The sequence below is a fragment of the Parapusillimonas granuli genome (assembly GCF_013416525.1).
In the GTDB taxonomy this organism is placed as follows: Bacteria; Pseudomonadota; Gammaproteobacteria; order Burkholderiales; family Burkholderiaceae_B; genus Parapusillimonas; species Parapusillimonas granuli.
Genome location: NZ_JACCEM010000001.1, coordinates 226555 through 284225, shown reverse-complemented (window position 1 = coordinate 284225; position 57671 = coordinate 226555). Strand labels below are relative to the sequence as shown.

Here is a 57671-nt window from a genome sequence, read left to right as displayed (position 1 = left end):
GTGGCCAACGAACTGGTCAACGAAATGCAGCGCGATGTCTTCATCGACGCCCTGACCGGCGTGCTGAACCGGGCGGGGTGGATGCGCAGGCTCAAGCAGATCGAAGCCCAATGCATGAAATCCGGCGCCGATGCCGCCATCGTCATGTTCGACCTGGATTTCCTCAAGACCGTCAACGACACCCACGGCCATTCGGCGGGCGACGACTTGCTGCGCCTGACCGCGCAGACCATATCGTCGGCGCTGCGCAGTTCCGACTCCGTGGGCAGGCTGGGCGGCGACGAATTCGGCGTGGTCACCTACAGCACCACCCCGGCCATCGCGCAGCTGCTCATCGCCCGGCTCGAATCGGCGCTCGCCCGGGTGAACGTCAACGTATCGCTGGGCATGGCGCTGAAGTCCGAAGCCGGCACGCTGGAAGCCGCGCTGGAACTCGCCGATGAACGCATGTACGCCTACAAGCGCAACAAGGCGGTACCCCGCAGCGTCCGCCGCCCCCTGCTGACCGAGCCCAGGGCCTGTTGATCGAAGGCGGCCGGCCTATTCCCGGCTCTGCCGCATGATGAAGGCCCGGGTGTCCGGATCGGACACCAGATCCAGGATCGAGCCGGCGTTCAGGATGTCGATGGGCGGCTTCGCCTTGGAAACCGCATAGCCTTGCACGTAGTCTATGCCCATTTCCTTCAGGGCTTCCAGCGTGTCGCAGTCCTCCACCCATTCCGCGATGCTCTTCATGCCCAGGTTGCGGGCCAGTTCGCTGATGGTGCGCACGATGGCCTTGTTGGTTTCGTGGGCCATCATGTCCTTGATCAGGGCGCCGTCGATCTTGATGGCGTCGGCGGGCAGCTCCTTCAGGTACGAGAACGAAGAATAGCCGGCGCCGAAGTCGTCCAGGGCGATATGGGCTCCCATGCGGCGCAGGCGCAGCATGAACTGCCGCGTGCGGTCCAGGTCCTGCAGGGCGACGCCTTCGGTGATCTCGACATAGAGCAGCTTGCACAGGGCCTCGTAGCGCTCCAGGACGTTGAACAGCGAATTGATGAACTTCTCGTCGTTCAAGGAAACGCCGCTGAGGTTCACATTGACGAAGCGCGTGTTCTTCAGGCGGTTCTCGTGCTTGGCCAGCCACTCCAGCGTGGCGGTGAACACCCACTTGTCGATCAGCGTGATGGTGCCGTTCTCTTCCGCCGAAGCGATGAATTTGCCCGACGGGATGAGCGAGCCGGTGGAGTCGCGCACCCGCAGCAGGGCCTCGAAGTTGAGCGACTCCATGGGGCTGTGCAGCGACATGATGGGCTGCATGTCCAGGTACAGGCCGCGCGGCGAATGGCCGCCTTCCAGCTGGTCGAACAGTCGGAGCTCTTCCGCGTGCTCCTGCAGTTCCAGGGAGTTCTCCTCGTACACCATCACGTCCCGGCGGCGCTTGCGGGCGTCCCGGCAGGCATGGGCGGCGGCCGAGATGGCGTCCTTGACCGTCATGCCCATGTGCAGCGCCACGACCCCCATGGCGGTGGCGATCTGGAAGGCCCGCGCCCCGATGTTGTAGGTTGCCGTGTTGATGCTGGCGCTGACCCGGGTGGCCAGTTCCTTGGCTTCGGCGGCGGTGGACCCGCTAAACAGGATCACGAATTCGTCGCCGCCGATCCGCCCGACTTTCTGCTGTTCGGTCAGGCAGGCCTGGATGCGTTCGCAGACCAGCTTCAGGACTTCATCGCCCGCCGTGTGCCCGAACAGGCCGTTGATACGCTTGAAGTGTTCCAGGTCCAGGTAGGCCAGGGAGCAGGGCACGCCCTTGGCGACGTCGTCCAGCGCCTGCCCCACCGCTTTCTCGATGCCGCGCCGGTTCAGCACCTCGGTGAGCGGGTCGTTGTCGGCCAGCGAACGCAAGCGCTGTATGGTCTGCGTGCGTGCCGTGACGTCCAGCAGCGAGCCGTCGATGTGGCCGCCCGACAGGGTCGCCTGCAGGACGAAGTGTTGCGGCCGGCCCGGCCGGGCGGCGGAATCCAGCAGCTTGATTTCGACTTCGTGGCCGGCTTTCGTGGCGCTGGCGACGGCGATCCAGTCCTGCGGCTCGAAGTAGTCGGTCCAGCGCCCGCCCTGGCTGTGGCGCATCGAGATGCCCAGCATCTGCTCCAGGGAGTGGGTCATCCGCAGGAAGACGCCGGAGGAGTCGAGGGTGAACATGCCCATGGGCGTCATCGCATAATTGCTGATCAGCTCCGTCTGGGCGCGCATGCGCTCCAGGGTGTCCTCGCGCATGCGTTCCGCCACCGCCAGTGCCACCGTGACGCTGGACAGCAGCAGCGCCACGACGCCGTTGAAGATGTCGGTGAATTCCGTGCGGCCGAACAGCACGATGAGCGTGCCTGAAAACATCACGCACAGCGCCATGCTCAGGGCCACGATATGCCACATCCGGAACCGGGACGGGCTGCGGTAGAGGTTGATCGCCAGCAGGAATGCCGCGATCAGGATGCCGAAGCCGCAAGTGGCCCACATCAGCGGCTCGAACCATTCGTAGGGCAGGAGGAAGGAGCCGGCCAGCAAGACCAGGCCCGACCATTGCGCGGCGCGCAGCAGGCGGGGATGGCTGGCGTTGTGCGCGCTCCGGAACAACTGCGTGAACAGGGTGTAGGTCAGCAGGAAATAGGCGGCCACGGTGACCTGGCGGATGAGGGGCATCCATTCCATGGGAATGCTGTGCCCCAGCCAATGGTTGTCCCAGCCCATGGCGTAGGCGCCCAGCCGCAGGTTGCCCACCAGCCAGGCGGCCAGGAGCAGATAGGTCCAGGTCTTGGTCGTCAGCGCGATGACCACGATGAAAAGCGCCATGGTCAGCAGGCCGCCTTCCAGCAGACCCGTGCCGCGCTCATAGCGGTGATTGGACTTGACCAGCTCGGACGTATTCCAGAGGTTGACGGAAAGCACGCCGGGTTCCGACAAGGTGACCCGGCAGAGAATCGAGGCCGGCAGGGCGATGCCGTCGAGGGCGACCGAGTAGCCTTGCTTGGAGTTGCGGACGGAGCCTTGCGGGCCGCGCGGCTCGGCGCTGCTGCCCAGCGCCTCCATGCCTTGCGCATTCCAGCAGGACAGGGACTGGATCAGGCGCGTGGGGATTTCCAGCGCGGGGTGGGTGATGCCGGCCTCGCCGGGTGCGCCGATGAGCAGCCAGCCAGGCGAGCCGACGGGCAGGGCCGGATTCGGCGCGCGGCCTTTCAGCTCCGCCAGCGCGTCATCGGGCGTCAGTGCGGCGGCCGGATCGGGGACGTGCCTGAACTCGAGCCGCTGAGCGTTGGCCGACGGATAGCGTTCCGGAAGGAACATGACGGCCAGCACGGAACACAACACAATGATCGCAGGAACCAGATACAGCGAGAAGTAATAAACCAGGCGGCTTCTGAGGTGTGCGACCCTCTTGCCCAGCTTCCTGCGAGTTGTAGTCGAGACCGTCATGATCTATAGGGCCAGCCCTTTTCTTATGCGATGATTCAGCCGCCGTTCGTTTGAAAACGGCCAGGGATTGCCCCACATCTGCTTAACGGCAGGAGGCTGAATTTCTTTATGCCGCGGCGTCGGAAGGGCGATCGATCGCATGCCGGCCTGCATGGAACCGTTGTGTTTCGGCGCCGGCGGAACCTAGGCCGTTGGCAGCGTGGTCTCGGTGGCGAAAAGGTCCTGGATTCTTTCGCGCGGCCGGACGACGTGGTCGGCCTTGCCGTCGACGATGATCTCAGCCGGCCGCGGCCGCGTATTGTATTGGCTGGCCATGGTGAAGGCGTAGGCGCCCGCCGACATGACCGCCAGCAGGTCGCCCTGCTGGATGTTCAGCTGGCGGTCGCGCGCGAGCCAGTCGCCGCTTTCGCACACCGGGCCGACGACGTCGTAGTGCGGCGCTTCGGCGCCGCCGCGAGGGACGACGGGCACGACCCCGTGCCAGGCGCTGTAGAGCGTGGGGCGGATGAGGTCGTTCATGGCCGCGTCGACGATGGCGAAATTCTTGGTTTCGCCGTGCTTGAGGTATTCGACCTTGGTCAGCAGCACCCCGGCGTTGCCCACCAGCGAGCGCCCGGGTTCGAGCACCAGTTCCAGGTGTTCCAGGCCGTTGTCCTTCAGGGCCTGGAACACGTTGTCGAGCAGGGTCGCGGGCGACAAGGGGGTTTCATCCGTGTAGCGGATGCCTATGCCGCCGCCCAGGTCGAGATGCGCGAGGCGTATGCCGTGTTCCGCCAGGGTCTTGATGAGCTTGATGAGCTTGTCCAGGGCGTCGAGATAGGGACCGACTTCCGTGATCTGCGAACCGATGTGGCAGTCCACGCCGACGATGCGCAGGCCGGGCAGCGACTGGGCGCGCTGATAGACGGTCAGGGCATGGCCGATGGCGATGCCGAACTTGTTGTCCTTGAGCCCGGTGGAGATGTAGGGGTGGGTCTTGGCGTCGACGTCGGGATTGACCCGCAGCGATATGGGCGCCGTCTTGCCTTCGGCATCGGCCACGGCGGACAGCTGCAGCAGTTCCGCTTCGGATTCGACGTTGAAGCACTTGACGCCGGCATCCAGCGCGGCTTTCATTTCCCAGGCCTGCTTGCCCACGCCCGAGAACACGATGCGCGACGGGTCGCCGCCTATGGCCAGCACGCGGGCCAGCTCGCCCCCCGACACGATGTCGAAGCCGGCGCCCAGGGTCTTGAATTCATGCAGCACCGCCAGGTTCGAATTGGCTTTCATGCCATAGCAGACCAGCACTTTCCGGTCGCCGATGGCCGACCGGTAGGATTCCCACGCGTCGCGCAGGGCCTGGCGCGAATAGACGTAAAGAGGCGTGCCGTGTTTTTGGGCCAACAGGGGGAGCGCGACGTCTTCGGCATGCAGGACGCCGTTCTTGTGCTGAAAGTGCGGAGCTACGGTCATTCTTTCTTTTCGAGTGGGGTTGTGGGAAGGGTGCCCGACGTGGGCGGCGCGACCAGGGATTCGTCGGGTGCGGGCGGCGGGGGCATGTACAGCGGGCCCTTGTAGCCGCAGCCGGCGATCAGGGCGAGCAGGGACAGGCCGGCGGCGGCCTTGCGCCAAACCCGATGGACGGCAGTCTGTTTGTAAGGCGCTTGCATGAGAAGCTCCGGTGGGTGAAACATGAGCGGCTGCCCTTGCCAATGATAGCGCATGGGCCGGGCCGCCGGTTAGAACGGAATGGACTCTTGCGGGAAGCCTTGCGAGCGGCCGCCGGTCAGTTGATTGAGCAGATTGCCGATGCCGTCGGACCCGCCGCCGTCCACGGGGATGTCTTGCGCCGAGGGCAGGCCGACCCGGGCGACCGCCTGGCCCGGCGGGAATTCCGAGAAATAGTATTCGCCGTCGACCAGGGTCAGGCCGCTGGGCAGCGGGCCGGGCGGGATCTGCGGCTGGCTCTTCAGCGCCTGGCGCATGTAGTTGAGCCAGATGGGCAGCGACGCGCCGCCGCCGGTTTCGGTGGAGCCCAGGGAGCGGGGCTGGTCGAAGCCCATCCAGGCGACGCCGACCAGCTTGGGCGTGAAGCCGGCGAACCAGGCGTCGTGGGAGTCGTTGGTGGTGCCGGTCTTGCCGCCGATGTCGTTGCGCTTGAGTTCGCGGTGGACGCGCGCGCCCGTGCCGTACGTGGCCACGCCGCGCATCATGTCGTTCATGACGTAGACGGTGCGCGGGTCGATGGCCCGCGCGGCGGAGTCGCCGGCCACGGCGGGCTTGGACTGCATGATGACCTTGCCGGCGCTGTCGGTGACATAGTCGATCAGGTAGGGAGGCACGCGATAGCCGCCGTTGGCGAAGACGGCGTAGGCGCCGGCCAGCTGCAATGGGGTGACGCTGCCCGCGCCCAGCGCCAGCGGCAGCACCGCGGGCTGGCGTTCGCGGTCGAAGCCGAAGCGTGTCAGGTAGTCTTGCACGTATTTGGGGCCGACCGCCTGCATGATGCGGATGGAGACCATGTTCTTGGACTTGTACAGCGCCTCGCGCATGGTCAGCATGGGCTCGTACTTGCCGCCATAGTTCTTGGGCGCCCAGGCCTTGGAGCCGGTCTGGGCCGCGGTCAGGACGAAGGGCTCGTCGGAAATCTGCGTGGCGGGCGTCAGGCCGCGTTCCAGCGAGGAGGCATAGATGAAGGGCTTGAACGCCGAGCCCGGCTGCCGCCACGCCTGGGTGACGCGATTGAATTTCCCTTCCTCGAAATCGAAGCCGCCCACCATGGACTGGACGGCGCCGTCCTGGGCGCGCAGCGAAACGAAGGCGGCCTGGACGGTCGGCATGTTGATGACTTCCCAGTGGTCGCCGTTCTTGTGCACGTAGACCACGGAGCCGCGCCGTATGCGCACGTTGTCCTTGGCGTTCTTGGCCAGGCCGCGCGCGACGATGCGCAGCGCGCCCTTGTCGGTGACGTCGATGATCTCCGATGAGGACCGGGCGACCGTGATTTTTTCCGGCGAGGCCGAGAGCACGACGGCCGTCAGCACGTCGACGTTGTCGGGATATTTTTCCTGGAGCCCGTCCAGCAGGGCGTCGAGCCGCGCCGGATCCTTTTCGATGCCGGCGGGCAGGTCGAGCGTTTCTTCCGGGCCGGGATAGGGCGCGCGCCGGGTGTAGTCGAGTATGCCTTCGCGCACCGCCTGGTAGGCCGCTTCCTGGTCTTTCGAGTGCACCGTGGTGTAGACGTTGAAGCCGCGCGAATAGATGTTGTCCTGGTAGACGCCGTAAAGCAGCTGCCGCGCCAGTTCCGCCACGTATTCGCCGTGGATGGCGTAGCCGCCCGCCGGCGTGCCGGGCGCGGATTTCAGCACGATCTTCTGGTTGATGGCTTCCTGGTATTCCGCTTCGGTCAGATAGCCCAGGTTCTTCATGCGGTTCAACACATAGAGCTGCCGCGTTTTGGCGCGTTCGAAATTGGCGATGGGGTTGAAGCGCGACGGCGCCTTGGGAATGCCCGCCAGCATGGCGGCTTCGGCGGGCGTGACTTCGCCCAGCGGCTTGCCGAAGTAGGTGCGCGAGGCCGCGGCGAAGCCGTAGGCGCGATGGCCCAGGTAGATCTGGTTCATGTAGAGATCGAGGATCTGATTCTTGGTCAGCGTGGCCTCGATCTTGAAGGTGAGCAGCAGTTCGTAGAACTTGCGCGTATAGGTTTTTTCCGACGACAGATAGAAGTTGCGCGCCACCTGCATGGTGATGGTGCTGGCGCCCTGCGACTTGGAAAGCTGCGTCAGGTTGGCGACCACGGCGCGGGCCACGCCCGTCCAGTCTATGCCGCCGTGCTGGTAAAAGCGGTCGTCCTCGGCTGATAGAATGGCCGATTTCATGACGTCGGGTATTTCGTCGAAGCGCAGCACGTTGCGGCGTTCTTCGCCGAACTCCCCAATGAGCACCTTGTCCGCCGTATAGATGCGCAACGGCACCCGCGGGCGGTAGTCGATCATGGCGCTGAGGTCGGGCAGATTGGGCCAGGCCAGCGCAAGCGCGAGCGAGCCCAGCAGGACGCCGCACAGCCCCAGGCCCGCCGTGAAGACGGCCGCCTTGAACAGGAAGCGGCCTATCCAACCGGATGCGCCGGAGTTGCTTTTGGGGGATTTGTCAGAGGAACTCATTAGGTGCGATTTTAAGTCCAAGCCGGGTGGGACTATGATTTGCGCTTCAGGTTTATGTAACCGAGTAATGCAGTGTAGCGGCGTGCATCCGGCTTGCAAGTGGGATAATACACAAATGATTGATTCTTTACCTTTACCGCCCGCCGAAACCGGGCACGGTCCGGGCTCGCCGCCCGATGCGCCGCAGGCCTCGCTGCCCTACGATGCGCCCGTGTTCCTGGTCGGCATGATGGGCGCCGGCAAAACGACCATCGGGCGCCAGCTGGCGCGCCTTCTGGGGCGCGATTTCGTCGACCTGGACCACGAACTGGAGGCTCGCTGCGGCGTCAGGGTCGCGCTGATCTTCGACATCGAGGGCGAGGAAGGGTTCCGCAAGCGTGAAACCGCCGCCTTGGACGAGTGCTCGCAAAGGCGCGGCATCGTGCTGGCGACCGGGGGCGGCGCGGTGCTGGCCCCCGAAAACCGCCGCTACCTGAAGGAACGGGGCGTGGTGGTGTACCTGCGCGCCAGCGCCGACGAGCTCTACCGGCGCGTGGCGCGGGACCGCAACCGCCCCTTGCTGCAAACCGCCGACCCGGAAGCCCGCCTGCGCAGCCTGCTGGCCGAACGCGAGCCCTTGTACGAAAGCGTGGCGCACATCACATTCGAAACCGGCACCATGCCCGTGCCGCAAGTGCTGCGCGCCTTGTTGCCCTTGCTTCAACGACACGAGGTGAACCCATGAGTATAGTGCAGGTGGATACGCCGGGGGGGCGGTATCCCATCCACGTCGCGCCGGGCCGTCTGGACCGCCTGGCGGAAAGCATCCCCGCCGACGCCACCGCCATCGCGCTCGTCACCAACCCCACGGTCGCCGCCTTGTACGGCGAGCGCGTGGAAAAGGCGCTGGCCCGCAGCGGCAAGCCCGTCATCAGGATCACGCTGCCGGACGGCGAGGCGCACAAGGACTGGCAAACGCTGAACCTCATTTTCGACGGCCTGCTGCGCAACCGCTGCGACCGCAAGAGCGTGCTGGTGGCGCTGGGCGGGGGCGTCATCGGCGACATGTGCGGTTTTGCGGCGGCCAGCTACATGCGCGGCATACGGTTTCTTCAGGTGCCCACCACGCTGCTGGCGCAAGTGGATTCCTCGGTGGGCGGCAAAACCGCCATCAACCACCCCCTGGGCAAGAACATGATCGGGGCCTTCCATCAGCCGGTGGCGGTGGAGATCGACACCGACGTCCTCCGGACGCTGCCGCCGCGTGAAATTTCCGCGGGCCTGGCGGAAGTCGTCAAATACGGCCTGATCATCGACGCGGAATTCTTCGATTGGTGCGAACGGAATGCCGCGAAAATGCGCGCCCTGGATCCGGAGGCCATCAGCCATGCCATCCGGCGCTCCTGCGAGCTCAAGTCCCAGGTGGTGTCGCAGGACGAACGCGAGTCCGGCTTGCGGGCCATACTGAACTTCGGCCACACCTTCGGCCACGCGATCGAGGCGGGGCTCGGGTATGGCCAATGGCTGCACGGGGAAGCCGTCGGCTGCGGCATGGTGCAGGCGGCCGAACTGTCGGTGCTGACGCACGGCCTGCCCGCGGAAAGCGCGCGGCGCGTGCGCGCCCTGGTCGCGGCCATAGGCTGCCCCGTCCAGCCGCCCGACCTGGGCGTCGACCGGTGGATAGACCTGATGCAGGTCGACAAGAAAACCGAGGGCGGGACCTTGCGCTTCATCCTGCTGCCGGAAATCGGGCGGGCCTGCTTCGAGCCGGCGCCGCTGGACGCCCTCAAGCAGGTCCTGGCCGGGGCGGCCTCGGCCGCCGTGGGCTAGACCGGCCGGTGCCGACCAGGGAACGGCGATGAACCCGCTTGCACCTTACGCCTCCCGCGCCGAACAGACGCGCGGCCGCCGGTACGACGAAGCGCCGCCGACCGGCCGCAACCAGTTCCAGCGCGACCGCGACCGCATCATCCACTGCAATGCCTTTCGCCTGCTGGAATACAAGACGCAGGTCTTCATCAACCACGAAGGCGATCTCTTCCGCACCCGGCTGACCCATAGCATCGAGGTCGCCCAGATCGCCCGCAGCCTGGCGCGCAATCTGGGCCTGCACGAAGATCTGACCGAAGCCATATCGCTGGCCCACGACCTGGGCCACACGCCTTTCGGGCATGCCGGCCAGGACGAGCTCAACGCCTGCATGCTGGAATTCGCGCCGGAGGCGGGCGGGTTCGAGCACAACCTGCAAAGCCTGCGCGTCGTCGACGAGCTCGAAGAGCGCTATGCCGCCTTCAATGGGCTGAACCTGTGCTTCGAGACGCGTGAAGGCATACTCAAGCATTGCTCGGCCAAGCACGCCAAGCGGCTGGGCGACGTGGGCGAGCGCTTCCTGGCGCGCACGCAGCCGTCCCTGGAGGCCCAGATCGCCAACCTGGCGGACGAAATCGCCTACAACAATCACGACATCGACGACGGCCTGCGCTCGGGGCTGATCACGGTGGATCAGCTGCAGATGCTGGAGATCTTCGCCACGCACCACGCCCAGGTGAAGCGCCGGTATCCGTCGCTGGAGAAGCGGCGCCTGGTGGCCGAGATCATCCGGGCGATGATCAACACCCTGGTGATCGACCTGACCGAAACCACGCTCGAGAACATCCGCCGCTACCAGCCGGACAGCGCCGACGCGGTCCGCGCCTGCCCGCCGCTGGCGGCGTTCTCCGCCGGCATGCGCCGGCAGGCGGACGCGCTCAAGCGCTTTCTGTTCGAGAACCTGTACCGCCATTACCGCGTCATGCGCATGACCGGCAAGGCGCGCCGCATCGTCAGGGAATTGTTCGTCGCCTTCCTGAACGACCCGCGCCTGCTGGCCAAGGACCACCGGCGCGACGATCCCGACGCCCAGGCGCGCGCCATCGCCGACTACATCGCCGGCATGACGGACCGCTACGCCATGCGCGAGCACGGCCAGATCTTCCGCATGGACGCTTGAGCGCGTTGGCCCCTTCAGGCCGGGCCCGATTTCCCCGGCCCCAGCAACGGCCTGAGATAGCCGCCGGTATGGCTTTCGGCGCACGCGGCGATGTCTTCGGGCGTTCCCTGCGCGACGATGCGGCCGCCGCCGCTGCCGCCTTCCGGGCCCATGTCGATGACCCAGTCCGCGGTCTTGATGACGTCCAGATTGTGTTCGATGATCACCACGGTGTTGCCGCCGTCGACCAGCTTGCGCAGCACGTCCAGCAGCAGGGCGATGTCCTGGAAATGCAGGCCGGTCGTGGGTTCGTCCAGGATGTAGAGCGTGCGGCCGGTGCTGCGCTTGGACAGCTCCAGCGACAGCTTTACGCGCTGCGCTTCGCCGCCGGACAGCGTCGTGGCCGCCTGCCCCAGCCGCAGGTACGACAGGCCGACGTCGATCAGCGTCTGCAGCTTGCGCGCAATGGTGGGCACGGCCTCGAAATAGGTCAGCGCCTGTTCGACCGTCAGGTCCAGGACTTGGCTGATGTTCTTGCCGCGGTAGCGGATCTCCAGGGTTTCGCGGTTGTAGCGCTTGCCGGCGCAGACGTCGCAAGGCACATACATGTCCGGCAGGAAGTGCATCTCGACCTTGACGACGCCGTCGCCCTGGCAGGCTTCGCAGCGGCCGCCCTTGACGTTGAAGGAGAAGCGCCCGGGATCGTAGCCGCGCGTCCGCGCTTCGGGCACGCCCGCGAACAGTTCGCGTATGGGCGTGAACATGCCGGTGTAGGTGGCCGGGTTGCTGCGCGGCGTGCGCCCGATGGGGCTCTGGTCGACGTTGATGATCTTGTCGAACTGCGACAGGCCGTCGAGCGTGTCGAAGGGGGCCGGTTCGGTTTGAGCCCTGTGCAGCTGCTGCGCCACCGCCGCCGCCAGCGTGTCGTTGATCAGAGTGGATTTGCCCGAGCCCGAAACACCGGTGACGCACACCAGGCGGCCCGCGGGAATGGCCAGGTCCACGTTCTTCAGGTTGTTGCCCCGGCAGCCGGTCAGCTTCAGCCAGGGCATGTCCGGCGCCACCGGCCGGCGGTCCGGGATCACGATGCGCCGCTTGCCGCTCAGGTACAGGCCGGTCAGGGAGTTTTCGTCGTCGGCCAGTTGCCGGGGCGAGCCCTGGGCCACGATGCGCCCGCCGTGTTCACCGGCGCCGGGCCCCATGTCCAGCACGAAATCGGCGGCGCGTATCATGTCCTCATCGTGCTCGACGACGATCACGCTGTTGCCCAGGTCGCGCAGATGCCGCAGAGTCTGGATCAGGCGGTCGTTGTCGCGCTGGTGCAGGCCGATCGACGGCTCGTCCAGGACGTACATCACGCCGGTCAGGCCGGACCCGATCTGGCTGGCAAGGCGTATGCGCTGCGCTTCGCCGCCCGAGATGGTGTCGGCGCTGCGGTCCAGCGACAAATAGCTCAATCCGACGTTGTTCAGGAACTCCAGCCGGGCTTCGATCTCACGCACGATGCGCTCGGCGATTTCCTTTCTCGCGCCGGTCAATTCCAGCGCCCGGAACCAGTCCAGGCAGGCGGACAGCGACAGCGACTCGACCTCGTAGATGGCGCAGCCGCGGCGTTCCCCCTCGCGCACTTCGTTGCCGATCAGGACGTGCCGGGCCTCGGGGCGCAGGCGCGACCCATGGCAGTCGGGGCAGACCTTGGTGTGCCGGTACTTGCCCAGTTCTTCGCGCACGGCGCTGGAATCCGTTTCGCGCCAGCGGCGCTCCAGGTTGGGGATGACGCCTTCGAAGGGGTGCTTCTTGACGGAGCTGCGCCCTTTTTCATTCAGGTATAAGAACGGGATCTCCTCGTCGCCTGAGCCGAACAGGACGCGGTCGCGGACCTCGGGGGAGAGCTCTTCGAAGGGCGTATCGATGTCGAAGCCGTAATGCGCCGCCAGGCTGGTCAGCAGGGTGTGCGTGAACGCGTTGCGCTTGTCCCAGCCGGCGATCGCGCCGCTGGTCAGGCTCAGTTCCGGAAAGGCCACGACCCGCTTGGGGTCGAAGAAGTCGACCTGGCCCAGGCCGTCGCAGCTTGGGCAGGCCCCTACGGGGTTGTTGAAGCTGAACAGCCGGGGTTCGAGCTCGGTCAGGCTGTGATGGCAGACGGGACAGGCGTAGCGGCTGGAGAAGGGATGCTCTTCGCCGGTGTCCATGTTCAGCGCGATGGCCCGGCCCTCGGCCAGCATCAGGGCGGTTTCGAAGCTTTCCGCCAGCCTTTGCTGGCTTTCCGGCTTGATGCGCAGGCGGTCGACGACGACGTCGAAATCGTGCTTGCCGGTTTTCTTGAGCGGCGCCAGGTCGTCGAGCGCCATCATTTCGCCGTTCACGCGCACCCGCACGAAGCCCTGCGCCTGCAGGGCGGCGCATTCGTCCTCGAAGCTGCCTTTGCGCGACCGGGCAAGCGGGGCCAGGATGGCCAGGCGGGTGTCGGGCGCCCAGGCGAGCACCTTGTCGACCATCTGGCTGACGCTCTGGGCCTGCAGGGGCAGGCCGTGTTCCGGGCAATAAGGCGTGCCGACGCGCGCGTACAATAGCCGGAGGTAGTCGTGGATTTCGGTGATCGTGCCCACGGTCGAGCGCGGATTATGGCCGGCGGACTTCTGTTCGATGGAAATCGCGGGCGACAGGCCTTCGATGAGGTCGACGTCCGGCTTGTCCATCAGCTGCAGGAACTGGCGCGCATAGGCCGACAGGCTTTCGACGTAGCGCCGCTGGCCTTCCGCGTACAGCGTATCGAAGGCCAGCGAAGACTTGCCCGACCCCGACAGCCCGGTGATGACGACGAGCTGATGGCGTGGCAGGTCCACCGAAATGTTCTTCAGGTTGTGCGTACGGGCGCCCCGGATGCGTATCGCTTCCATAAGCTTGGGTGGTTTGCGTCTTTTAAAGGCCAACTTGTTACTATAACGCGCTGCCGGATTCCGTGTGCCGGCGACTTCTATGGTCCAATGCAGTCGTGGCGCCAGACCAGGAAACCATTTCGCGAATTTTTATGAGCACTCCCGCCGCCCGTCCCAGCCATTCCCCGAAAACCCGGCTCAAGCTGACACCGATCGAACGGCGCGCCAGCATTACGCTCGCCCTGCTGTTCGCCTCCCGGATGCTGGGCCTGTTCCTGCTGACGCCCATCTTCGCGGTGGCGGCGCGGGCCATTCCGGGCGGCGACGACGCCACCCGCGTGGGCCTGGCGCTGGGCGCCTACGGCCTGACGCAGGCCTTCATGCAGATCCCCCTGGGCATGGCCTCCGACCGCTACGGCAGGCGCCCCGTGATCGTGTTCGGCATGGCGCTGTTCATCGTGGGCGGCGTCATCTGCGCGCTCGCCGAAAACGTCGACTGGATCATCGCCGGCCGCGTGATCCAGGGCCTGGGCGCGGTATCGGCGGCCATCACCGCCTGGGTGGCCGACGCCACCCGCCCCGAGGTGCGCACGCGCGCCATGGCCATGGTGGGCGGCTCCATCGGCATTTCGTTTGCGGTGTCGCTGGTGCTGTCGCCGGTCCTGGTGGGCGAATTCGGCTTGTCGGGCCTGTTCTGGGCGATCAGCCTGCTGGGCTTCGTCTGCCTGCTGATCGCAAGCTTCGTGGTGCCCGTGGTGCCGCCGGCCAAGACGCCCATCATCCAGGCCCGCCCGCGCGACGTCCTGGCCCACGCCGACCTGCTCAGGCTGAATTTCGGCGTGTTCTGCCTGCACTTCATCCTGATGGCGCTGTTCATCGTCGCGCCCGGCATGCTGTCCAGGCTGGGCGGATACGACGCGGCCAGCCTGTGGCAGGTCTACCTGCCCGTGATCCTGCTGTCTTTCGTCCTGATGGTGCCGGCCGTGTTCTATACGGAAACGCGCCGGGTGCACAAGGTGGCGCTGGAGGTCGCGGTGGCGGGGCTGGTGGTCGTCCTGGCCGTCATGCCGCTGGCCAGCCAGAGCTTCATCGCGGTGGTCGTCCTGCTGGTGGGGTTCTTCATCGCGTTCAACATCCTGGAGGCCTTGCAGCCGTCGCTGGTCTCGCGCGTCGCGCCGCCGGAATACAAGGGCCTGGCCCTGGGTTTCTACAATACGGCCCAGTCGCTGGGGGTGTTCCTGGGCGGCGCGGCCGGCGGCGTGCTGACATCTCTGGGGCGTCCTTCCACGGTGTTCCTGCTGTCGGCGATAATGGGTTTTGCGTGGTTCCTGACGGCGCGCGGGTTCCGGGACCGCTACTGAGCCGGACAATTCCGCGCTGCCGTGCAACTACGGCAAACCCTGGCAAGGTGTCCGCCGTTCGTCGATAATTGACGTCAGTCTGAAATTTTTTAAGTTAAGGGTACTAGTCATGGCCTCAGTCAATAAAGTCATTCTCGTCGGCAATCTGGGACGAGACCCGGAAGTGCGCTACAGCCCTGACGGCGCCGCCATCTGCAATGTTTCCATTGCCACCACGTCGCAATGGAAGGACAAGGTCACGGGCGAAAAGCGCGAGGAAACGGAGTGGCATCGCGTGGTGTTCTACAACCGCCTGGCCGAAATCGCGGGCGAGTATCTCAAGAAGGGCCGTTCGGTATATGTCGAGGGCCGTCTGAAGACGCGCAAGTGGCAAGACAAGGACACCGGCGCCGACCGCTACAGCACGGATATCGTTGCCGACCAGATGCAGATGCTGGGCGGGCGCGAAGGCGGCGATGTCGGCATGGGCGGCGGCGACTTCAATCAGGCGCCGGCGCCGCAGCGCCAGCAGCGTCCGCCGCAGCAGTCCCGTCCCGCGGCGCCGTCGGCTCCCGCGGCCAACCTGGCGGACATGGACGACGATATTCCGTTCTAGGCGGTCCCCTCGCCGCGTGATCTCAACAATCGGGCCGTGGAACACGGCCCGACTGGCGCACTTCTGCACTGTCAACGCTGAATGGAAATGTCCGGACCGGACATTCTTGCGTTGCACCAACATTGGTGCACTCCGGCACTTGCACGCCATTAAAGATACATTTAATATGTTTCTTTAATGGCGAAAACCCCTTCGCCAGCCCCCAATCCCCTATTCAAGGACGAAAGATGCAGGTAGGAATGCTTAAACTCGCTGGCCTGAAGAGCGACCAGTGTGCAATCAAGGTCGCCGATGCGCTCAAATCGATCAAAGGCGTGGAACAGGCCGACGTGTCCTTCCAGAACGGCAAAGCCACCGTCACCTTCGACGAAGCGCTGGTTTCCACGCAGCGCCTGAAAGTGGCGGTCGAAGACGCCGGCTATGCCATCGCCAAGCCAGTCCACGGCGAAGACGGCGCCTGCTGCGGAGGCTGCGGCGGCTGAACCCCCCTCGGCGGCCTAGGGTCTGTCAACACGGACTAGGCCGCCGGCGCCACCGAGGCGCCCTGGATGCCGTGGCGCTCCAGCGCGTCGGCCACGAAGCCCGACGCCTTCATTTCTTCCACGAAAGCCGAAAGAAAGCGCGCCGCCGTCTCGCCGCGCGCCTTGGGCAGCCCCATCGCCTGCTGGATCACCATGAAGCGCCCGGGCAGCAGGCGCAGGCCGCCCGCCCGTTGCGCATCCGCCTCCAGTTGCTGCTTCACGCCCGCGGCCACGTCCATGCCCTGTTCCAGAAAGGTGTCGACGACGGCCGGCGAAGTGGGCGCGCGGACTAGCTCGGCATGCTTCAATTCGCGGGTCAGGTAAAGATCGTAGGCGCTGCCTTTGCCGACGACCACTCGCGTGCCCGGGCGGTCGACCTCGCCGTTTTCCCGCAGGGGCGATGCCTCGGCCACCAGGTAAGCGCCTTCGATGTGCACATAGGCCGGGGTGAACGCGATGTCACGGCCCCGCACCGGGTCGATGGCGAAGAAGCCGATGTCCGCCTTCTGGTCGGCCACCGCCTGCACCGATTTGCCGGCCGCATCGAACACCACCAATTCCAGTTCCACGTCCAGCCGCTCGGCCAGCGCGCGGGCCAGGTCCACCGAGACGCCGCGAGGCTCGCCGGTGGATGGGTCCTGGTTTGCCAGAATGGGATTGCCCAGGTTGATGGACGCGCGCATCGCGCCCGTGGGCGCGAAGGCCTGCCGCAGGCTTGCGGCGGCGGATTGGTTCAATATGGTGGGAATGACGCCGCCATGGTTCAGCAATTTGACCTCCAGTTGGGTTTCCACGGCGGCCCGGGCCGTGAATTCTTCTACCGTGCCGTCGGCGCGCAGCACGCGGACGGCCACCGCCCCCCGCGGCCGGACCGATTCGGCTCCGGCATCGATTTCGATGCGGTCGCCCGGCCGCAGGCCCAGCGCTTGCGGGCTTCTGTCGGCCGGCAGGCGGACCGGCAGGATCCCCATGCCGATCAGGTTGGAGCGGTGGATGCGTTCGAAGCTGAGGGCCAGCACGGCGCGCACGCCCAGCAAACGCTGCACTTTCGCCGCCCAGTCGCGCGATGAGCCCATGCCGTAGCGCTCGCCCGCGACCAGCACCACGGCTTCGCCCGCCGCGTGGTAGCGCTGCGCGGCTTCCCAGAGCGGCAGGACCGAGCCGCTGGGCACATGCAAAGTATGCGCCACCGGCGCTTCGGGTGACAAGAGGTTGACCAGGGTTTTGCTATGGAACGCGCCGCGCAGCATGACCTCCCAGTTGCCGCGCCGCGAGGCGAATACGTTCAGGTCGTGGCGGTCTTCGCCCCGCTCGACCAGGAAGTCGGCGACCAGGCTGTCCGGCGGAATGGCGCTGGCGGGGGAGATGTGATCGGTGGTGATGTCGTCGCCCAGGACCAATAAAGGGTAGGCCGCGTATTTTCCCAGCAGGCTGCCGGCCTGGGCCGAGGCGAACGGCGGGCGGCGCAGCGTGGTCGAGGCGGGATCCCAGGGGAACAAGGCCGACTTGGGCGCGTCGAGCGCGCCCCATAGCGGATTGCGCGAGGCTCGCCTGAACTCCCGCGGAAAGTCCTCGGGCCTCAGGCCCTGGTCCAGGCATGCCGTGATCTCGGCGCGCGACGGCCATAATTCGTCCAGGTACACGGGTTTGCCGTCGGGCGTGCCGCCCACCGGCTCGGTGCCCAGATTGCGCTCGGCATCGCCGGCCAGGGCGTATGCCACCACCAAGGGGGGCGACATCAGGAAGGCCAGGTCGAGGTCCGGGTGGATGCGTCCCGAAAAATTCCGGTTGCCCGACAGCATGGCGACCGGGCGTATGCCGCCCGCGCCGGCGGCTTCGGCGATGACGCCGGGCAGGGGCCCGGAGTTGCCGATGCAGGTCGTGCAGCCGTAGCCCACGATGTCGAAGCCCACCGCGGACAGGTCTTCGAGCAGGCCGGCGCGCTGCAGGTAGGCGGCCGCCGCGGGGGAGCCCGGCCCGAGCGAGGTCTTGACCCAGGACGGGACGCGCAAGCCTAGCTTGCGGGCCTTGCGCGCCACCAGGGCGGCGGCGACGAGCAGGCCCGGGTCCGAGGTATTGGTGCAGCTGGTGATGGCGGCAATGGCGACCGGGTAGCGGGGCATGGCGCCGCCGCTCGGGGGCGGGGCCTTGTCCAGCTTGCGCAGCGCGGCGGGCACGTCGGTGTGGCGCAGCAAATCCTGGGGACGCCGGGGGCCGGCCACGTGCATGCCTATCGCATCGAGATCGATGTCGATGCCACGTGTGTAGCGAGGTTGGGCGGCGGGGTCGAACCAAAGCCCCGCCTGCTGCAGGTATGCGCGCACCAGCTCGATGGCGGCTGCGTCGCGGCCGGTCTGGCGCAGGTAATCGAGGGTATTGCCGTCCACGGGGAAGTATCCGGTCGTGGCGCCGTATTCCGGCGCCATGTTCGCGACCACCGCGCGTTCGCCGGCCGTGAGGGTGGAGACGCCGGGTCCGAAGAACTCCACGAATTCGCCCGACACGCCGATGGCGCGCAGGCGCTGCGTGACGGTGAGCGCCAGATCGGTCGCCAGCACGCCGGGCCGCAGCGCGCCGGTCAGCCTGACCCCGATGACGTCCGGGATGCGCAGCATGGTGGGCATGCCGAACATGACGGACTGGGCTTCGAGCCCGCCCACGCCCCAGCCCAGCACCCCGATGCCGTTGATCATGGGCGTGTGACTGTCCGTGCCTATCATCATGTCGGGCATCGCCCACGGCTCGCCGTCGATCTCCTGGCTGGTCACGACCGTGGCGAGCTGTTCCAGATTGATGGTGTGCATGATGCCGGTGCCGGGCGGATTGATGCGAACGCCTTCCAGCGAGCGCGAGGCCCAGCGCAGGAAACGATAGCGTTCCTGGTTCCGGCGTATTTCGTGGCGCATGTTCTGCTCGGCGGCATCGCCGCGGGCGAACGCTTCCACCGCCAGGGAATGGTCGATCGACACGTCGACCGGCAAGCGCGGATTCAATATGGCGGGATCGAATCCGGCTTCGGCCAGGGCGTCGCGCATGCCCGCGATGTCGACCAGCGCCGGCGTGCTGGTCGTGTCGTGCATCAGCACGCGCCCCGGCTGGAATGGGATCTCGGCTTCGCTCGTGCCGCTTTCCAGCCATTGCACCAGCGCTTCGACCGCCGCTTCTTTTTCCTGCCCGCGCATATTGCGCAAGACGTTTTCGAGCAACAGTCGCAGCACCACCGGCAGGCGGTGCAGGGCGCCGCCCGCGCAAGCGGCGAGATCGACGATGCGATAGCGGCTGTGGCCGACGGTGAGCGTGGCGGTTGGGGCGGCGGGAATATTTTTCATACAATAATTATTGCATTTTTCAATGCCAAAGTGCAATATACGCTCAGCAACTTCACCGGAGACAATTCATGCAACCGATTCAATCCAGATTCATGGCCGTGCTGGCCTTCGCCGGCGCCGCGCTGTGCGCCTTCCCCGCCCATGCGCAGGCGCAAACCTACCCCGACCGGCCGGTCACCATCATCGTGCCTTTTGCGCCCGGCGGCGGCGTCGACACCATGGCCCGCCTGATGGCGGAAAAAATGCGCCCGGCGCTGGGCCAGAGCGTGATCGTGCAGAACAAGCCCGGCGCCAGCGGTATGCTGGGCGCCCAGTACGTGGCCGACGCCAAGCCGGACGGCTACACCCTGCTGCTGGGCTCGGCGGGCGAAACGTCGATCAACGCCTATGTCTACAAGAAGAGCATGCGCTATTCGCCCAGCAAAGACCTGGCGCCGGTGACCCTGGTCACCCGGGTTCCGAACGTGCTGGTCGCGGGTCCTTCGCTGCAAGCCGCCAACGTTGGGGAACTGATCCAGTACGCAAAAGCCCATCCGGACGCAGTCAGCTACGCCACCAGCGGCGTGGGCAATCCCCAGCACCTGAACGGCGAGCTGCTGGAATCCATGGCCGGCATCAAGATGCTGCACGTGCCCTACAAAGGCGCTTCGGCGCAACTGGCGGACGTCGCCGGCGGCAGCGTCGACCTGACCTTCGTCAGCTACGCCGGCGCCGCCTCGTTCATACAGGACGGCCGCGTCAGGGCGCTGGCGGTCACTTCGCCCAAGCGCGCAAGCTTCGCCAAAGACATTCCCGCGCTCGCTGAATTCGAAGGCCTGTCGGGCTACAACCTGGAGAACTGGTTCGGCCTTTTCGTGCCGGCCGGCACGCCGCCCGCCGTCGTCGAGCGCCTGAACCAGGCCGCAACCGAGGTGTTGCGGGACCCGGAACTGGTCCAGCGGCTGCGCGACCAGGGCGGGGAGCCCGCCCCGATGACGCCCAAGGAATTCGCCGACTTCATACAGAAAGAAAGCGTGCAATATCGCAAGATCATCGAAGACGCCAACATCACGGTTGACGGTTGACGCCATGGCGTCCTGGGCGCGGCGCCCGGGTCGCCGCAACATGAAGGGGGGCCTTATGTTCGCCTATGTCGGAAGCCGTACCACCCGGGCGCGCAATGCCCGGGGGCCGGGGATCAGTGTGCTGCGCGTCGACCTCCATTCAGGCCGGCTCGAGCCGGTGCAGCAGGTGGCGGGCCTGGACAACCCGTCTTTTCTTGCCTTGAACGCATCGGGCGACAGGCTTTATTCGGTGCACGGAGACCTGCACCACATCAGCGCCTACGCCGTCGACCGGCGGGACGGGACGCTGGCGCCGCTGAACACCCGGGACACGCTGGGCAAGAACCCCGTGCACCTGGCCATCGATCCCGGCGGCCGGCATGTCGTGGTGTCCAACCACATCGGCGCCAGCCTGGCCGTCTTGCCCATCGAGTCGGACGGCTCCCTGGGCGAGGTCGTCCAGCTGGTCGAGCTGGAAGGCAAGCCGGGCCCGCACCGGGTCGAACAGCCGCACGCCAAGCCGCATCACAACCCTTTCAGTCCCGACGGCGGCCATGTCGTGGTGCCCGACAAGGGCCTGGACGGGATCTTCAGCTATCGGTTCCAGGACGGCAGGCTGGTATCGTCCGATGCGGTCTTCACGCCGGCCCGGGAAGCGTCCGGTCCGCGCCACATCGCCTTCCATGCGGGCGGCGGATACGGCTATTGCGTCAATGAGCTGGATTCGACGGTGACCACGTACGAGTTCGACTCGGCGTCGGGCCGGCTGGCGCCGCGCCAGATACTCTCCACGCTGCCGTCCACCTACACCGGCAACAGCCGGGCGGCGGAGGTCGCCGTGGATGCCACGGGCCGCCATGTCTATGCCTCGAATCGCGGTCACGACAGCATCGCGGTGTTCGCGATCGATCCGGGCAGCGGGCTGCTGTCCTGGCGCGGGTGCGTGCCGTCGGGCGGGCGCACGCCCCGGTTCTTGGCGATCGGTCCCGGGGGCGGGCGTTTGTATGCGCTGAACGAGGATGACGACACTATTGTGTGTTTCGATCTCGATGCGGATACCGGCATGCCCGTTGCGAACGGAGAGGTCCTGCGCACGGGCAGCCCGGTGTGCATGGTGTTCTCGCCCTCATCGCCATGAGGCCTGGCCAGGCCGGCCGGTGCCGCCCACCTTGCAGCGTTGACAGGCCCTAAGAACCCGAACAGCGGGCGCGCCGCCCCTCGCCCCGCTTCGCCGCCGACGCCCGCCCATCGCCAAGCAGCCCGCGAATGCTGGAGAGATTCTTCAGCGTGGCCTGCAGATGCGCTTTCAACGCGTCCGAGGCTTCCTTGTTCCTGCCCTGCTCCAAAAGATCGAGAATCGCCAGATGCTGCTCGCAATGCTCGCGATACCGCTCGCGGTCCCGCATCGACCGGTACGAAAGCAGGCGGCGGACCTGGTTGACCCGCTTTATCGTTTCAATGAAATAAGGATTCCCCGACGCCTCCACCAGCGATTCATGGAACCTGACCCCGCGATCATGCAGCTGGTCGGCCGTATCCGTGTCTATCCCGCCATTCAGCAAATGATGCTCCGCTTCGCGGCATCTTTGAATCACCGCGGGCTCGATGTGATAGGTGGGTTCGAGCAGCGCCGCCGGCTCCAGCGCCAGCCTCAGCCGGTACGACTGCAGCAGGCTTTCCGGCGTGGTCATCATGGACGAGAACTCCCAGCCATAGCCCGGCTTGCGGCGCGCCCAGCCTTCATTGGCGATGCGCCGAAGCAGCGACTGGGCCTGCGAGGCGGTCAACGCATACCGGGTCTTGATCAGGGTTTCGCTGCACTCCGCCGGAATCGCGCCCGTCAGCAAATCGTCCGCGAGCGCGAAATAGGCCTTCGAGACGACGTCCTCGCCCGCCAGCTGCTTGAGCTTCTTGGGACTCAGGCTGTCTTTGGACAAGTCCTTGGCCAGAAAATAGCCCCGGTTCTTCCGCCGCACGACGATGCCGTTGTCGCAAAGCAGCTGCAAGGCCTCGTTGACGGGCGAACGTGAAACCCGGATCTCATCGGCGATCCGCTGCGCGGCCAGGTGCGTGCCGACCGGCAGCTGTTGCTGCCGGACCATGTCGATGATTTTTGGGACGATCGCGCTTTGGGATTTCATGAGGACATCTTGGAAGGGAGTGAGCTGCGGGCCTACGGTGGCAGTTTCAACGATTTTACTCGCGGGCGCCAACCGCATCCGAACGAGTTAGGTGTTTTCCATAGGTACTAGATTGCATATTTAAATCATAAAATGCAATTAAAATTCGACTCGGAACACCTTCTTGGAGAACAGCATGTCCTTCCTTCTTTCGCCCGCCACGACTCCCATGCGCTTCGCCGCCAGGCCTCGCGGGTGGTTTGCCGCCCTGGCGCTTTGCGCCGCGTTGGCGCCGGCGCATGCGGCCGAGCCCGTGCTCGCACAACTCAAGATCACGGCGCCCGCAGGGCCGGGCGGCGGCTGGGACAGCGCCTCGCGCGCCCTGCAGCAAGTCCTCATGTCGGGCAAGATCGTGCCGTCGGTGCAAGTCGTGAACATCCCGGGCGCGGGCGGCACGGTGGGCCTGGCGCAGTTTGCGAACGGCGCCCGCAAGGACCCGCGCCAGATGCTGATGATGGGCGTCACCATGGTCGGCGCGGTCATGACCAACAAAGCGCCGGTGGGCCTCGATGCCGTCACTCCCATCGCCCGCCTGACCGCGGATCCGTTGGTCATCGTCGTGCCCAAGGAATCCAAATACAAGACGGTGTCCGATCTGGCGGCCGACCTCAAAGCCGATGCGGCGCGCGTGGTGTGGGCGGGCGGTTCGGCGGGCGGCGCCGATCATATTCTGGCGGGCCTGATGGCCAAGGCCGCCGGCGGCGATGCGTCCAGGCTCAATTACGTGCCGTTCTCGGGCGGCGGGGAAGCGCTCGCGGAGATGCTCGGCGGGCGTGTCGCGGCGGGCATATCGGGCTACAACGAATTCGAAAGCCAGATCAAGGAAGGCAACTTGCGCGCGCTGGCCGTATCCACTGAAAAACGCGTGCCCGGCGTGGACGTGCCGACGCTCAAAGAGCAAGGCTACGACGTCACCTTCACCAACTGGCGCGGCGTCATGGCAGGGAAAGACATCACGGAAGCGCAGCGCGCGGCCCTGTCCAAGGCCATACAGCAGGCGCTGTCCTCGCCCGAATGGGAAAAGATCCGGCAGGCGCGCGGCTGGGATGACGCCTATCTCGACGGCGCCGCCTTCGAAAAATTCCTGGCCGAGGACCAGGAACGCGTCCGCAACGCATTGACGTCGGTTGGGCTGATCAAGTGAGCGCTCCCGAAACGTCCTTCACGCCCGATGCCGGTCCGGATCGGGATTCCGCCGGCGGCCCGTCCGCCCGCGCGTCGGCGGCGGTAGGCGTGGCCTTGATGTTCGCTGCCGCCGCGTTGTGGATGAACGCGAATCAGCTCCCTCCGGCGGGCGGCATGGGGGTGGGGCCGTCCGCCGCCCTCAGGCTGGTGTCGGGCTTGCTGCTGGCGCTGTCCGTGGCGCACTTTCTTGTCGCCTGGCGTTCGCGCGGCGCGCTCGCGCCGTCCGGCGGCGCCGACAAGGCGGCCCTGGCCTGGGCCATCGGCGGCCTGGTCGCCACGACCGTGCTGGTCGCCGCCGGCGGCGGCTTCGTCCTTGCGTCGACGACGCTGTTCATGGCCACCGCGCGCGCTTTCGGCAAACCCTTGGGCATGGCTTCTTTGGGAATCGGGCTGATCCTGGCCATCACCGCCTCCTTGTTCTTCACCTTGGCGCTCACGCTGTCCCTGCCTGCCGGGCCGGTGGAAAGCCTTCTATATCCGGGCTCTTGAGATGACGGAAACATTCACCCATCTAGCCTACGGGCTCTGGATCGCGCTGGAGCCGGGCAATCTGCTGTTTGCGGCCATCGGCGTGCTCTTGGGAACGCTGGTGGGCATCCTGCCAGGCATCGGCCCGTCCCTGACCGTGGCCCTGCTGCTGCCCGTCACGTTCCAGCTCGACCCCACCGGTTCGATCATCATGTTCGCGGGCATCTATTTCGGCGGCATGTACGGAAGCTCCACCACGGCCATTCTATTGAACACGCCCGGCGAAGCGGCCTCGATCGCCACCGCCATAGAAGGCCATAAAATGGCCCGGGCCGGCCGCGGCGGGCCTGCGCTCTCCACGGCGGCCATCGGGTCCTTCGTGGCGGGCACGCTGGCGACGCTGGGCCTGGCCTTGCTGGCGCCGGTATTGGTCAAGTTCGCCGTGCGTTTCGGCCCCTGGGACTACTTCGCGCTGATGACGCTGGCTTTCGTCACGGTGTCGGCAACCTTCGGCAGTTCCGTCCTGCGCGGCCTGACCAGCCTTGCGCTGGGCCTGACGCTCGGGCTCGTCGGCATAGACAAGCTCACGGGGCAGGCCAGGCTGGATTTCGGCCTGCCCATCCTTCTGGACGGCATTTCGATCACGACATTGGTCGTGGGCCTGTTCGCGGTGGGCGAGACGCTCTACATGGCATCACGATTCCATGGCGCCGCGGAAGAAATCGAGCCCGTGCGCGGCTCTTTGTGGATGACGCGCCGGGATTGGGCGCGCTCCTGGAAGAGCTGGCTGCGTGGATTCGGGCTGGGTTTTCCCATCGGTGCGCTCCCGGCGGGAGGCGCCGAAGTCCCGACACTGCTGTCGTACACCCTGGAACGCAAGGTCGCCCGCCATCCCGAAGAATTCGGCCATGGCGCCATTGAGGGCGTGGCCGGGCCCGAGGCGGCCAACAACGCGGCAGCGACCGGCACGCTGGTGCCGCTCCTGGCTCTGGGCTTGCCGACGTCGGCCACGGCCGCGATGATGCTGGCCGGCTTCCAGCAATTCGGCCTGGTGCCGGGGCCGCTGCTGTTCGTCACGAACGCCGATCTGGTCTGGGGGCTGATCGCCAGCTTCCTGATCGGCAACCTCATGCTGCTGGTGCTGAACCTGCCGCTGGTGGGCGTCTGGGTCAAGCTGCTGGCCATACCGCCGGCGTGGCTGTACGCCGGCATACTCGTGTTCGCCGCGCTGGGCACGCTGGCGGCCAATCCCTCCGCGGCGGAACTGTGGCTGCTGCTGGTTTTCGGGCTGTGCGGCTATGCCATGCGCTGCTGGGATTACCCTGTCGCGCCGATGATCGTGGGCCTGATCCTGGGCCCCATGGCCGAAAGCCAGTTCCGCCGGGCGTTGCAGATCAGCCTGAATGACGGCATGGTGTTTTTCAAGCACCCAGGCTCCGCGATCATGCTGGGGCTTGCCTTGTTTGCCCTTGTGGCCCCCCTGATCTTCAAGGGCTTGCGGCGCTTCAAGGCGGAGGACGCCTGACGACGACATGACCGTCCATGCAAGGCTGGAATGCGGTTTTGCATGCGCCGGCACTCGATCCGCCTCGCTATACTCGACCTGCCGTGATGGGCGCGTTCAACATGGATGGTTCGAGGTGAGCAAATGAAAATAGCGGTTCTTGACGATTATCAGGCGGTGGCCAGGCAGTGCGGCGACTGGGCGGCTCTCGGCCCGGATGCGTCGGTGGACTTCATCACGCGGCCCATTCCGGCGGACGAGCTTCCGCTGCGCCTGAAGCCCTACGACGTCATCGTCGCCATGCGCGAACGCACGCCCTTCCCCGGGGCGCTGCTGCGGCAGCTGCCGAACTTGCGCCTGCTGGTGACCACGGGTTCGCGCAACCGCGCGATCGACGTTCCGGCGTGCCGCGAGCTGGGCATTCCGGTCTGCGGCACGCGCAGCGACCCCTTGCTCGCGGCCGAGCTGGCGTGGGCGCTCGTCATGGCGCTCTACAAGCGCGTCGCCGGCAATGACGCGGACGTCCGCGCCGGCCGTTGGCAGCCCGTCATCGGCCAGTCCCTGAAAGGCACGACGCTGGGGCTGCTGGGCCTGGGCAAGCTGGGGCAGCGCATGGCGCAGTTCGGCAAGCTCTTCGGAATGGAAGTCATCGCCTGGAGCCCCAACCTCACTCCTGAACGCTGCGAGCCCTTCGACGTCGAATGCGTCGGCAAACGGCAGCTCTTCGAGCGCGCCGACGTGGTGAGCATCCACATGGTGCTGAGCGCCGGCACCCGCCATCTGGTGGGCCGGGACGAACTGGGCTGGATGAAGAAGACGGCCTATCTGGTGAACACTTCGCGCGGCCCCCTGGTCGACGAACAGGCCTTGTGCGAGGCCTTGCACGACGGCCGCATCGCGGGCGCCGCGCTGGACGTCTTCGACCAGGAGCCGCTGCCGGCGGATGCGGAAATATTGAAGGCGCCGAACGTGCTGTTGAGCCCGCACGTCGGGTATGTGTCCTGGCAGAACTACCAGACCTACTACGGGGACGCCATCGAAGACATCCGGCAATGGCTGGCGGGCGAGCCGCTGCGCGTGCTGGAAGCCTGACAGGCGCCAGGCCCTAGTGCATTTCCGGGATGTCTTTCAGCGGCATGTCGTCCCGCACCGGCACGGTCTGCCGTTCTATCATGCGATGCACGCGCGGCGGCTCCGGCCCCCGGTGCAGGGCTTGCAGCCTGTCCACCACGGCGGCGTCCGCCTTGGTGCGGCGCTGGTGGTGGCGGACATACTCCACCCAGGTCGGGACGTGATAGGTTTCCGTCCAGATGCGCGGGTTTTCCAGGTTGCGCAGCAGCGACCACTGCCGGGCGCCGTCGCGGATGCGGATGCGGCGCCGGTCGGCCATGGCTTCGAGGAAGGTGCCGACGTCTTGTTGCGCGATCTCGTAGTCGATCATGATCATGATGGGGCCGCTGCGTGACCGCAGGTCGAGCCGCAGCGCGGGTTCGCTGAAGCGATCGAGCGGGTCCAGATTGAGCGTGCCGAATTCAGGCAAGGCATAGCGCAGGCCGATCAGGGCGCCGACCACCAGCACGATGCCGGAGACGATCAGCCCCTGGTCCGTTCCGTAGGCCTCGGCCACCACGCCCCAGAGCCAGCTGCCCGCCGCCATGCCGCCGAAAGTGGCCGTCTGGTACAGGGCCAGGGCGCGGCCCACCACCCAGCGCGGGGTGGACAGCTGCACCGTGACGTTGAACAGCGAAAGCGCCATGACCCAGCAGGCGCCCGCCGGCAGCAGGGCCAGGCAGCTGAACCAGAAATTGCGGCTGATGCCCAGCAGCGCCACGCTGACGGCGAACCCCAGGAAAGAGGCGCGCACGATCGCTTCATTGCGCCAGCTTTCGCGGATGTGCCCGTTCAGCAAGGCGCCGCCGATGGCGCCCACGCCGAAGCTGCCCAGCAGGATGCCGTAGGTGAAGGCGCCGCCTTCGACCAGGTCGCGGGCCACCAGCGGCAGCAGGGCCAGCACCGAAATGCCCGCGAGGCCGAACATGAAGCTGCGGAACAGCACCTTCAGCAGGTTCGGCGACATGGCGACATAGCGCAGGCCGGCGGAAATGGCGGTGCCGAAGGGTTCGCGCGGCAGCATGCGCGGGGCCTTTTCGGGCTTCCAGACCGCCAGCGCGCGGATCAGGGCGATATAGCTGACCGCGTTCACGGCGAAGGCCGCGGCCGCGCCCGCGACGGCGACGATCATCCCCCCGACCGCCGGGCCCACGCTGCGCATGAGGTTGAAGCCCATGCTGTTCAGCGTGACCGCCGCGGGCAGGTCCTCCCGGGGGACGATGTCGCCCATGGACGCCTGCCACGAGGGGTTGTGCAGCGCGGTTCCGCAGCCGATGAGGAAGGTGAACGCCAGCAGCAGCCAGGGCGACAGCAGGCCGGTGAAGGCGAAGACGGCCAGCGCCAGGGACACCAGCATCATGAGGCTTTGCGCCACCAGCATGATGGAGCGGCGATCGAAGTTGTCCGCCAGCGCGCCCGAGGCCAGCGAGAAAATCATGATGGGGAGGGTGGTTGCGGCTTGTACCAGCGCGACCATGTCGTTGGATGCGGAGATGGTGGCCATGAGCCAGCCGGCGCCGACGGCCTGTATCAGCCCGCCTAGGTTCGAAGCCAGCGTCGCTGTCCAGAGAGAGCGGAAAGTGGCGTGTCGGAACGGGGCTACGGCCGACGCTCTTTTGGGCATCCTGTGAATCTCCTGTACGCATGCCCTGGGGGTTGCATGCCCGCGGAACGGATCCGTCGTCCTGTGTAGTTTAGCAGCAGATTTCCGCCCGCGGGGCTTGCGCGCCCGCCCCGATACCACGGAAAATCCCGAAACGGCAAACCTTCATTCCGCCCGCCGGGCGCACTCCTAGGGGGAGACACGATCAAAATGAGCGCAAGCAATTACCCACCGTCCAGCAGGCCTTTGCCGGGGATCGGGATCCGCGGCAACGGGCCCGACGCGGCTCGGCATGGGCACCACCGGTTCATGGAGCTCCTGGACGGCCTGCAACTGGCGGATTGCGTGCAGGCGGCTCCCGGCGGCGACGGATCGCAGCATCGCTATTGCCTGCGGCCGGACAGCTTCGCGGGCCTCACGCCCGATCACGATACGACCGGGCTGTGCGCCACGCTGGGCCTGGACACCCAGGACAGCCCACGGGACCTGGAAAAAGAAATCCTGACGGCCATGCTGGCCAGCCCGGTGCCCTTCGACTACCCATCGTTCGACGAGTTCGAGTCCGCCCTGCGCGTGCGCGGCAACATCGTGCAGGCCGCGCGGCGCACAGCCCTGGCGTTCGACACGGAACACGCCGAGCGGCCCGAAGCGTTCTGGCGCTATGCGGAATCCAGCGGCTTCACGCTCAAAGAAGGCGCGAACCTGATCGAAGCGCTGCGCTTGACCACCCAGCCCGACCGCAGCAAGCGGCTGTATTCGTTCTCATGCTACCGGGCGACCGAGTACGTGATTCTCCTGGCCGTGGCGCAAGAGCTGCAGGCCAGCAACCCCCCGCTGTTCGAGCAGCTGCAGCGCCAATGGGAGACCCGGGCCATCATGTCGGGCCAGTTCCACGAGGTCTTCCTGCGCGAATACGGCTCGATGGACGCCCCCCTGCCGCCCATGTACTACGTGCCGGGCGACCGCCTGTGGTTCCGCAACCCCGACGGCCATTCATCCAATGCCGAAGGCTACGAAGGCTCCTGGGTCTTCTACCTGGGCAACGGCCTGTTCACCAATTTCTGGAAGCGGGACCAGCCCTTCACGGTCACCACGAAATGCGTGGAGCTCTTCCATTGGCGCAACGCCACCTATCGCGACGACCAGGGCAAGCTGCAGGTCGATGACGACGTGGTCGATGCGCTGGTGGCGAAATCGCTGAGCGATCCCGGCGAAGTGGCGTCCATCCGGGATCGCATGCTGCGCCTGCGGGATCCGGGCGGCGTGTACGGCGACGGCGGCTGCATCGACACCAGCCGGGAATGCGTGCGCCTGCTGCGGCCCGGCACCTCGGAGCTGGTGTTTCCCGAAGGAGGCGGCGCGGCGCTCGCCCGCGCGTCATAGGGTCACAGGAAGTGGTCCAGCAGCTTGCGGCTGCTTTTGTCCAGCGCCGACAGATTGCGTATCAGGAACTGTATGCCGTGGCCGTCGGCGATCAGCAGCGTCGTGGTCGACAGGCGCCGTATGTCTTCTTCGGCCTTCAGCAAAAGCACCGTGTCGCCGCGGTCGGTGCTGACCTGCCAGCGGCTGGGCGTGGCGAAGCTGGACACCCCGCGGATCCGCTGGATCTCCGGAATGAACTCGCGGCTCGCCAGCTCTTCCTCGATCACCGCCCGCATGTCGGCGGGCAGTGCGTCCAGCCGTTCCACCCAAAGATGCTCCTTGCCTTCCTGATCGACCAGCGAGATGCCTTCCTGGGGCGCGGTGATCGGGAAACTGCGCACCGGGACCAGGCCCGTCACGACGGAGCCGTCCCGGTCCAGCTGCAGCCGCCCGAATGCGTCGCGGCTCAGCCGGCCGCCGGATGTGGTGTGGTGTTCCGTCACGGTGCTTCCTTTGCTGCGCCGACCTGCCAGCCTTCGGCCGCCGAAGCGGCCTCGGGCGTTGCCGCCTGGGCCTGGTGCAGGCGGAAATAGGCGCCGTTGCGCGTCATCAGTTCGTCGTGGCTGCCGATCTCCACGACCTCGCCCTTGTCGAGCACGACCAGCCTGTCCGCCTGCCGCAGCGTGCTCAGCCGGTGGGCGATGGAGATGGTCGTGCGGCCCCGCACCAGGTTGTCCAGCGCTTTCTGGATTTCCTTTTCGGTGCTGGTGTCCACCGAAGACGTGGCTTCGTCCAGTATCAGGATGGGCGGATCGATGAGCAGGGCCCGGGCGATGGAGATGCGCTGGCGCTCGCCGCCCGACAGCGCCTGGCCGCGCTCGCCGACCAGCGAATCATAGCCGTGCGGCAGGCGCAGGATGAATTCGTGCGCATTGGCGGCGCGGGCCGCGGCGATGATTTCGCTCCGGCTGGCGTCGGGCTTGCCGTAGGCGATGTTGTCGGCGATGGTGCCGAAGAACAGAAAGGGCTCCTGCAGGACCAGGCCGATGTTGCGGCGGTAGTCGGCGATCGAGAGCGAACGGATGTCGTGCCCGTCCAGGCGGATCTGGCCCTGGGACACATCGTAGAAACGGCAGATCAGGTTGACCAGCGTGCTTTTGCCGGCGCCGCTGTGGCCGACCAGACCGATCATTTCACCCGGGGCGATGTCCAGGTCGATGTGGCGTATGACCGAGCGGTTGCCGTAGCGGAAGCCCACGTTGCGCAGTTCTATGCGGCCCTGGACTTTCTCGATGTGGGCGGGCTTGGAGGGCTCGGGCACGCTGGACACCTGGTCCAGGATGTCGAAGATGCGCTTCGCCCCCGCCGCCGCCTTCTGGGTGAAGGACACGATGCGGCTCATGGAGTCCAGGCGCACGTAGAAGCGGCCGATATAGGCCAGGAAGGCCGTCAGCACGCCGACCGTGATGGATTTCTGCGCCACCAGCCAGATGCCGAAGGCCCAGACGACCAGCAGGCCGATTTCCGTCAGCAGGGTGACGGTTGGGGCGAACAGCGACCACAGCGTGTTGACCCGGTCGTTGACCGCGAGATTGCGGTTGTTGGCCTCGCGGAAGCGGGCCACTTCGCGCTTTTCCTGGGCGAAGGCCTTGACCACCCGTATGCCGGGTATGGTGTCGGCCAGCACGTTGGTGATTTCCGACCAGATCCGGTCCACCCGTTCGAAGCCATGGCGCAGCCGGTCCCTGACCAGGTGGATCATCCAGACGATGATGGGCAGCGGGATCAGCGTGGCGGCGGCGAGCCAGGGGTTGATGGCGAACAGGATGACGGCCGTCATGGCGATCATCAGCACGTCGGTGGCGAAGTCCAGCAGGTGCAGGGACAGGAACACGCAGATGCGGTCGGACTCGGAGCCGATGCGCGAGATCAGGTCGCCCGTGCGCTTGCCGCCGAAGAATTGCAGCGGCAGGGACTGCAGATGGCGGTAGGTGGCGGTGCGCAGATCCGCGCCTATGCGTTCGCTGACCCAGGCCAGTATGTAGGTGCGGCCCCAGCCCAGCAGCCAGGCCAGCAGCGAAGACAGCAGCAAGCCGCCCAGATACAGCTTGACGAGGCGGTAATCGATGGGCGCGCCGTTCTGGAAGGGGATCAGGACCTCGTCCATCAGCGGCATGGTCAGATAGGGCGCGACCAGGGCGGCGGCCGTGGAGGCGATGGTCAGCAGGAAGCCCGCGAACAGGGCGCCGCGATACGGCCTGGCGAACTGCCACAGGCGCAGCAGCGCCCAGGTGGACGGCGGCTTGTCCTGGGCGGCGGAGCCCGCGGCGGCGCCGTCCGGCGGGGGCGCCACGGCAAGCGCCGTTCCCGGGCGCTGCTTGCGCAGGCGGTTGAACGTTTCCTGCAGATGGACGGCGGCGGCGTTGTGCTTCAGGGTGTAGCGCCATATGCCGCGCCGGGCTTGCGCGTCGTGCAGTTCCAGCGTGCCGACGCCGGCATGGTCGTGGTGCTGCATTTTCAGCCCCGGATCCAGCGGCCAGGAGCGCCAGTCGGCGTCCGCCGCCTCTTTCGCGAGCAGGCGCCGGTTCGTCAGGACGATCAGGCCGTCGGCATACCGCAATTGCGCGCTCAAATCGGTGGCAAGCCACGCGACGATGGTTTCATCCTCCGCCAGCTGATCGGATAGGGCGCTGCGCCAGTTGCCGGGCAGCCCGGCGGTATGGCTGGCGCCGCTATTGCTAGATTTCGTACTCATGGGGTCACGCGTGATTCAGGTGCGCTATTGTCACGTTGAATGCGCCCCAGGGGTTGAGTCGGCGCCGTCCATTGTGGTTTTTTTGCCTCTGAGACATCGATTTTCGCCCCCGGCGACCCGCTTGGCAAACACATTCGGGGGCATTTGCCGTTAAATACTCTCCAATCGCTATTGCGATTCTTGTTCCTCTTCTGGTTTCCCCTTTCAAGATGCAGACGAAAAACATTGAATTCACCAATATGGTGATGTTGCGCGGCCCCAACATCTGGGCGTACCGCCCGGTGATGGAAGCATGGGTCGATATCGGGGAACTGGAAGATTATCCATCCAATCTCATACCGGGCTTCTACGAGCGCCTGGTCGCATGGCTGCCCAGCCTGGTGGAACATCGCTGCAGCGTCGGCGAGCGCGGCGGCTTCCTGCAGCGCCTGCGCCAGGGCACCTGGCCCGCCCACATCCTGGAACACGTCAGCCTGGAATTGCAGGGCCTGGCCGGCATGCCGGGCGGCCTGGGCCGCGCGCGCGAAACCCCGGTGCGCGGCGTGTACAAGGTCATCGTCCGCGCCTGGCATGAAGAATTGACGCGCGAGGCCCTGTATTGCGCCCGCGACCTCGTCATGGCCGCCATACGCGACGAACCCTACGACGTGCCGGGCTGCATCGAAAGGCTGCGCGAACTGGCGGAAGAATTGCGCCTGGGGCCGAGCACCGGCTGCATCGTGGAAGCGGCCGACGACCGCGACATCCCGACCATACGCCTGAGCGAGGCCAATCTCGTGCAGCTGGGCTACGGCGCGCGCCAGCGCCGCATCTGGACGGCGGAAACGGACCGCACCAGCGCCATCGCCGAAAGCATTTCGCGCAACAAGGACCTGACCAAGAGCCTGCTCCATGCCTGCGGCGTGCCCGTGCCGGAAGGGCGCTTGGTCGGCAGCGTCGAAGAAGCCTGGGAGGCCGCGCAGGACATCGGCCTGCCCGTCGTCGTCAAGCCCAGCGACGGCAACCACGGCCGGGGCGTGTTCACCAACCTGACCACGCGGGAAGAAATCGAGACGGCCTACGCCGTCGCCGTCGATGAAGGCAGCGGCGTGGTCGTCGAGCGCTTCGTGCTGGGCGACGAGCACCGCCTGCTGGTGGTCGGCGGCCGCATGGTCGCCGCGGCCCGGGGCGACGCGGCGGTGGTGGTGGGCGACGGCGTCAACACGGTCGAGGCGCTCATCGAGATCCAGCTGAACTCCGACCCGCGCCGCGGCCGCGACGAAGACCACCCGCTCAATCCCATCCGCCTGGATTCCGCGGCGCGGCTCGAGCTCGCGCGCCAGAACCTCAGTGCGACGTCGGTGCCCGCGCCGGGCGTGACGGTGCTCATACAGCGCAACGGCAACGTATCCATAGACATCACCGACAACGTGCACCCCAGCGTGGCGGCGGCGGTGGAACTGGCCGCGCGGGTCGTGGGCCTGGACATCGCGGGTGTGGACCTGGTGGCGGAGGACATCTCCCGGCCGCTGGACGAACAGCGCGGCGCCATCGTCGAAGTCAACGCCGGTCCCGGCCTGCTCATGCATTTGAAGCCGGCGGCCGGCAAGCCCCGGCCCGTCGGCCGCGCCATCGTCGATCATCTTTTCCCCGAAGGGGACACGGGCCACATTCCCATCGTCGGCATCAGCGGCAGCAAGGGCAAGACGAGCGTGGCGCGCATCGTGGCGTGGCTGACGCAGCTCTCCGGCGCATACACCGGGCTGGCCTGCAGCCACGGCCTGTATTTCGGCCGCCGGCACGTGCAGAAGAACGACGGGGCCAACTGGGACGCCGCCCGCAGGGTGCTGCTGAACCGCGCGGTGCAGGCGGGCGTCATCGAGAACGGCGCGCGCACGATACTCGGCGAAGGCCTGGCCTACGATCGCTGCCAGATCGGCATCGTGACCAACATCGATCCCGCGGACGTGTTCCCGGAGCTGTACATGGGCGACCCCGACCAGATGGTCAAGGTCTACCGGACCCAGGTCGACGTGGTCCTGCCCGACGGCGCGGCCATACTGAACGCGGACGACGCGGCGGTGGCCGACCTGGCCGGGCTCTGCGACGGCTCGGTCATATTCTTCGGCCTGCGCCCGGACGACGGCATCATCGCCGCGCACCGGCAGTCGGGGGGGCGCACCGTGTCGGTCCGCCACGGCCAGGTCGTGATGGCCCAGGGCCTGAACGAAACCGTCGTCACCGACCTGGCATCCATTCCATCGCTCGCCGCCTGCGAGCGGGGCTATGCGCTGAGCAACATGCTGGCGGCGGTGGCCGCCGCCTGGGCGCTGGGCATAGGCCGGGACGTGATACGGATCGGCGTGGAAACTTTCGGCGTGGACGCCGCGGCATCGCCCGATGCCGCCCAGGCGTCCGCCGTCGGCGCGTCCGCCTGAGCGCGCAGGCATATCGATCATCTTGGCAACAAGGACAATCATCTGATGGAAGTTTCCCGTGTACGCGCGCTGCGCGGCCCCAACCTCTGGTGCCGGCAAACCGTCATCGAAGCAATCGTTTCATGCACTGAGGCCGAGCGCGCGATCAGCGATGTCGATGCCTTCGAGATCCGCCTGCGAGCGCGCTTCCCGGACGTCGACATCTTGCGCTCCACCAGCCAGGAACCCGCGAACTCGCTGGCCCATGCGCTGGCCTACGCGGCGCTGCGACTGCAGTCGCAGGCGGGCTGCCCCGTGGCGTTCAGCCGCGCCGCGCCCACCATCGAGCCGGGCGTATACCAGGTGATCGTCGAATACAGCGAAGAAGCGGTGGGCCGACAGGCTTTCGACCTTGCCCAGCAGCTGTGCGTCGCGGCCATGCAGAACCTGCCGTTCGACATCACCGAAGGCCTGTCGAAGCTGCGTGAATTGAACGAGGACATCCGCCTGGGGCCCAGCACCGGCGCCATCGTGCAGGCCGCGGTCCGGCGCGGCATTCCCTACCGGCGGCTCACCGAAGGCAGCCTCGTGCAGTTCGGCTGGGGCAGCCGGCAGCGCCGGATACAGGCTGCCGAGACCGACAGCAGCAGCGCCATTGCCGAGGAAATCGCGCAGGACAAGGAATTGACGAAACGGCTGCTGGCCGCCGCCGGAGTGCCGGTGCCGGCGGGGCGCTGCGTGGACAGCGCCGAAGACGCCTGGCGTGCCGCATCCGAAATCGGCGGCCCCGTCGTGCTCAAGCCGCGCGACGGCAGCCAGGGCCGGGGCGTGACGGTCAACATCCAGACCCGCGAACAAGTCATGGCGGCCTATGCCCTGGCGGCGGAGATCACGCCGGACGTCATCGTGGAACGCTACTACCCCGGGCATGACTTCCGCCTGCTGGTGGTCGGCGACAAGCTGGTGGCGGCCGCCCGCCGGGACCCGCCCCAGGTCATCGGCGACGGCGAGCGCAGCATTGCGCAGCTGGTCGCGCAGATCAACGCCGACCCCCTGCGGGGCGAGGGCCACGGCAGCTCGCTCACCAAGATCCGGCTGGACGACATCGCCCTGGCGACCATGGCGGCGCAGAACTACCACGCCGATTCCGTGCCTGAAAAAGGCGTGCTGGTCACCCTGCGCAACAACGCCAACCTGAGCACCGGCGGCACGGCGACCGACGTCACCGACCACGTGCATCCCGAGCTGGCCGCCACCGCGGTCGCGGCGGCGCAAATGGTCGGCCTGGACATCTGCGGCATCGACCTGGTCAGCGAAAACGTGTATGACCCGCTGGACAAGCAGGCCGGCTGCATCGTGGAAGTCAATGCCGCGCCGGGTCTGCGCATGCACCTGAACCCGTCCTTCGGCAAGGGCAGGGCCGTCGGCGACGCCGTCATCGACAACATGTTTCCCGACGGGGCCAACGGCCGGATCCCCGTCGTGGCCGTGGCCGGCACCAACGGCAAGACCACGACCGTCCGCCTGATCGCGCATCTCGTCGCCACGACCGGCTTGCGCGTCGGCATGACCAATTCCGACGGCGTCTACATCGGCCGGAACCGCATCGATACCGGCGACTGCAGCGGGCCGCGCAGCGCGCGCAACGTGCTGCTGCATCCGGACGTCGATGCGGCGGTGTTCGAGACCGCGCGGGGCGGGGTGCTGCGCGAGGGCCTGGGCTTCGACCGCTGCGACGTGGCCGTGGTCACGAACGTGGGCACGGGCGATCACCTGGGCCTGAACTTCATCACCACCGTCGAGGACCTGGCCATCGTCAAGCGGGTGATCGTCGAGAACGTGGCGCCCGACGGCTATGCCGTGCTGAATGCCGCCGACCCCATCGTCGCGGCCATGGCCGACAACTGCCCCGGCTCCGTCATCTATTTCGCGCAGGACCGCAACCATCCGGTGCTGGCCACGCATCGCGCCCAGGGCCGGCGGTCGGTGTACGTGGAAGGCGGCGCGGTGGTCATGGCCGAAGGCGGCTTCGAGCACCGCATCGATCTGAGCGCCATACCGCTGGTGCGCAACGGCCTCATCGGCTTCCAGGTCGAGAACGCCATGGCGGCCCTGGCCGCGGCGTGGGCGCTGGGGCTGGACTGGGCCGGCGTGCGCGCGGGCATCGCGTCCTTCGTGAACGACGCCGGCACCGCGCCGGGCCGGTTCAATGTCTTTTCGTATCGCGGGGCCACGCTGATCGCGGATTACGGCCACAACCCCGACGCCATCGCGGCGCTGGTGCAGGCCGTCAATGCCATGCCGGCGCATCGGCGCAGCGTGGTCATCAGCGGCGCGGGCGACCGGCGCGACGTCGACATACGCCGGCAGACCGAAATCCTGGGCGACGCCTTCGACGATGTGATCCTGTACGAAGACATGTGCCAGCGCGGGCGGGCCGACGGCGAAGTCCTGGCGTTGTTGCGGGCGGGGCTGACGAACGCGCGCCGGGCGACCCACGTGCAGGAGCTGCATGGCGAGTTCCTGGCCATCGATACGGCGCTGGAGCGACTGCAACCGGGCGACCTGTGCCTGATCCTGATCGACCAGGTCGAAGAAGCCCTGGCGCACATTGCGGCGCGCATCGCCGCCGCCTGAAGATCTGTTACACAAGCCATATCCGGTGGCTTGATCCCGGCGCGCGGGCGGAAGAATAATGGGTGAGCCGGACCCGGCACCGGGCCGGCCCCCTTCTTCCTACAGGAGCAAGATCATGCCGGCGAAATCCCAGGCCCAGCAAAAAGCGGCGGGCGCGGCGCTGTCCGCCAAGCGCGGCGACACCAAGGTCAAGGACCTGAAGGGCGCGTCCAGGTCCATGTATGAATCGATGTCCGAGAAGGAGCTCGATGAACTGGCTTCCACCAAGCGGAAAGGCAAGCCGGAGCACAAGTCCGATTCATGAGCGGGCGCCGGCCCGCGCCCGGGCCGGCGCGCTCCCGCGCGGCTCGCCGGGTGGCGGCGGGCCGTAGGCGGGGCGGGTTTCCGGCTCCGACGCCAGGATGTCCCAGACCTGGCGCGTGGCGTCCGCGTGGGCGGCCAACGGGTTGCGGTAGAGGCCCAGCTCGAATTCCACGGTTTTCAGCCCGGGGGAGTCGGCCAGGGACAGCAGCTCGCCGGATTCGAGTTCCCGCCGCACCAGGCTGCGGGGCAGCCATGCCATGCCGAAGCCGGACTTGACCATTTCCTTCACCCCGGCCAGGAAAATGGATTCATGCACGATTTCGATGGGATGCTGCAGGGATAGCGTGCCCAGGCAGGTGCGCTGCACCACCCGCCCCAGGAAGCTGTCTTGCGGGAAGCCCAGCAGCTTCAGCGCCTGGCCCGCGCGCGGCATGTGCAGCGGGGCGCCGCCGGCCGTGCGCGCGGACACCGGGATCAGGGTCTCCACTCCCATGGAATGGCGGCAGGCGGCGGGCATGCGGTCGCTCAGCAAGTCGTGCTTTTCTTCCATGCAAAGCAGCAGGTCGGCCTGGCCCAGCATGAAGGCCGCCACGCATTCGTCGCGGTTCTCGGAGCGCACGTTGAAGTCTATGTGCGCGATGCCGTGGTCGTTCAGTTGCTGCAGCAGGCCCGGCAGCAGGGTGATGGTCAGGGAATGCTGGGTCGCCAGCGTGACCCGGGTCTGGTAGGCGCTTTCGGACTGTATGCGGTTGCGCAGCTGGTTCATGTCGTGCAGCAGCGAGCGGAAGGCCGCGATATGCCGTTCGCCTATAGGGGTAAGGCGGATGGGCTGGCTGCGCCGGTCGATGAGCTCGGCGTTCAGCCAGGCTTCGAACAGCTGTATGCGCCGTGAAAAAGCAGGCTGCGACACGTTGCGCAGGACCGCCGCCCGCGAAAATGTGCCCGCTTCCGCAAGGGCGATCAGATCTTCGATCCAGACCATTTTCATCGCTTGCCCTCCGACATTATGCAAATAATGCATGCTGAAACAAGAAATTTGTATTAGGCAAATCACCTAGCGCTCAGTACCATGGCTGGCATACTTGTAACAGGAGTTGTGTGCCATGCATCTTGCCGCCTATCCCCGTGTCCGGCTCGGCCATTTCCCGACGCCGCTGGAATTCATGCCTCGCTTGAGCGCGCATCTGGGCGGGCCGAATCTTTATATCAAGCGCGATGACTGCACCGGGCTGGCGACCGGCGGAAACAAGACCCGCAAGCTCGAATTCCTGGTCGCCGACGCCTTGGCGCGGGGCGCCGACACGCTGATCACCCAGGGCGCGGTGCAATCCAACCATGCGCGCCAGACGGTGGCCGCCGCCGCGAAGCTGGGCCTGCGCTGCAAAATCCTTCTCGAAGAGCGGGTCAGCGGCGCCGGCCCCGAGTACGACGAGTCCGGCAACGTGCTGCTGGACCGCCTCCTGGGCGGCGAGATCGTCGCCCGCTACCCGGCCGGCACCAACATGCAGGCCGAGATGGAAAAGCTGGCCGACGCGTTGCGCGGCGACGGGCGCAAGCCCTATGTGATTCCCGGCGGCGGATCGAACCCGGTGGGCGCGTTGGGGTATGTGGCCTGCGCCCAGGAACTGCTGAACCAGTCCTTCGAACAGGGCGTGCGCATCGACCACGTCGTGCATGCCACGGGCAGCACGGGCACCCAGGCGGGCCTGGTCGTGGGGTTGGCGGCCGGCAATAGCGGAATACCCGTATACGGCATCAGCGTGCGTGCACAAAGGGATATCCAGGAGGACAATGTGTGGCGGCTCGTGCAGAATACGCTTGACTTCATGGGCTTGCCGGCTGCCGCGGCGAAGCGCAGCGACGTCGTGGCGAATTCCGACTATGTGGGCGCCGGCTACGGCGTGCCCACCGAGGCGATGATAGAGGCAATACGCCTGACGGCCGAGCACGAGGCCGTCTTGCTGGATCCGGTGTATTCGGGCAAGGGCATGGCGGGGCTGATCGCTCTGATCCGCGCCGGCCATTTCAAGAAGGGGGAGAACGTGGTGTTTGTGCACACTGGCGGGGCAGTCGGCCTTTATGGCTATCGCCAGATTTTTTAAGCATACCAAGGAGTTCTAGACATGAAAAAAAGTGCATTGACTTGTTTGACGGCTTTCGCGGTGATGGCGGCGGCGCCGGTGTATGCGGACGGCAGGCTGGAAAAAATCAAGTCCTCGGGCGAAATCGCCCTGGGCCACCGCGATTCTTCCATCCCGTTTTCCTATCTGGACGACAAACAGAAGCCCATCGGATATTCGCTCGACATCTGCTACAAGATCATCGATGCCGTGAAAGCGAAAATCGGCGTCGACAAGATCAACATCAAGCTGGTGCCGGTCACCTCGTCCACCCGCATCCCCCTGCTTGCCAACGGCACGGTGGACATGAACTGCGGCTCGTCCACCAACACCATAGAACGGCAGGCCCAGGTGTGGTTCGCGCCCACCACCTTCGTCACGGCCACGCGCTTCCTGGCCAAGAAATCGTCCAACCTGAACAAGCTCGAAGACTTCAAGGGCAAGACCGTGGTGTCCACGGCCGGCACCAGCAATATCCGCTGGCTGACCAGCGCCAACGAAGAGCAAAAGCTCAACCTGAACATCATCGCCGCCAAAGACCACGCCGAAGCCCAGCTCACGGTGGCCAGCGGCCGGGCGGCGGCCTTCTTCATGGACGACATCCTGCTGGCCGGGCTGGTGGCCACCTCGCGCGATCCCTCCGAATGGATGATCAGCAAGGACGCCTACACCATCGAACCCTATGCGCTCATGATCCCCAAGGACGACCCCGAATTCAAGAAGATCGTCGACGACACCATCAAGGGCATGATGAAGGACGGCTCGCTGGCGCAGCTCTACAAGAAGTGGTTCGAGTCGCCCATTCCGCCCAAGAACGTGAACCTGAATCTGCCCATGAGCGCACAGCTCAAGAAGGCGATCGCCAACCCGACCGATTCGGCCGACCCCAACGTCTATAAATAGCCGTCGCCGTTTCGGGCGCGCGCTTCGCGCGCCTTGCCCGCCGCGCTGCAAGCCCGCGCGGCGGGCGTTTGGTGTCATGAGCCGTACCGGAGCACAGCATGAATTACAACTGGAATTGGTTGGTGTTTTTCAACGAGGCGCCGGGCGGCGTCACCTACATGGAGACCTTGCTGTGGGGTCTGGCCTGGACGGTGGGCACGGCATGCCTTTCCTGGGTGCTGGCCCTGTCCATGGGCACGGTGGTGGGGGTGGCGCGCACCACGCAAATCGGCTGGGCCCGGCGGCTGGGCACCGCCTACGTCGAATTGCTGCGCAACATCCCCCTGCTGGTCCAGATGTTCCTGTGGTATTTCGTCATCCCCGAATTGGTGCCGCGCGCGTTGGGCGACGCCATCAAGCAGATCCCGCCGCCTTGGGGCATCTTCCTGCCGGCCGTCCTGTGCCTCGGGTTCTATACGTCTTCGCGCGTGGCCGAACAAGTCCGGGCCGGCATCGAATCGCTGCCCGTGGGGCAGCGCATGGCGGGGACGGCCCTGGGCATGGAACCCATCCAGGTCTATCGGTACATCCTGCTGCCGAGTTCGTTCAGGATCATCCTGCCGCCCTTGACGTCCGAGCTGCTGAACCTCATCAAGAATACGTCCGTGGCGTTCACCATCGGCCTGTTCGAACTCGTCGGCGCGGCGAGATCCATGCAGGAATTCAGTTTCCAGGTCTTTGAAACCTTCGCCATGGCGACCCTGTTCTATCTCATCCTGAACCTCATCGTAGTCAGGGGCATGAGCCTGATCGAGCGGCGGATGGCGGTGCCGGGCTTCTTCGGGCCCGATACCTCCACGAAGGAGGGCGCGGCATGAACGGCTTCGATTTCGATGTCATCCAGCGTTCCTGGGTCTATCTCTTCCGGGACGGCATGGTCTTCACGATCAAGCTGACGGTGTTTTCCGCGTTCGGCGGGCTGGTGCTGGGCACCTTGCTGGCCATGTGCCGCCTGTCCGGCATCAAGCCGCTGGCCTGGGTGGCCGGCCTCTACGTGAACCTGCTGCGGGCGCTGCCGCTCATCCTGGTCATCTTCTGGTTCTATTTCCTGGTGCCTTATATCGGCGCGTGGCTGACCGGCGCCAGCCGGCCCATTTCGGTGGGCGGGTTCACGTCGGCGCTGGTCACCTTCACCTTGTTCGAGGCGGCCTATTTCTGCGAAATCATGAGGGCGGGCATACAGTCGGTGCCGCGCGGGCAGCTGGCCGCCGGCTATGCGCTGGGCATGACCTATTGGCAGGTCATGGGCAAGGTCGTGCTGCCGCAGGCCTTCCGCAACATGACGCCTATCCTGCTGACGCAGACCATCGTGCTGTTCCAGGACACTTCGCTGGTCTACGTGCTGTCCCTGACCGACTTCCTGGGCGCCGCCACCAAGGTCGCGCAGCGCGACGGCAGGCTGATAGAAATGTACTTGTTCGTGGCCGTGGTGTACTTCATCATGAGCTATTCCGCTTCGCTGCTCGTGCGCCGGCTGCGCGAGCGCACGAGCATGGCGCGATAAGATCCGAAAGACTAGCAGGAGCCTGAATGATAGAAATAAAGCATGTCAGCAAATGGTATGGCGCGACCCAGGTGCTGGACGACTGCACGACCCAGGTGTCGAACGGCGAGGTGGTGGTCGTGTGCGGTCCGTCCGGTTCGGGCAAATCGACGCTGATCAAGACGGTCAACGGCCTGGAACCCTTCCAGAAGGGCGAGATCCTGGTCGACGGCGTGTCGGTGGGGGCGCCCGACACCAACCTGCCCAAGCTGCGCGCCCGCATCGGCATGGTCTTCCAGAGTTTCGAGCTGTTTCCTCACCTGACGGTGACGCAGAATCTCACCCTGGCCCAGACCAAGGTCCTGGGCCGCAGCCAGGAAGAAGCCGCCGCCCGGGCCGGCGCCCTGCTGGAACGCGTGGGCCTGCTGGCCCACAAAGACAAATTCCCCGGCCAGCTGTCCGGCGGGCAGCAGCAGCGCGTGGCGATCGCGCGCGCCCTGGCCATGGACCCGATCGCCATGCTGTTCGACGAACCCACCTCGGCGCTGGATCCGGAAATGGTCAACGAAGTGCTCGACGTCATGGTCGACCTGGCGCGCGAGGGCATGACCATGATGGTCGTCACCCACGAAATGGGCTTCGCCCGCAAAGTGGCGGACCGCGTCGTGTTCATGGACGCCGGCAAGATCGTCGAAGACTGCGACAGCGAAGCCTTCTTCGGGCGGCTGGAAGAACGCTCGCCGCGCGCCCGGCAATTTCTATCGAAGATACTGCACCATTAGCGCGCCGGCGCCACGGGAGGGCGCTTTGCCCGGCCAGGCGGCGCGCCGGGAAGGCCGCCAGGGCGCTTTCAGCGCCGACACGCCTAGGGATAGGGCCGCGGGTCGCTGCGGAACCAGCCCGTCAGGCTCCAGCGGGTGCGCTTGCAGGGCCGGACTTCATGCGGAATGGTATCGCTCCTGAACAGCGCCACCCGGCCCGGCAGGGGCAGGATGCGCGCCGCGGCGCCGCCGTCTTGCGCCGGATACAGGCACAGCTCGCCTTCGTCGTCCGCGGCCCATTCCGAATTCAAGTAAAGCACGAACGAAATCTTCCGATGCGGCTGGCCCCGATGCTGGTCCACGTGCGTTTTATAGCCCTGGCCCGCCGGGTAGCGCGCGAAGTGGAATTCGGCGTTGTTCAGGCCCAGGAAAAAATTCCGGTTCAATTCCCCGCGCAATGCTTCGGCAAATTCCAGGAAGCGGGCTGTTGCGCCATGGGCCTGTTCGGGCTCCAGCCAGCATATGGCGTCGCCCCGTATGCCGGTGTGCGTGGCGGCCTGTGCGCCGCGCCCAATGCCCGCCTGCCGGAAAAGGCCTTGCGCCCAGGCCTGCCGGCACTCGCTGCGCAGCTGCTCGCACAGCCGCGCGTCCATCAGGTCGTCGGCGACGGCCCAGCCCTGGTCCGCCAGGCGCTCCAAAAGCTGCTCATAGGGCGCCATCATGCGCTCCACCGGGGCAGCCCGGGGCGTGGGCCCTGCTTGGGGCATGGGCCGAGCTTTGCCCGGCTCGTGGTTCGGGTCCTGCTTCGGGCTTGGTCCATACAGGTCCTGCGGCCGGCTAACGGCAAAAAAGTGGGGGTAAAATTATAAAGAATTTCCGTATGGCTGCAACAGAGAACAGTGAGGTGGAGATGACGACTGGCGAATGGATCGTCCTGGGCATATTCGGCGTGGGCTTGGCGTGTTCCTTTTCCCTGTTTTGGTGGCTGATACGCAACGTGCGGCGCGATCAGCGCCGCAAGGACTAATTTGCGGTAACCTAAAGAGTTGTCACTCTTTGCTCTTTATCGGGGAATTTTCAGGAACCATGGATTCGTACACCCATCCTTATACTTTTTCGCAACGCGCGCAGCAGCTGACCAGTTCGACGATCCGGGAAATCCTGAAAGTCACCGAGCGGCCCGAAATCATTTCCTTTGCCGGCGGCCTGCCCGCCCCTCAGGGTTTTCCGGTAGACGTGATCAATGAAGCGTTCGGGCGTGTCCTGGCCCAGAACGGCCGGTCGGCCCTGCAGTACGGCCCCACGGAAGGCTATGCGCCCCTGCGCGCCTGGGTGGCGGAAGACCTGAAACGAGTCGGGGCCGACGTCTCGCCCGACGAAATCCTCATCGTGTCGGGCTCCCAGCAGGCGCTCGACATGCTGGGCAAGCTGTTCATCGATCCCGGCAGCAAGGTGCTGGTGGAAGCGCCCAGCTATCTGGGCGCCCTGCAGTCCTTTTCCCTGTTCGAACCCACCTACGTGGCCGTGCCCACCGACGGCGGCGGCCTGATACCCGAGGGCCTGACGGCCGACAGCGCGGCCGGCGCCCGCTTCATCTACGCCCTGCCCAATTTCCAGAACCCCACCGGCCTGACGCTCAGCCTGGAACGCCGGCACGCCCTGGCGGAGCGCTGCGCGGCGCTGCAGATCCCCATCGTCGAAGACGACCCCTACGGCGAATTGCGTTACGCCGGCGAGGCCTTGCCCGGCTTGCTGGGCATCGGGCGCGCGGCCGGCGCCACCGTGGTGCGCCTGGGCACCTTCTCCAAGGTGCTGGCGCCGGGCCTGCGCCTGGGCTATATCGCCGCGCCGCGCCACATCATCGCCAAGCTGGTGCAGATCAAGCAGGCCACCGACCTGCACACCGCCACCCTGACCCAGATGGCGGTGTATGAAACCATCAAGGGCGGCTTCCTGACCCAGCATCTGCCCATGGTGCGCGACTTGTACAAGCAGCAATGCGGCTACATGCTGGACGCAATGGCCCAGCATTTCCCCGCCACCGCAAGCTGGACGCGCCCCGAAGGCGGCATGTTCATCTGGGTGACGCTGCCGGAGCACATCGACGGCACCAAGCTGCTGGCGCGCGCCATCGAACGCAACGTGGCCTTCGTGCCGGGCGAGCCCTTCTATGCGGGCGCCGGCGCCAAGGCCAACACCCTGCGCCTCAGCTTCGTCACCGTGCCCGAAGACAAGATCCGCGCCGGCATCGCCATACTGGGGCAATTGATCAAGGAAAGCTGATCCCAGATGGCATCGCCCAAACCCGGATCCCCGCGGCCCGAACACCTGGGCAAGCTCCTGGAGCCGGCGGCGCCCGGCACCCCTGACCTGGCCGACATGCGGCCCGACGACTGGGTGGAGCGCTGGCTGCCCCGTTCCTGGGGGCCTTATGCGCGCCTGTGCCGCCTGGACCGCCCGGTGGGCACCTGGCTGACGCTGCTGCCCTGCCTGGCCGCGCTGGTGCAGGCCGCGGACGGCTGGCCGACCTTGTTCCGGCTGTTCATATTCTCGCTGGGCGCGCTGCTGATGCGCGGCATCGGGTGCTGCTTCAACGACATCTTCGACCGCGACATCGACAAGCAGGTGGAGCGCACGCGCTTCCGGCCGCTGACCAGCGGGCAGATCAGCCTGCGCCAGGCCTTGTGGTTCGTGCTGGCGCAGCTGGCGGTTTGCGCGCTGCTGCTGCTCGCGCTGAACGAATACAGCCGGTGGCTGGCCGTTGCGCTGCTGCCCATCGTCATCGTCTATCCCTTGTGCAAGCGCTTCACTTACTGGCCCCAAGTGGTGCTGGGCATAGGCTTCAACTGGGGCATGCTCATGGCCTGGTCGGACACGCAGAACACTGTCCCCCTGGGGGCGGTGGCCATGTGGCTGGGCGCGGTGCTGTGGCAAGTGGGGTACGACTCCATCTATGCCTACGTCGATGTGCGCGATGACCTCAAGCTGGGCCTGCATTCCACCGCCATGCGCTTTGCCGACAAGGGCAAGGCCTGGATCAGCGGGTTCTACGCCGCGACGATCGCGCTTTGGGCGTGGGGCGGGTGGTCCATGGGCATGGACTGGCCGTATTACGTCGTGATCGCCGCCATCGCCGGCCATTTCGTCTGGCAAATGACGGTCTTCAGCCTGGCGCACCCCGACCGCAACTTCATGCTGTTCCGCGCCAACATGGCGGTGGGCGTGCTGCTGCTGGCCGCCGCCCTGGCCGGCACCGTGCTGCCATAGGAGGCGGCCGGGGCGGCGGCCTCTCCTCTTTTTCCGCCCAGCGTGCGACAATCAACGCCGTTTCCTCGACAAGGCGGACTGAATGACCAGCTTCCTGGAATATCTGGCAACGGCTCTTTTTGCGATCGCCATCATCCACACCTTTTCCGTTCCCGTGTTCGCGCGGCTCGCCAATCGCGGCGGCACGCACGCCGGGCTCTGGCACCTGCTGTCGGAAGTCGAGGCGGTATTCGGCGTCTGGGCCTGCGTGATGCTGGCCGTGATGGCCCTGCTGTCGGGGGTGGGCGACACCGTCACCTACATCGACACGCGCAACTTCACCGAACCGGCATTCGTGTTCGCGATCATGGTGGTGGCCGCCAGCCGGCCCATACTCGAACTCGTCGGCAAGCTGGTGCGCGTGCTCGCGCGCCTGCTGCCCATGAGGCGGGAACTGGCCATGTACTTCGTCATCATGTCGGTGGTGCCGCTGGCGGGCTCGTTCATCACGGAACCGGCCGCCATGACGCTCGCGGCCCTGCTGCTGCGCGACGCCTATTTCGGCCGCAGCGAGCAGGCCGGCTTCAAGTACATGACCATAGGCGTGCTGTTCGTGAACATCTCCATCGGCGGCGTGCTCACCGCCTATGCCGCGCCGCCCGTCCTGATGGTGGCGCAAACCTTCGGCTGGGATACCGCCTACATGGCGACGCATTTCGGTTGGCGCGCCGCCGCCGCCGTATTCATCAACGCGGGCGTGCTGACCATGGTCAGCGCCAAACACCTGCTCGACGGCACCATAGGCGCCGGGCCGGCCCAGGAAGCGGCCGACCGGCGCCCGCCCGTGCCATGGATCGTCATCGCCATCCATACCGTCTTCCTGGTCGGCGTCGTGCTGTCGGCCCATCACCCGATCATCTTCCTGGGCTTCCTCATGCTGTTCATCGGCTATGCGCACGCCTATCAGCGCCACCAGAATCCGCTGCTGATACGCGAAGGCCTGATGGTGGGCTTCTTCCTGGCGGGCCTGGTGGTGTTGGGCGGCCTGCAGAAATGGTGGCTGCAGGATCTCCTGGGCGGGCTCTCGCCCATGGTCCTGTATTGGGGCGCCACCGCCCTGACGGCGGTCACCGACAACGCGGCGCTGACCTATCTGGGATCGCTGGTGGAAGGCACCAGCGAAGTCTGGCGCTACATGCTGGTGGCGGGGGCGGTCACCGGCGGGGGGCTCACCGTCATCGCCAACGCGCCGAACCCGGCCGGCTTCGCCATCCTGAAGGGCTGCTTCCCGGACGGCGCGATCTCGCCCCTGAAGCTGCTGTTCGCGGCCTCCCTGCCCACGCTGGTGGCGGCGGGGATGTTCATGCTGCCCTCTTTTTAGGGCCGGCGCGCCGCGCGGCCCGGCTGCTTCGGGCGCTCGAATCGCACGAACGGGGGCGGCGGCGCCGTGAAAGGCCGCGCCGGCCCCGGCGCGTTATGGGTATCTATCGGCAAAAACGGCTAAAATTAAGCGGTTTTGTCGTACTTTTTCGTGGAATTTTGTCGTGCCTATTTACGCTTACAAGTGCAGCGCTTGCGGACACGCGCAGGACGTCCTGCAGAAAATATCCGACCCCCTGCTTACCACTTGTCCTGAGTGCGGCCAGGATGCCTTTGCCAAGCAGGTCACGGCGGCCGGCTTCCAGCTCAAGGGCTCCGGCTGGTACGTAACCGATTTCCGGAACGGCGGCGGTTCCGCCGGCTCGGGCGCGGCGTCGGGCGGCGCTTCGGGCGGCGCGGTCGCCGGCGAAGGCGCCGCGGCCAAGCCGGCGGACCCCGCCCCGGCCAGCCCGGCGTCCGCCTGACGACAAGCCGCGCATGCGTTTTTTCAAGCGATATTTCATCACCGGGCTGCTGATCTGGATACCCCTGATCATCACCGTGTGGGTGATCGCGCTGTTGATCAGCACGCTTGAAAGCGTGGTGCCGCCGTTTCTCACTTCGCAGTCCCTGTTCGGCTTCCGCATCCCGGGCTTCCAGCTGCTGCTGGTCGTCGGGGTGGTGCTGCTGACCGGCTTGCTGGGCGCCAACTTCATCGGCGCCGCCATCGTCGAGCGCTGGGAGCGGCTGCTGGGCCGCATCCCGCTGGTGCGATCGATTTATAATTCCGTCAAGCAAGTCAGCGATACGGTGCTTGCGCCGGGCGGGCAGGCGTTCCGCGAAGCCGTCCTGATCCAATACCCCCGCCCGGGCGCCTGGACCATCGCCTTCCTCACCGGCGCGCCCAGCGGCGAGGTCGCCGACAGGCTGGGGGGCGATTACGTCAGCGTGTATGTGCCGACCACGCCCAACCCGACATCCGGTTTTTTCCTCATGCTGCCCCGGGACGACGTCCAGTTGCTCGACATGAGCGTGGACGCGGCACTGAAGTACATAGTATCCATGGGCGTCGTGGCGCCCGTTTCCGTCAAAGGGCTCGAAGCCGGGCACGAAGCGGTGTCCATCGTCGATGCGGCCCATCGCATCGACGAGGTCTCGCCGCGTCGTCCGGACGACGAGGCAAACGGGCGCTGAGCCCCTGTGGCGAGCTTTTTTTGATTCCAGACTTTCGGCATTTTTTCTATACGGAGTGATCCTTGATGCGTACCTGCTATACCGGCGAGGTCAGTAAAGAACATCTTGACCAGACAGTGACCTTGTTTGGCTGGGTCCATCGTCGCCGCGACCACGGCGGTGTGATTTTCATCGATCTGCGCGACCGGGCCGGCCTGGCCCAGATCGTGGTCGATCCGGACAACATCAAGGCATTCGAGACGGCCGAAGGCATACGCAACGAGTATTGCGTGCGCATCACCGGCCTGGTGCGCCTGCGCCCCGAAGGCACCAGCAACCCCGAGCTCAAGTCCGGCGACGTCGAGATCCTGTGCCGTGAAATCCAGGTGCTGAACCCGTCCGTCACGCCTCCGTTCCAGCTCGACGACGACAATCTGTCGGAAACCACCCGCCTGACGCACCGCGTCCTGGACCTGCGCCGGCCGCAGATGCAGCACAACCTCATGCTGCGCTACCGGGTCTCCATAGAAGTGCGCAAATACCTCGACCAGCTGGGCTTCATCGACATCGAAACCCCCATGCTGACCAAGAGCACGCCCGAAGGCGCGCGCGACTACCTGGTTCCGTCCCGCGTGAACGAGGGCCAGTTCTTCGCCCTGCCCCAGTCGCCGCAGCTGTTCAAGCAGATGCTCATGGTGGCCGGCTTCGACCGCTACTACCAGATCACCAAGTGCTTCCGCGACGAAGACCTGCGCGCCGACCGCCAGCCCGAATTCACCCAGATCGACTGCGAAACCTCCTTCCTCAACGAAGAGCAGATCCGCGAGATCTTCGAAGGCATGATCCGCCACGTGTTCTCGACGGTCCAGAACGTCGAGCTGCCCAAGGTCTTTCCCACCATGACCTGGGGCGAGGCCATGCAACGCTACGGGTCCGACAAGCCCGACCTGCGCGTCAAGCTCGAATTCGTCGACGTCGGCGACCTCATGCAGGACGTCGATTTCAAGGTGTTCTCGGCGCCGGCCAATGATCCGGCCAGCCGCGTGGTCGCCCTGCGCATACCCGGCGGCGGCAGCATGCCCCGCAGCGAAATCGACGCCTACACCAAGTTCGTGGGCATATACGGCGCCAAGGGCCTGGCGTACATCAAGGTGAACGACGCCTCGGCCATCCCCGACGGCCTGCAGTCGCCCATCGTCAAGAACATCCACGTCGACGCCCTGACCAAGCTGATCGAACGCACGGGCGCGCAGAACGGCGACCTGATCTTCTTCGGCGCGGACAAGGCCAAGGTCGTGAACGACGCCATCGGCGCACTGCGCGTCAAGATCGGCCACAGCGAATTCGGCAAGGCAAACGGCTTGTTCGAACCCGGCTGGAAGCCCCTGTGGGTCATCGACTTCCCCATGTTCGAGTACGACGAGGACGAAGGCCGTTATTTCGCCGCCCACCACCCGTTCACCAGCCCCAAGGACGGCCACGAAGACCTGCTGGGCACCGACCCCGCCGCCGCGCTGGCCAAGGCCTACGACCTGGTGCTCAACGGCTGGGAAGTCGGCGGCGGCTCGGTGCGGATCCATCGCGCCGACATCCAGAGCAAGGTCTTCAGCGCGCTGAACATCGGCGAGGAAGAGGCGCGCAACAAGTTCGGCTTCCTGCTGGACGCCCTGCAATACGGCGCGCCGCCCCATGGCGGCGTGGCCTTCGGCCTGGATCGCCTGGTGACCATGATGGCGGGCGCGGAATCCATCCGCGACGTCATCGCGTTCCCCAAGACGCAGCGCGCGCAGTGCCTGCTCACGCAGGCGCCGTCCCCGGTCGATGAAAAGCAGCTGCGCGAATTGCATATCCGCCTGCGCAATACCGAGGTAAAGTAAATAGATAAGCAGGCAGGGAGGGCGCAGTGTCCGTCATACGGGTCGTAAGCTACAACATTCACAAAGGCCGTTCAGCCATGGGCAGCCGCGAATCGTTGGCTGACTTGCGGCTGGGCTTGTACGGACTGCGCCCCGACCTGCTGTTCCTGCAGGAGGTCCAGGGGCGCAACGAGCAGCGCATGAGCCTGGATGCGCAGCACGAATTCCTGAGCGCCGCGCTCGACATGGAAGCCTGCTACGGCTGCAACGCCGTGCGCCAGCTGACGGATCACGGCAATGCCCTGCTGTCGCGCTTTCCCATACTGCAGCACGAAAACCAGGACATCTCCGACCACAAGCTGGAACAGCGCGGCCTGCTGCATGCCGTGATCGAAATCCAGGGCGTGCCTGTGCATTGCCTGGTCGTGCACCTGGGGCTTTTCGCCGGCGGGCGGTCCCGGCAGGTCGGGGCCCTGGTGGAACGCATCAAGCGCCTGGTGCCGGAAGAAGAGCCCATGCTCATCGCCGGCGACTTCAACGACTGGAACAACCGCCTCGCCCCGCTGTTCGTGCAGCAGCTGGGCCTGTACGAGGTCTTTGCCATCGCGCCGCAGGACTCCGACGCGCCCCGGCGCCTGCTGGGCAAGGTGAATCGGCTGCGCGACACGCTGCGCTACGGCACCAAGCCGGAACAGCTGGCGCAAAGCATACGCGAGCTCGGCAACAACGGCGCGGCCCGCGCGACGCCCCCGCCGCGCACCTTTCCCGCCGCCTTCCCATGGCTGCGCCTGGACCGTATCTACCAGCGCGGTTTCGCGGTGCGCAAGGCCCGGGTCCTGCACGGCACGCCCTGGCGGCAGATTTCCGACCACGCCCCGCTGTTCGCGGAGCTGGAGCTCCCGTGATGGCGGGTCCGGCCCGCTCCGTGTGCGGATCCGTTCCGGGCGCGCCCGCAAGGAAGGGAAGGCATGGCCCCCAAAGACCAGCGCTTGAATTGGCGTGAAGGCAACAAGATAGACTTGCTGCGCAACGGCGGCGAATTCTTTCCGTCGCTGTGCGCCGCCATAGACCAGGCCCGGCGCAGCGTCCATCTGGAAACCTACATCTTCCGCCTCGATCGCACGGGGCTGAAAGTGCTCGACCACCTGAGCGAGGCGTGCAAGCGCGGCATCAAGGTCAGGGTGGTCATCGACGGCTTCGGCAGCGCCGACCACGCGCGCGACATCGCCGGCATGCTGGCCGACATGGGCGCGCGGTATCGCATCTACCGGCCCGAGCCCCAGGGCCTGCGCGCCATGCGGGTCGACCCCAGGCGCCTGCGCCGCCTGCACCGCAAGACGGCGGTGGTGGACAACGAAATCGCCTTCGTGGGCGGCATCAACATCCTGGACGACTATGAAGAAGTGCCGGACGACGGCGCCGGCCCGCGTCCCCGCTTCGATTTCGCCGTCAGGCTGGAAGGCCCCATCGTGGCCGACGTCGCGCGGGCGCAGCGTTCCCTGTGGCTGCGCATGGCGTGGCGGCGCCGGGACGACTGGGCGGCCTTCTACCAGCGGCTGCGGAACTGGGGCGAATGGCGCAGGGCGCGGGTCGCGCGCCCCATGGCGCGGTTCGAACCCGGCAGGCGCGCCGCCTTCCTGCTGCGCGACAACGTCCGGTACCGGCAGACCATCGAGAACGTATACCTTGCCACCTTGGCCGGCGCCCGGCACGACATCCTGATCGCCAATGCCTATTTCTTTCCGGGCCGGCGCCTGCGCAAAGCCCTGGAAGAGGCCGCCCACCGCGGCGTGCGGGTGCGGCTGCTGCTGCAGGGGCGGTCCGAATACCCCCTGCAGTACCGGGCCTGCCGCTATATGTACTGCAAGCTCATCGATGACGGCATAGAGCTGTACGAATACATGGCCAGCTATCTGCACGCCAAGGTGGCGGTCATGGACAGTTGCTCCATGGTCGGTTCGTCCAACCTCGATCCCTTCAGCTTGCTGCTGGCGCGCGAGGGCAATGTGTACGTGCAGGATGCGTCGTTCGCCCGGGAGCTCACCGAGGCGCTGGAGCTGGAAATGCGCCAGAACTCGCGCCGGGTGCGCGAGGAAGACTTGCAGCGCCGTGGGCGCGTGGGCCGCTGGATAGACGCGTTTTCCTATTTCATGCTGCGGGTCGGCGTGGCGATCACCGGAAAGTCCTCGGAATACTGACGCCGCCGTTTATCGTTTAACATCCCCCCTGTTCAATCAGCAATCAGGAGCACGGTATGAAAACGAAAGCGGCAATTGCCTGGAAGGCGGGCGCACCCCTGAGCATCGAGGACGTCGAGCTGGCGGGCCCGAAGGCCGGAGAGGTGCTGGTCGAGATCAAGGCCACGGGTATCTGCCATACCGACTACTACACCCTGTCGGGCGCGGATCCCGAAGGCATCTTTCCCGCCATCCTGGGCCACGAGGGCGCGGGCGTCGTGCTCGAAACCGGCCCCGGCGTGTCCTCGCTCAAGGCGGGCGACCACGTCATCCCGCTCTATACGCCCGAATGCCGCCAGTGCAAATCCTGCCTGTCGCGCAAGACCAATCTGTGCACGGCCATCCGCGCCACGCAAGGCAAGGGCCTGATGCCCGACGGCACCTCGCGCTTCACCGTGGGCGGCAAGCCGGTCCATCACTACATGGGCACGTCCACCTTTTCCAACCACATCGTGGTGCCCGAGATCGCGCTGGCCAAGATCCGCGACGACGCGCCGTTCGACAAGGTGTGCTACATAGGCTGCGGCGTCACCACCGGCCTGGGCGCCGTCCTGTTCACGGCCAAGGTCGAGGCCGGCGCCAACGTGGTCGTGTTCGGCCTGGGCGGCATCGGCCTGAACGTCATCCAGGGCGCCAAAATGGTGGGCGCCGACAAGATCATCGGCGTGGACCTCAACCCGGCCCGCGAAGCCATGGCAAGAAAGTTCGGCATGACGCACTTCGTCAATCCCAACGAGGTCGACAATGTGGTCGACACCCTCATCCAGATGACCGACGGCGGCGCGGACTATTCCTTCGAGTGCATCGGCAATACCAAGGTCATGCGCCAGGCGCTGGAATGCTGCCATCGCGGCTGGGGCCAGTCCGTCATCATCGGCGTGGCCGAGGCCGGCGCCGAGATCTCCACGCGGCCCTTCCAGCTGGTCACCGGCCGCGTATGGAAGGGCTCAGCCTTCGGCGGCGCGCGCGGCCGCACCGACGTGCCCAAGATCGTCGACTGGTACATGGACGGCAAGATCAACATCGACGACCTGATCACCCACACCCTGCCGCTGGAGCGCATCAACGAAGGCTTCGAGCTCATGAAGCGCGGCGAATCCATTCGTTCGGTAGTGGTGTATTAGGTCTTTGTCCCGGGAGGTTCGACATGTCATCGGATAAGCTGGAACTCATCAGCGAACAGCGCTGTTTCGACGGCGCGCAGCGTTTCTACCGCCATGATTCCACGGCCGTGGGCCTGCCCATGCGGTTTTCGGCCTACGTGCCGCCCCAGGCGGCCGACGGCAGGGTTCCGGTCCTGTTCTTCCTGGCCGGGCTCACCTGCACCGAGGAAACCTTCATGATCAAGGCCGGCGCGCAGCGCTACGCCGCGCAGCACGGCCTGATGCTCGTCGCGCCCGACACCAGTCCGCGCGGCGCCGGCCTGCCCGGCGAGGACGACGACTGGGATTTCGGCACCGGCGCGGGCTTCTACCTGGACGCCACCCAGGCGCCCTGGAGCAAGCACTACCGCATGGAAACCTATGTGGCCGACGAGCTCTACGGCCTGGCCACCAGCGCCCTGCCCGGCGATGCCGGGCGGGTGGGCGTCTTCGGGCATTCCATGGGCGGGCACGGCGCGCTGGTGCTCGCCCAGCGCCACCCCGGCAAGTTCAAGTCGGTGTCCGCCTTCGCGCCCATCGCGGCGCCGTCGCGCTGCCCCTGGGGCGAAAAAGCGTTCTCGGCCTACCTGGGTCCCGACCGCCAGGCCTGGGCCGGCTACGATGCGTCCCTGCTGATGGAGCAATCGCAATGCCCTTTTCCGCAAGGCATATTGGTCGACCAAGGCCTGGCCGACGGCTTCCTGGAGCAGCAGCTGAACCCCAAGGCCTTCGAAGCGGCCTGCGCCCAGGCGCAGCAGCCGCTGGTCCTCCGGCGCCACGAAGGCTACGATCACAGCTACTATTTCATTTCCACCTTCATCCAGGACCACGTCGACTTCCATGCCGAGCGGCTGCGGGCTTGAGGGCCTTGCCCTCCAGCCATTGGTCGCGCGATTGCCGGAAAAGCCTGCCCTGGGCCTGCAGCCAATCGCCGATGCGGATCAGCGGGGCGGTGGTTTGCCGCGGCGTCACGAACTGATAAGACGCCCTGGATTTCACCACTTGCGGAAACACCTGCGCCAGGCGGCCCGATTTCAGGTCGTCCAGCACCAGCGCGGCGCGCCCCATGGCGACGCCCTGGCCGCTCAGCGCGGCGGCCAGGGCAAGCTGGGACAGATTGAACTGCAGGCCGGTATGCGCCGCGGGCGCCGGCACGCCGGCCCCGTCCAGCCAGGTATTCCATTCGACGTGCTCGGGCGCGTTTTCCCACGGCATGGCGTCGTGCAGCATCAAGGCGGCCGGAAGGCGGCGCGCGTCCGTGATTTCCGGGTGCGCCGCAACAAAGCCGGGACTGGCGACGGGGATCAGCCATTCATCCAGAAAGCTCACCGCGCGCAGGTCGCCGTAGCCGCCCGGATCGAAGCGTATCGCGGCCTGTATCTGTTCCTGCTCCATGCGATAGCGGTCGAGCGAATGGAATTCGCCGCGCACGCGCAGGGTCAGGTCGGGGTTTTCCCGTAGCAGGCCGCCTATGCGCGGCGTGAGCCACATCAGCGCGAAGGACGGCGAGCAGCTGAGGCTGGTGATGTGGCTGCGGTGCCTTTGGCGCAGATCGGCCAGCGCCAGGCCCAGGTTTTCGAACGATTGCTTCACGGCGTCGGCCAGGCGGGCGCCTTCTTCCGTCAGCGCCAGATTGCGCGCCGCCCGGTGAAAGAGCGGCGTATCCAGCCATTCTTCCAGTTTTTTGACCTGCTGGCTGACGGAGCCTTGCGTGACGTGGAGTTCGGCGGCGGCCTTGGTGAAATTGCTGTGGCGGGCGGCGGCGTCGAAACAGCGCAGCCAGGTCAGCACGGAAGGAGACAAATATTCTTTCATTAGTAATGCTAATGATAAGCTCAATACAAATGGTTTGTCACAATTTACTCCATCAAACAGAATGCAGGGTATCGATCCATCAGAAAAAAGCAGTACTGGGGTAAATACCTATGAGTTCCCGGAATGTTGGGCGAAATTATGCAACGCAGCAATTGTGGGTGAATCCCGGCGCGCCGGCTGCGAATTCGCCTGCGGCTTCCTCGCCCATTACTATTAATCATATTCATCAGGCCCGGGCGCGCCTGGACCGGTTTGCGCCCTTGCTGCTGACGCTGTTTCCCGAGCTCGCATCCCGGCAGGGCCTGATCGAATCCGACCTGGCGCCGCTGCCGGCGCTGCGCGGCATGGAGGGCGCGGGGCCATCGCACGGCCGCTGCTGGGTCAAGGCCGACCACTCCTTGCCCATCGCGGGCTCCGTCAAGGCCCGCGGCGGCATACACGAAGTGCTGGAATTCGCCGAAGGCCTGGCGATCCGCCACGGCATCCTGTCCGAAGGGGGCGACTACACCGTTCTGTCGGGGACGGCGGCGCGCGCGCTTTTCAGCCAATACGAAATCTGCGTCGGCTCGACCGGCAATCTGGGGCTGAGCATAGGCCTGATCTCGTCCGCGCTGGGGTTCCGCGCAACCGTGCACATGTCGGCCGAGGCCAAGCAATGGAAGAAGGACCGCCTGCGCCGCAACGGCGTACAAGTGGTCGAGCACCAGGGGGATTACGCCCGGGCGGTCGACGCCGGCAGGGCCAAGGCCGGAGCCGATCCCCACTGTTACTTCGTCGACGACGAGCAGTCGGTTTCCTTGTTCGCCGGGTACGGCGTCGCCGCTTTCAGGCTGGAGGCCCAGCTGCGCGAGCTCGGCGTGGCGGTGGACGCCGCGCATCCGCTGTTCGTCTACATCCCTTGCGGGGTGGGCGGCGCGCCCGCCGGCATCACCTACGGGCTCAAGCATCTGTACGGCGCCGCGGCGCATTGTTTCTTCGTCGAGCCGGTGGCCTCGCCCTGCTTCCTGGTGCGGATGCAGAATCCGGACGCGCCCGGCATCACAGTCTACGACGTGGGCCAGGACAATAAAACCGAAGCCGACGGCCTGGCCGTGCCGGCGGCGTCCGAGCTCGCCATCCGGGAAATGCGCCCATTGCTGTCCGGCATCATCACCACCTCGGACGATTCCATGTTCGCCGACCTGCATTGGCTGCGCGAGCAGGCCGGCATGCGGGTCGAGCCCTCGGCGGCGGCCGCCCTCAGCGGCCCGCGCATGTTGCTGCAAAGCGCGGCCGGGCAGGGCTATTTGCGCTCGCGCGGCCTGCTGGATCGCATGGCCGATTCCAACCACATCGTCTGGACGACGGGCGGCCTGTTCGTGCCGGACGATGAGTTCGACCGATTCATGGAGCGGGGCAGGCGCGCGCGCGAAGCTTCGTAGCGTGCGCCGCCATCAAGTCCCGTTCTTTTTCACCGTGCCAGAAGTTGGCGCGTTCATTTGACTACGTGAGGAGACACATGTCGAATTTGTCGCTTTTTTCCACCCGCCGGTTTTTCGCCGCCACCGCGCTCGGCGCGGCCCTGATGGCCACCGCCGCGCAGGGCCAAACGATTACCGCCGTGATGCACTCCAGCCTGCGCGTGCTCGATCCCATCATCACCACGGCGCACATCACGCGCAATCATGGCTACATGATCTACGACACCTTGCTGGCGACCGACCACGACAACAAGATCCAGCCGCAGATGGTGGAAGGCTGGAAGGTGTCCGATGACGG

48 protein-coding genes and 1 pseudogene (2 of these 49 only partly in view) are annotated in these 57671 nt (G+C 66.1%); 35 read left to right on the top strand and 14 right to left on the bottom strand.

Annotation, left to right across the window (positions count from 1 at the left end; all coding sequences use genetic code 11):
- Positions 1–525, top strand: partial view of a GGDEF domain-containing protein gene (locus tag H0A72_RS01360; protein WP_180153120.1) — the 3' portion only. Its footprint begins 489 nt before the window's first position; 525 of the gene's 1014 nt are visible here — the last part of the coding sequence; its start codon lies beyond the left edge, outside the window; the stop codon is at positions 523–525.
- Positions 526–540: 15 nt separating this feature from the next.
- On the opposite strand, the gene H0A72_RS01355 is transcribed toward H0A72_RS01360, so the two are convergent.
- The 4 genes from H0A72_RS01355 to H0A72_RS01340 form a co-directional block, all read right to left on the bottom strand.
- Positions 541–3453: a putative bifunctional diguanylate cyclase/phosphodiesterase gene (locus H0A72_RS01355; RefSeq protein WP_246436990.1), complete on the bottom strand. Its 2913-nt coding sequence runs from the start codon at positions 3451–3453 to the stop codon at positions 541–543.
- Between the two features lie 183 nt (positions 3454–3636).
- Positions 3637–4908 (bottom strand): diaminopimelate decarboxylase, encoded by a 1272-nt coding sequence (lysA, locus tag H0A72_RS01350; RefSeq protein WP_180153118.1) that lies wholly within the window; start codon positions 4906–4908, stop codon positions 3637–3639.
- Positions 4905–5105: an LPS translocon maturation chaperone LptM gene (gene lptM, locus H0A72_RS01345; protein ID WP_180153116.1), complete on the bottom strand. Its 201-nt coding sequence runs from the start codon at positions 5103–5105 to the stop codon at positions 4905–4907. Before lptM ends, lysA begins: the two co-directional genes overlap by 4 nt.
- A gap of 69 nt (positions 5106–5174) precedes the next feature.
- The gene (locus H0A72_RS01340) at positions 5175–7601 is read right to left on the bottom strand and encodes a penicillin-binding protein 1A (protein WP_180153114.1); all 2427 of its coding nucleotides are present in this window, start codon (positions 7599–7601) and stop codon (positions 5175–5177) included.
- Positions 7602–7716: 115 nt separating this feature from the next.
- Here H0A72_RS01340 and H0A72_RS01335 point away from each other — a divergent pair, with 115 nt between their 5' ends.
- Genes H0A72_RS01335 through H0A72_RS01325 form a run of 3 tightly spaced genes read left to right on the top strand, consistent with a single transcriptional unit; the run spans position 7717 to position 10569 of the window.
- Positions 7717–8325 (top strand): shikimate kinase, encoded by a 609-nt coding sequence (locus tag H0A72_RS01335; protein WP_180153112.1) that lies wholly within the window; start codon positions 7717–7719, stop codon positions 8323–8325.
- Positions 8322–9410, top strand: a complete 1089-nt coding sequence (gene aroB, locus H0A72_RS01330; protein ID WP_180153110.1) for a 3-dehydroquinate synthase — start codon at positions 8322–8324, stop codon at positions 9408–9410. Before H0A72_RS01335 ends, aroB begins: the two co-directional genes overlap by 4 nt.
- 28 nt (positions 9411–9438) lie before the next feature.
- Positions 9439–10569: a deoxyguanosinetriphosphate triphosphohydrolase gene (locus H0A72_RS01325; protein WP_180153108.1), complete on the top strand. Its 1131-nt coding sequence runs from the start codon at positions 9439–9441 to the stop codon at positions 10567–10569.
- A 14-nt stretch (positions 10570–10583) separates the two neighbouring features.
- Here the strand turns inward: H0A72_RS01325 and uvrA are convergent, their stop codons facing one another.
- Complete coding sequence (gene uvrA, locus H0A72_RS01320) at positions 10584–13448, bottom strand: excinuclease ABC subunit UvrA (RefSeq protein ID WP_180153106.1); 2865 nt, start codon at positions 13446–13448, stop codon at positions 10584–10586.
- A gap of 131 nt (positions 13449–13579) precedes the next feature.
- Between uvrA and H0A72_RS01315 the strand changes: the two genes are divergently transcribed.
- The 3 genes from H0A72_RS01315 (at position 13580) to H0A72_RS01305 (ending at position 15865) form a co-directional block, all read left to right on the top strand.
- Positions 13580–14788: an MFS transporter gene (locus H0A72_RS01315; RefSeq protein ID WP_180153104.1), complete on the top strand. Its 1209-nt coding sequence runs from the start codon at positions 13580–13582 to the stop codon at positions 14786–14788.
- A gap of 109 nt (positions 14789–14897) precedes the next feature.
- The gene (gene ssb / locus H0A72_RS01310) at positions 14898–15383 is read left to right on the top strand and encodes a single-stranded DNA-binding protein (RefSeq protein WP_180153102.1); all 486 of its coding nucleotides are present in this window, start codon (positions 14898–14900) and stop codon (positions 15381–15383) included.
- 239 nt (positions 15384–15622) lie between these two features.
- Complete coding sequence (locus H0A72_RS01305) at positions 15623–15865, top strand: heavy-metal-associated domain-containing protein (protein WP_246436989.1); 243 nt, start codon at positions 15623–15625, stop codon at positions 15863–15865.
- A 35-nt stretch (positions 15866–15900) separates the two neighbouring features.
- Here the strand turns inward: H0A72_RS01305 and H0A72_RS22065 are convergent, their stop codons facing one another.
- Positions 15901–16587, bottom strand: a complete 687-nt coding sequence (locus H0A72_RS22065; protein WP_246437005.1) for an ABC transporter substrate-binding protein — start codon at positions 16585–16587, stop codon at positions 15901–15903.
- A gap of 36 nt (positions 16588–16623) precedes the next feature.
- A pseudogene (gene acnA / locus H0A72_RS01300) lies at positions 16624–19233 on the bottom strand (aconitate hydratase AcnA); the annotation flags it as partial.
- A 68-nt stretch (positions 19234–19301) separates the two neighbouring features.
- On the opposite strand from acnA, the gene H0A72_RS01295 reads away from it, so the two are divergent.
- Positions 19302–20297: a Bug family tripartite tricarboxylate transporter substrate binding protein gene (locus tag H0A72_RS01295; protein ID WP_180153096.1), complete on the top strand. Its 996-nt coding sequence runs from the start codon at positions 19302–19304 to the stop codon at positions 20295–20297.
- Positions 20298–20352: 55 nt separating this feature from the next.
- Positions 20353–21414, top strand: coding sequence for a lactonase family protein (locus H0A72_RS01290; RefSeq protein WP_180153094.1), 1062 nt, complete (start codon positions 20353–20355; stop codon positions 21412–21414).
- Between the two features lie 49 nt (positions 21415–21463).
- On the opposite strand, the gene H0A72_RS01285 is transcribed toward H0A72_RS01290, so the two are convergent.
- Complete coding sequence (locus H0A72_RS01285; RefSeq protein WP_180153091.1) at positions 21464–22417, bottom strand: GntR family transcriptional regulator; 954 nt, start codon at positions 22415–22417, stop codon at positions 21464–21466.
- A gap of 175 nt (positions 22418–22592) precedes the next feature.
- Between H0A72_RS01285 and H0A72_RS01280 the strand changes: the two genes are divergently transcribed.
- From H0A72_RS01280 to H0A72_RS01265, 4 genes are all read left to right on the top strand, one after another.
- Positions 22593–23600 carry a Bug family tripartite tricarboxylate transporter substrate binding protein gene (locus tag H0A72_RS01280; protein WP_246436988.1) on the top strand — a complete coding sequence of 336 codons (1008 nt, stop codon included), beginning with the start codon at positions 22593–22595 and terminating at the stop codon, positions 23598–23600.
- Entirely contained in the window at positions 23597–24130 is a 534-nt protein-coding gene (locus H0A72_RS01275) for a tripartite tricarboxylate transporter TctB family protein (RefSeq protein ID WP_180153089.1), read from the top strand. The genes H0A72_RS01280 and H0A72_RS01275 overlap by 4 nt, the downstream gene beginning before the upstream one ends.
- 1 nt (position 24131) lies before the next feature.
- Positions 24132–25634, top strand: a complete 1503-nt coding sequence (locus H0A72_RS01270; RefSeq protein WP_180153087.1) for a tripartite tricarboxylate transporter permease — start codon at positions 24132–24134, stop codon at positions 25632–25634.
- A gap of 123 nt (positions 25635–25757) precedes the next feature.
- A complete protein-coding gene (locus tag H0A72_RS01265) occupies positions 25758–26705 on the top strand; it encodes a D-2-hydroxyacid dehydrogenase family protein (protein WP_180153085.1) in 948 nt (315 codons plus the stop codon).
- Between the two features lie 13 nt (positions 26706–26718).
- On the opposite strand, the gene H0A72_RS01260 is transcribed toward H0A72_RS01265, so the two are convergent.
- Positions 26719–28347, bottom strand: a complete 1629-nt coding sequence (locus tag H0A72_RS01260; RefSeq protein ID WP_180153083.1) for an MFS transporter — start codon at positions 28345–28347, stop codon at positions 26719–26721.
- A 189-nt stretch (positions 28348–28536) separates the two neighbouring features.
- Here H0A72_RS01260 and H0A72_RS01255 point away from each other — a divergent pair, with 189 nt between their 5' ends.
- Positions 28537–29709, top strand: a complete 1173-nt coding sequence (locus tag H0A72_RS01255; RefSeq protein ID WP_218953124.1) for a hypothetical protein — start codon at positions 28537–28539, stop codon at positions 29707–29709.
- A 2-nt stretch (positions 29710–29711) separates the two neighbouring features.
- Here the strand turns inward: H0A72_RS01255 and H0A72_RS01250 are convergent, their stop codons facing one another.
- Together H0A72_RS01250 and H0A72_RS01245 are read right to left on the bottom strand one after the other, a co-directional pair.
- Entirely contained in the window at positions 29712–30191 is a 480-nt protein-coding gene (locus H0A72_RS01250) for a cyanophycin metabolism-associated DUF1854 family protein (protein WP_180153081.1), read from the bottom strand.
- Positions 30188–32443 (bottom strand): cyanophycin metabolism-associated ABC transporter, encoded by a 2256-nt coding sequence (locus H0A72_RS01245; RefSeq protein WP_180153079.1) that lies wholly within the window; start codon positions 32441–32443, stop codon positions 30188–30190. Before H0A72_RS01245 ends, H0A72_RS01250 begins: the two co-directional genes overlap by 4 nt.
- Before the next feature lie 209 nt (positions 32444–32652).
- Here H0A72_RS01245 and H0A72_RS01240 point away from each other — a divergent pair, with 209 nt between their 5' ends.
- The 3 genes from H0A72_RS01240 (at position 32653) to H0A72_RS01230 (ending at position 37780) form a co-directional block, all read left to right on the top strand.
- Complete coding sequence (locus tag H0A72_RS01240; protein ID WP_180153077.1) at positions 32653–34860, top strand: cyanophycin synthetase; 2208 nt, start codon at positions 32653–32655, stop codon at positions 34858–34860.
- A gap of 45 nt (positions 34861–34905) precedes the next feature.
- The gene (gene cphA, locus H0A72_RS01235; protein ID WP_180153075.1) at positions 34906–37476 is read left to right on the top strand and encodes a cyanophycin synthetase; all 2571 of its coding nucleotides are present in this window, start codon (positions 34906–34908) and stop codon (positions 37474–37476) included.
- A gap of 115 nt (positions 37477–37591) precedes the next feature.
- Complete coding sequence (locus H0A72_RS01230; RefSeq protein ID WP_180153073.1) at positions 37592–37780, top strand: DUF3008 family protein; 189 nt, start codon at positions 37592–37594, stop codon at positions 37778–37780.
- Here H0A72_RS01230 and H0A72_RS01225 read toward each other — a convergent pair.
- Complete coding sequence (locus H0A72_RS01225; protein ID WP_246814985.1) at positions 37775–38761, bottom strand: LysR substrate-binding domain-containing protein; 987 nt, start codon at positions 38759–38761, stop codon at positions 37775–37777. The two genes, H0A72_RS01230 and H0A72_RS01225, sit on opposite strands and share 6 nt — an antisense overlap.
- A 121-nt stretch (positions 38762–38882) precedes the next feature.
- On the opposite strand from H0A72_RS01225, the gene cuyA reads away from it, so the two are divergent.
- From cuyA to H0A72_RS01200, 5 genes are all read left to right on the top strand, one after another.
- A complete protein-coding gene (gene cuyA, locus H0A72_RS01220; RefSeq protein ID WP_180153069.1) occupies positions 38883–39881 on the top strand; it encodes a D-cysteate sulfo-lyase in 999 nt (332 codons plus the stop codon).
- A 21-nt stretch (positions 39882–39902) separates the two neighbouring features.
- Entirely contained in the window at positions 39903–40802 is a 900-nt protein-coding gene (locus H0A72_RS01215; RefSeq protein WP_180153067.1) for an amino acid ABC transporter substrate-binding protein, read from the top strand.
- A 98-nt stretch (positions 40803–40900) separates the two neighbouring features.
- Positions 40901–41659 carry an amino acid ABC transporter permease gene (locus tag H0A72_RS01210; protein ID WP_180153065.1) on the top strand — a complete coding sequence of 253 codons (759 nt, stop codon included), beginning with the start codon at positions 40901–40903 and terminating at the stop codon, positions 41657–41659.
- Positions 41656–42345, top strand: a complete 690-nt coding sequence (locus tag H0A72_RS01205; RefSeq protein ID WP_180153062.1) for an amino acid ABC transporter permease — start codon at positions 41656–41658, stop codon at positions 42343–42345. The genes H0A72_RS01210 and H0A72_RS01205 overlap by 4 nt, the downstream gene beginning before the upstream one ends.
- Before the next feature lie 26 nt (positions 42346–42371).
- A complete protein-coding gene (locus tag H0A72_RS01200; protein WP_180153060.1) occupies positions 42372–43106 on the top strand; it encodes an amino acid ABC transporter ATP-binding protein in 735 nt (244 codons plus the stop codon).
- 83 nt (positions 43107–43189) lie between these two features.
- Here the strand turns inward: H0A72_RS01200 and H0A72_RS01195 are convergent, their stop codons facing one another.
- Positions 43190–43852 (bottom strand): 2OG-Fe(II) oxygenase, encoded by a 663-nt coding sequence (locus tag H0A72_RS01195; protein ID WP_246814984.1) that lies wholly within the window; start codon positions 43850–43852, stop codon positions 43190–43192.
- Between the two features lie 113 nt (positions 43853–43965).
- Here H0A72_RS01195 and H0A72_RS01190 point away from each other — a divergent pair, with 113 nt between their 5' ends.
- From H0A72_RS01190 to fghA, 11 genes are all read left to right on the top strand, one after another.
- Positions 43966–44112, top strand: a complete 147-nt coding sequence (locus H0A72_RS01190; RefSeq protein ID WP_180152734.1) for a hypothetical protein — start codon at positions 43966–43968, stop codon at positions 44110–44112.
- A gap of 59 nt (positions 44113–44171) precedes the next feature.
- Positions 44172–45368: an aminotransferase-like domain-containing protein gene (locus H0A72_RS01185; RefSeq protein ID WP_180153058.1), complete on the top strand. Its 1197-nt coding sequence runs from the start codon at positions 44172–44174 to the stop codon at positions 45366–45368.
- Positions 45369–45464: 96 nt separating this feature from the next.
- Entirely contained in the window at positions 45465–46352 is an 888-nt protein-coding gene (gene ubiA / locus H0A72_RS01180; RefSeq protein WP_180153519.1) for a 4-hydroxybenzoate octaprenyltransferase, read from the top strand.
- Positions 46353–46434: 82 nt separating this feature from the next.
- Entirely contained in the window at positions 46435–47712 is a 1278-nt protein-coding gene (locus H0A72_RS01175; RefSeq protein ID WP_180153056.1) for a putative Na+/H+ antiporter, read from the top strand.
- Positions 47713–47875: 163 nt separating this feature from the next.
- Positions 47876–48175 carry an FmdB family zinc ribbon protein gene (locus tag H0A72_RS01170; RefSeq protein ID WP_180153054.1) on the top strand — a complete coding sequence of 100 codons (300 nt, stop codon included), beginning with the start codon at positions 47876–47878 and terminating at the stop codon, positions 48173–48175.
- Positions 48176–48188: 13 nt separating this feature from the next.
- Entirely contained in the window at positions 48189–48884 is a 696-nt protein-coding gene (locus H0A72_RS01165) for a DUF502 domain-containing protein (RefSeq protein ID WP_180153052.1), read from the top strand.
- 65 nt (positions 48885–48949) lie between these two features.
- Positions 48950–50740 (top strand): aspartate--tRNA ligase, encoded by a 1791-nt coding sequence (aspS, locus tag H0A72_RS01160; RefSeq protein ID WP_180153050.1) that lies wholly within the window; start codon positions 48950–48952, stop codon positions 50738–50740.
- A gap of 26 nt (positions 50741–50766) precedes the next feature.
- A complete protein-coding gene (locus H0A72_RS01155) occupies positions 50767–51624 on the top strand; it encodes an endonuclease/exonuclease/phosphatase family protein (RefSeq protein WP_180153048.1) in 858 nt (285 codons plus the stop codon).
- A gap of 63 nt (positions 51625–51687) precedes the next feature.
- The gene (clsB, locus tag H0A72_RS01150; protein ID WP_180153046.1) at positions 51688–52917 is read left to right on the top strand and encodes a cardiolipin synthase ClsB; all 1230 of its coding nucleotides are present in this window, start codon (positions 51688–51690) and stop codon (positions 52915–52917) included.
- A gap of 56 nt (positions 52918–52973) precedes the next feature.
- Positions 52974–54080, top strand: coding sequence for an S-(hydroxymethyl)glutathione dehydrogenase/class III alcohol dehydrogenase (locus H0A72_RS01145; protein ID WP_180153044.1), 1107 nt, complete (start codon positions 52974–52976; stop codon positions 54078–54080).
- Positions 54081–54103: 23 nt separating this feature from the next.
- Positions 54104–54961 carry an S-formylglutathione hydrolase gene (gene fghA / locus H0A72_RS01140; RefSeq protein ID WP_180153042.1) on the top strand — a complete coding sequence of 286 codons (858 nt, stop codon included), beginning with the start codon at positions 54104–54106 and terminating at the stop codon, positions 54959–54961.
- Here fghA and H0A72_RS01135 read toward each other — a convergent pair.
- A complete protein-coding gene (locus tag H0A72_RS01135) occupies positions 54915–55913 on the bottom strand; it encodes a LysR family transcriptional regulator (RefSeq protein WP_180153040.1) in 999 nt (332 codons plus the stop codon). The two genes, fghA and H0A72_RS01135, sit on opposite strands and share 47 nt — an antisense overlap.
- Before the next feature lie 110 nt (positions 55914–56023).
- Here H0A72_RS01135 and dsdA point away from each other — a divergent pair, with 110 nt between their 5' ends.
- Both dsdA and H0A72_RS01125 read left to right on the top strand, forming a co-directional pair.
- A complete protein-coding gene (gene dsdA, locus H0A72_RS01130; RefSeq protein WP_180153038.1) occupies positions 56024–57334 on the top strand; it encodes a D-serine ammonia-lyase in 1311 nt (436 codons plus the stop codon).
- A gap of 77 nt (positions 57335–57411) precedes the next feature.
- On the top strand, positions 57412–57671 hold the 5' portion of the coding sequence (locus H0A72_RS01125; protein WP_180153036.1) for an ABC transporter substrate-binding protein. 1330 nt of this gene lie beyond the right edge of the window; 260 of the gene's 1590 nt are visible here — the first part of the coding sequence; it begins with the start codon at positions 57412–57414; its stop codon lies beyond the right edge, outside the window.

Coding starts and splice junctions, on each gene's coding strand:
- H0A72_RS01355 (WP_246436990.1), bottom strand. CDS start 3,453: ATGACGGTCTCGACTACAACTCGCAGGAAGCTGGGCAAGAGGGTCGCA.
- lysA (WP_180153118.1), bottom strand. CDS start 4,908: ATGACCGTAGCTCCGCACTTTCAGCACAAGAACGGCGTCCTGCATGCC.
- lptM (WP_180153116.1), bottom strand. CDS start 5,105: ATGCAAGCGCCTTACAAACAGACTGCCGTCCATCGGGTTTGGCGCAAG.
- H0A72_RS01340 (WP_180153114.1), bottom strand. CDS start 7,601: ATGAGTTCCTCTGACAAATCCCCCAAAAGCAACTCCGGCGCATCCGGT.
- H0A72_RS01335 (WP_180153112.1), top strand. CDS start 7,717: ATGATTGATTCTTTACCTTTACCGCCCGCCGAAACCGGGCACGGTCCG.
- aroB (WP_180153110.1), top strand. CDS start 8,322: ATGAGTATAGTGCAGGTGGATACGCCGGGGGGGCGGTATCCCATCCAC.
- H0A72_RS01325 (WP_180153108.1), top strand. CDS start 9,439: ATGAACCCGCTTGCACCTTACGCCTCCCGCGCCGAACAGACGCGCGGC.
- uvrA (WP_180153106.1), bottom strand. CDS start 13,448: ATGGAAGCGATACGCATCCGGGGCGCCCGTACGCACAACCTGAAGAAC.
- H0A72_RS01315 (WP_180153104.1), top strand. CDS start 13,580: ATGAGCACTCCCGCCGCCCGTCCCAGCCATTCCCCGAAAACCCGGCTC.
- ssb (WP_180153102.1), top strand. CDS start 14,898: ATGGCCTCAGTCAATAAAGTCATTCTCGTCGGCAATCTGGGACGAGAC.
- H0A72_RS01305 (WP_246436989.1), top strand. CDS start 15,623: ATGCTTAAACTCGCTGGCCTGAAGAGCGACCAGTGTGCAATCAAGGTC.
- H0A72_RS22065 (WP_246437005.1), bottom strand. CDS start 16,587: ATGCGCGCGTCCATCAACCTGGGCAATCCCATTCTGGCAAACCAGGAC.
- H0A72_RS01295 (WP_180153096.1), top strand. CDS start 19,302: ATGCAACCGATTCAATCCAGATTCATGGCCGTGCTGGCCTTCGCCGGC.
- H0A72_RS01290 (WP_180153094.1), top strand. CDS start 20,353: ATGTTCGCCTATGTCGGAAGCCGTACCACCCGGGCGCGCAATGCCCGG.
- H0A72_RS01285 (WP_180153091.1), bottom strand. CDS start 22,417: ATGAAATCCCAAAGCGCGATCGTCCCAAAAATCATCGACATGGTCCGG.
- H0A72_RS01280 (WP_246436988.1), top strand. CDS start 22,593: ATGTCCTTCCTTCTTTCGCCCGCCACGACTCCCATGCGCTTCGCCGCC.
- H0A72_RS01270 (WP_180153087.1), top strand. CDS start 24,132: ATGACGGAAACATTCACCCATCTAGCCTACGGGCTCTGGATCGCGCTG.
- H0A72_RS01265 (WP_180153085.1), top strand. CDS start 25,758: ATGAAAATAGCGGTTCTTGACGATTATCAGGCGGTGGCCAGGCAGTGC.
- H0A72_RS01260 (WP_180153083.1), bottom strand. CDS start 28,347: ATGCCCAAAAGAGCGTCGGCCGTAGCCCCGTTCCGACACGCCACTTTC.
- H0A72_RS01255 (WP_218953124.1), top strand. CDS start 28,537: ATGAGCGCAAGCAATTACCCACCGTCCAGCAGGCCTTTGCCGGGGATC.
- H0A72_RS01245 (WP_180153079.1), bottom strand. CDS start 32,443: ATGAGTACGAAATCTAGCAATAGCGGCGCCAGCCATACCGCCGGGCTG.
- H0A72_RS01240 (WP_180153077.1), top strand. CDS start 32,653: ATGCAGACGAAAAACATTGAATTCACCAATATGGTGATGTTGCGCGGC.
- cphA (WP_180153075.1), top strand. CDS start 34,906: ATGGAAGTTTCCCGTGTACGCGCGCTGCGCGGCCCCAACCTCTGGTGC.
- H0A72_RS01230 (WP_180153073.1), top strand. CDS start 37,592: ATGCCGGCGAAATCCCAGGCCCAGCAAAAAGCGGCGGGCGCGGCGCTG.
- H0A72_RS01225 (WP_246814985.1), bottom strand. CDS start 38,761: ATGGTCTGGATCGAAGATCTGATCGCCCTTGCGGAAGCGGGCACATTT.
- cuyA (WP_180153069.1), top strand. CDS start 38,883: ATGCATCTTGCCGCCTATCCCCGTGTCCGGCTCGGCCATTTCCCGACG.
- H0A72_RS01215 (WP_180153067.1), top strand. CDS start 39,903: ATGAAAAAAAGTGCATTGACTTGTTTGACGGCTTTCGCGGTGATGGCG.
- H0A72_RS01210 (WP_180153065.1), top strand. CDS start 40,901: ATGAATTACAACTGGAATTGGTTGGTGTTTTTCAACGAGGCGCCGGGC.
- H0A72_RS01205 (WP_180153062.1), top strand. CDS start 41,656: ATGAACGGCTTCGATTTCGATGTCATCCAGCGTTCCTGGGTCTATCTC.
- H0A72_RS01200 (WP_180153060.1), top strand. CDS start 42,372: ATGATAGAAATAAAGCATGTCAGCAAATGGTATGGCGCGACCCAGGTG.
- H0A72_RS01195 (WP_246814984.1), bottom strand. CDS start 43,852: ATGCCCCAAGCAGGGCCCACGCCCCGGGCTGCCCCGGTGGAGCGCATG.
- H0A72_RS01190 (WP_180152734.1), top strand. CDS start 43,966: ATGGCTGCAACAGAGAACAGTGAGGTGGAGATGACGACTGGCGAATGG.
- H0A72_RS01185 (WP_180153058.1), top strand. CDS start 44,172: ATGGATTCGTACACCCATCCTTATACTTTTTCGCAACGCGCGCAGCAG.
- ubiA (WP_180153519.1), top strand. CDS start 45,465: ATGCGGCCCGACGACTGGGTGGAGCGCTGGCTGCCCCGTTCCTGGGGG.
- H0A72_RS01175 (WP_180153056.1), top strand. CDS start 46,435: ATGACCAGCTTCCTGGAATATCTGGCAACGGCTCTTTTTGCGATCGCC.
- H0A72_RS01165 (WP_180153052.1), top strand. CDS start 48,189: ATGCGTTTTTTCAAGCGATATTTCATCACCGGGCTGCTGATCTGGATA.
- aspS (WP_180153050.1), top strand. CDS start 48,950: ATGCGTACCTGCTATACCGGCGAGGTCAGTAAAGAACATCTTGACCAG.
- clsB (WP_180153046.1), top strand. CDS start 51,688: ATGGCCCCCAAAGACCAGCGCTTGAATTGGCGTGAAGGCAACAAGATA.
- H0A72_RS01145 (WP_180153044.1), top strand. CDS start 52,974: ATGAAAACGAAAGCGGCAATTGCCTGGAAGGCGGGCGCACCCCTGAGC.
- fghA (WP_180153042.1), top strand. CDS start 54,104: ATGTCATCGGATAAGCTGGAACTCATCAGCGAACAGCGCTGTTTCGAC.
- H0A72_RS01135 (WP_180153040.1), bottom strand. CDS start 55,913: ATGAAAGAATATTTGTCTCCTTCCGTGCTGACCTGGCTGCGCTGTTTC.
- dsdA (WP_180153038.1), top strand. CDS start 56,024: ATGAGTTCCCGGAATGTTGGGCGAAATTATGCAACGCAGCAATTGTGG.